Below are 54,081 nucleotides of genomic sequence, written 5' to 3'. Positions count from 1 at the left end.
CCAACATGATGCCCATGTCGGTGCACGACATGAAGAACATGCCTTGACGCCCCCGCCGCCAGTCCCCAGCACCCGCAACGGCACACCAGCCGGCCGCCCGCGCGGCGCGGCGGCCCGGGTGGCTCTGGCGGTCTGCGCGGCCCTGGCTTTTGCGGGCTTCTTCGCGCTCGGCACCTGGCAGGTCGAGCGCCGGGCCTGGAAGCTCGATCTCATTGCCCGCGTCGAGCAGCGCGTGCATGCCCCGGCCTCCGAAGTGCCCGGGCGCGAGCGCTGGCCGCAGGTCAACGCGGCCGACGACGAATACCGCCGCGTGCGCATCGCCGGCCGCTTCCTCCACGACAAGGAAACCCTGGTGCAGGCCAGCACCCGGCTCGGCGCCGGCTTCTGGGTGCTGACGCCGCTGCAGGCCACAGGCGGCCGCATCGTGCTGGTCAACCGCGGCTTCGTGCCGCCCGAGGCGCGCGAGCGCGCCACCCGCGCGGCCACCGAACCCCAGGGCGAAAGCACCGTGACCGGCCTCTTGCGCATGAGCGAACCCAAGGGCGGCTTCCTGCGCAAGAACGAGCCGGCCGCCGATCGCTGGTTCTCGCGCGACGTGCAGGCCATTGCCGCGGCACGCGGACTCTCCAACGTGGCACCGTACTTCGTCGATGCCGAGGCCGTGCCCTCCCCGCCCGGCGCAGCGCCCGCCTGGCCGGCCGCGGGCCTCACGGTCATCGCCTTTCCCAACAGCCACCTGGTCTATGCGATCACCTGGTACGGCCTGGCGCTGATGGTCCTTGGCGCGGCCTGGTTCGGCTGGCGCGAGGGGCGCCGGCGCGCCGGCGAAGCCGATGGCGGCACAGGCGAAAATACCGCCCATGCCAACGCCACCGCCCGCCCCGATGCCCGCCGCGACTGAAGCCGTCGCGGTCGCGGGGGAACTGCATCCACCGCGTGCGGGCGTGGCAAGCCTGGACAACGCCACCGGCCACAAGAACATGCAGCAGCTGATCGAGCTGCGCTGGTTCGCGGTGGTCGGCCAGGTCGCCACCATCCTGGTCGTGCACTACGGCTTCGGCATCCGGCTGCCGCTGGAGCACATGCTGCAGGTGCTGACCTGCCTCGCGCTCTTCAACGGCGTGAGCCTGCTGCGTTCGCGCAGCCCGCGCCGCGTGACCAACGGCGAGCTCTTTCTCGCGCTGCTGGTCGACGTGGCCACGCTCACCGCCCAGCTCTACCTGAGCGGCGGCGCCACCAATCCCTTCGTCTTCCTGTACCTGCTGCAGGTCATCCTGGGCGCGGTGCTGCTGAAGGCCTGGTCGACCTGGACCATCGTGGCCGTCACCTGCCTGTGCTTTGCGGGGCTCGCGCTTTTCTCTCGCCCGCTTGCGCTGCCGCTGGACCACGACCGCGGGCTCTGGAGCCCCTACGTTCAGGGCATGCTGGTGTGCTTTGCGCTCAACGCGGCGCTGCTGGTGGTGTTCATCACGCGCATCAGCCGCAACCTGCGTGCGCGCGATGCGCGGCTGGCCGACCTGCGCCAGCGCGCATCGGAAGAAGAGCACATCGTGCGCATGGGCCTCCTGGCTTCGGGCGCCGCGCACGAGCTGGGCACGCCGCTTGCCACGCTGGCCGTGATCCTGGGCGACTGGCGCCGCCTGCCGCACTTCAGCTCCGACCCCGAGCTGCTGACCGAGGTGGCCGAGATGGAACTGCAGATCCAGCGCTGCAAGAGCATCGTGAGCGGCATCCTGCTGTCGGCCGGCGAGGCGCGCGGCGAATCGTCGGAAGAAACCACCGTCCGCACCTTCCTCGACGAGCTGGTGGAGGAATGGCGCAGCACGCGTCCGGTCGAGGAATTCGACTACGAGAACCGCTTTGGCCAGGACCTGCCCATGGTCTCCGATTCGGCGCTCAAGCAGATGATCTGCAACGTGCTCGACAATGCCCTGGAGGCCTCGCCGCACTGGTTGCGCTTCGAAGTGGCGCATGACGCCGATGCGTTGACGCTCACGGTCACCGATGCGGGCCCGGGCTTCCTGCCGGCCATCCTGAAGGAGTTCGGCAAGCCCTACCAGTCGAGCAAGGGCCGCCCGGGCGGCGGGCTCGGGCTGTTCCTGGTGGTCAACGTGGCGCGCACCCTGGGCGGCCGCGTCGCGGTGCACAACCGGCCCGAGGGCGGCGCCATCGTGGCCATCACGCTGCCGCTCGCGGCCATCGTGCTGGAAGAAGAAGAGGACGACGACGAAGAACACGAAGCGGCCGACACCCTCACCAATCGAAACGCAAAGCCATGACGGAAACCGCCGAAACCGAACGCCAGCTGCTGATCGTGGAAGACGACGCGGCCTTCGCGCGCACGCTCGGCAAGTCCTTCGAGCGCCGCGGCTACGCGGTCACGCAGGCCAGCAATGCCGAGGAGGTCGAGGCCCTGCTGCAGGCCCATTCACCCGGCTATGCGGTGGTCGACCTGAAGCTCAACGGCGAGGCCTCGGGCCTGGCCTGCGTGCAGATGCTGCACCGGCACAACCCGAAGATGCTGATCGTGGTGCTCACGGGCTTTGCCAGCATTGCGACGGCGGTGGAGGCCATCAAGCTCGGCGCCTGCCACTACCTGGCCAAGCCGTCGAACACCGACGACATCGAGGCCGCCTTCGGCCGCGCCACCGGCACCACGGAGGTGGAACTGACCAACCGCTCGACCTCGATCAAGACGCTCGAATGGGAGCGCATCCACGAGACGCTGGCCGAGACCGGCTTCAACATTTCCGAAACCGCGCGGCGGCTTGGCATGCACCGGCGCACGCTGGCGCGCAAGCTCGGCAAGCAGCAGGTCAAGTAAAGGCAAAGGCGAAATAGCATGGCTTCCAGCAAACCGGCGTCAGCGGTCCGCGCCCAGACCGCGCTCGAAGAGATCTTCAACGCGTTGAGCCATGGCCTCGGCCTGCTGCTGGCCGTGGCCTCGCTGCCGATCCTGGTCTACAGCGCCGCCCAGAAGGGCCAGGCCGCGGGCATCGTCGGCGCCTCGCTCTTTGCGGGCACGGCGATCGTGCTGTATTTGATCTCCACGCTCTACCACGCGCTGCCGATGGGCCGGGCCAAGGCCTGGTTCAACCGGCTCGACCACGCGGCCATCTACCTCTTCATCGCGGGCAGCTACATGCCGTTTCTCTTCGGCGTGCTGCGCGGGCCCTGGGGCTGGACGCTGTTCGGCTGCATCTGCGCCGCGGCGGCGCTGGGCGTGGGCGCCAAGCTGTTCAACCGGCTGCAGCATCCGTTGTGGTCGACCGGGCTCTACGTGGCGATGGGATGGATGGCGCTGATGGCGGCGGTGCCGCTGTACGAGCGCATGTCGCCAGCGGGCCTGGGATGGCTCGTGGCCGGCGGGCTGTTCTACACCGCGGGTGCGGTGGTCTTCCTGTTCGACAACAAGGTGCGCTTTGCCCATTCGGTGTGGCACCTGTTCGTGCTGGCGGGCAGCACCTGCCACTTCTTTGCGGTGCTCTGGCATTCGCACGGCTGATCTTTTTTTGGGGCGCTGTTGTTCAGGGCGCGCTCCCGCCGACGGGGTACCTTGCTCCGCGAATGTCCCCCGGCCTGCGGCCTCCTCCTTTATTTCGCTGCGCAAGGCACCCCATCGACGGGAGCGTTGGACAGAGCACCGGTTGATCAGCGGTACACCAGCAGCGTGCCCTGGTGCACAGGGCATCGGGTGCTCCCCGCAGCGAAATCAAGGAGGAGGCCGCAGGCCGGGGGACATTCGCGGAGGGGAGTACCCGGTGGCCTGTGCACGCGCCCTGAACAAAACAACAGCGCCCTGAACAACAATGCTCAGTAATGCGGCGGCAACTCGTCGCGCAAGTTGCGCGCCGCCCCGTCCTGCCCCGCGTTCTGGCTCTGCTGCTTGAGCTGGGTGACCTGCAGGATCAAGCTGTCGATCTGCTGCTGTTGCCGGTAGATCGTCATGTTGAGCTGCTCCAGCAGGTCCTCGGCATAGCTCGACTTGATCTCGAGTTCGGTCAGGCGCTCTGCGAGCTCGTTCGGTGAATGGTCCATGCCGCTATTGGACAGGAAGATCCACCGGTTCGCTGAGCTCGCGCGACGGCATCTCGACACGCGCCGCGCCCTCCCTTTGCTGCGGCTTCGCGCCCTCGCCCGCCATCCGGCTCAGCGCAAGCGCCACCTGCAGCGGATAGAGCGTGCGCGCGTCGCCCTCGGCCTTGTTGCTCACGGTGGTGCCGGCGGCTTCGCTCATGCTGGCCGTGCGCACCGCATCGGGCCGGTGCACGGGCACCATGAACGGCGAGTGCGTGGTGTAGATGATCTGGTTGGCGAAGTCCTGCTCGAAGTGCGCGAGCAGGTCGGCCTGCGAGCGCGCATGCAGGTGCAGGCCGGGCTCGTCCAGCAGCAGGATCGCATCGCCGGCACCCTTGGTGTCCGCAAAGAAGGTGACGTAGAACGAGAAGAACCACTGGAAGCCGCGGCTGCGCTCGTCGAGGTTCACTTCCACGTCGTAGGCACGGTTCGGGTCGGACACCAGCGTGTCCATGTACGGCCCGTCCAGGTTGAAGCGCACCTTGAGCTCGCGGTCCTTCCAGAGCCGGCGGATCTCGGCGGTGACGACGGAGCCGGCGCGGTTGGCGAGCTGGTTGCGCGTGGCCTGGTCGTTTTTCTCCAGCAGCTCCTGCAGCTGCTGCGGATCGAGCCCGGCGGCCTTGCAGAGCTTCTCGAAGTTGCGCTGCCCGGGCGCGTCCTGCCCCCAGCCCTTGCGCGCGAGGTGCTCGGCAATGTTCTGGCGGCCGGGCAGCGCCGGGTACTCGTCCACGTAGACGAACCTCGGCAGCTTGTCGAGCACCCACTGCTTCGCCCTTGCAAGCGCCGGCGTGTCGTTGGCAATCGCGCGGGCCATCTCCTCGAGCTCGGCCAGCATCTGCTCCTGCTTGTCGCTGAGTTCGGCATCCGCTGCCGCCATGGCCTGGCGCAGCGACTGCAGCGCTGCCACCGCACCGGTGGACCAGCGGATGTAGTCGGGGCTCAGGATCATCGCGGCGTCGAAGGCGTCGGCCGCCTGCTCCAGCATTGCGCGTGCGTCGTCGGCGAGCTTCTCGGCCGCGGCCTTGACGGCGGGGACGATCTTGCGGACCTTGGCCTTGATGTCGGACACGTCGAGCGACAGGTCGCCGAGTCCTTCGAGGCCGCTCCAGCGCGCCGTGCCGTAGCCCCGGCCCGCGGTGACGTGGCGCACCTTGGCCGCGCGCGGAAGCATCTGCGCCAGCTCGGCCCGCTCGCTGTCTTCGAGGGCCCAGCGCGTCGCGACGACCGGCGTGTCGCCCTGGCACTCTTCGAGGCGGCGGTGCCGCGGAAAGTCCTTGATCGGGCTGAGTTCGGCCAGGCCTTCGGCCGGGTTCAGGCTGTGCAGTGCGCGCAGCAGGTTCGATTTGCCGCTGTCATTTCGGCCGAGGATCGCGGTGATCTGCGAGGTGTCGATGGAGCCGCTGTCGTTGATCGAGCGAAAGTTGGTGATCTGGAATGACGCCAAGCGCATGGAGGGGGTTTCTTCTCATCGAATGAATGATTGCAGGGCCGGGGAATGTATTGCATTCCCCGGCCCTCTTCGCCCCCGCACGCAGAAAAATCTATTCGGCCGCGCGCCGCAGCGTGTCGACCACGGGCCTGCGCAGCACGTCGCGCAAGCCCCACCAGCCCGCCGCCAGCGCCAGCACCGCGCCCGCGAGCGCACCGGCGATCGGCACGATGGGCGAGGCCGTCCAGGTGAAATCGAACACGTAGCGTGCAAGGCCCCAGCCGATGGCCGAGGCCACGATGCTCGCGAGGAAGCCCGCCAGCAGGCCCACGCCCGCCAGCTCGGCGCGCTGCACCTGGCGCAGCAGACTGGCCCGCGCACCCACCGCGCGCATCACCGCGAACTCGCGCGCGCGCTCCTCGCGCGTGGCCGTGACCGCGGCAAACAGCACCACCAGCCCCGCCGCGAGCGTGAAGCCGAACAGGAACTCGACCGCGCGGATCACCTGGTCGAGCACGCGCTGCACCTGGTTGATGGTGGCGCTCATGTCGACGTTGGTCACGTTGGGGAAGCTGCGCACCAGCGCGTTGTCGAAGCCGCGGGTTTCGGGCGCGCGGAAGGCGCCCATGTAGGTCACCGGCACGTCGGGCAGCGCGGCCACGGTGTACATCACGAAGAAGTTCGCATGCATCGAACCCCAGTCGACCTTGCGCAGCGAGGTGATGCGCGCATCGTTCTGCATGCCGCCGATGTCGAAGCGCAGCACGTCGCCAAGCTTGAGGCCGAGCGTCTCGGCCAGGCCTTCCTCCACGCTCACTTCGCCGGGCGCATCGGGCTTCCATGCGCCGGCCACGATGCTGTTGTGCGCCGGCGCCTCCACGCTGTTGCTGAGATTGAACTCGCGGTCCACCAGGCGCTTGGCGCGGTCTTCCGGGTAGTCGTCGGGCGACACCGGCTTGTCGTTGACGGCCACAAGGCGGCCGCGGATCATCGGATACCAATCGAACTTGCGCACGCCGGCATCGCGCAGCGACTTCTGGAACGCGCTGCTCTGGTCGGGCATGACGTTGATGACGAAGCGGTTGGGCGCATCGGGCGGCGTGGCCTTGCGCCAGCTCGCGACCAGGTCGGTGCGCAGCAGCACCAGCAGCACCAGCGCGAGCAGGCCCACGGCCAGCGCGCTGACCTGCACCACCGCGTAGGCCGGCCGCGCCGAGATCTGGCGCGTGGCCAGCACCAGCCAGCGCGGCGCGGTGCTTTCATTGACGCTGCGGCGCAGCACCTTCACCGCAAGCCAGCTCAAGAGGGCGAACACGGCCACCGCGCCCGCGAAGCCGCCGACGGCGATCAGGCCCAGCTTCAGGTCGCTGCTGGCCGCGATCAGCAGCGCCGCGAAGCCGGCCACGCCAATGCCCAGCACCGCGAGCGAGGCCGGCTTGAGCCCGCCGACGTCGCGCCGGATCACGCGCAGCGGCGGCACCCGGGCCAGCTGCAGCACCGGCGGCAGGCCGAAGGCGAACAGCAGCGTGAGCCCCATGCCCAGGCCGAAGGCCACGGGCCACAGGGTGGCCGCGGGCAATGCCGTTTCGACCAGCCCTGCGAGCAGCACCACGAATACGTAGTGCACGCCAAAGCCGATCGCCACGCCCAGGCTGCTGGCCACGATGCCGACGACGGCGAATTCGAACGAATAGGCCAGCGCGATGGTGCGCTGGCTCTGGCCGAGCACGCGCAGCATGGCGCAGTCGTCCAGGTGGCTGGCCGCGAAGCCGCGCGCGGCCAACGCCACCGCCACGGCCGACAGCAGCGCCGCGAGCAGCGCGACCAGGCTCAGGAATTTCTCGGCGCGGTCCAGCGTCTGGCGCATTTCGGGGCGCCCGCCTTCGAAGGAGTCGAGCCGCACGCCGCGCAGCTCACCCTTCTTGATGGCGGCCTCGGCCCAGTCGGAAAAGCGCTTGACGGCCGCGTTCTCGCCGGCCACGGCATAGCGGTAGCCGACACGGCTCGCAGGCTGCACGAGGCCGGTGCGCGGCACGTCGGCCTGGTTGATCATCACGCGCGGCGCAAAGCTCATGAACCCCGCTCCGCGATCCGGCTCCAGCGTGATCACGCGGCCGATGCGCAAGCTGCTGTCGCCAAGAAGAAGCGCGTCCCCCAGCTTGAGCGCGAGCGAATCCAGCAGAGAAGCGTCGACCCAGACCTCGCCCGCCGGTGGAATGTCGCGCGTGATGCTGCCGGGCGCATCGGGGGCGCTGGCGGTCTGCAGGTTGCCGCGCAGCGGATAGCCCGCGGCCACCGCTTTCAAGGCCACCAGCTTGCTCGCGCCGCCCTGGGCGTCGTCGGCCCGCGCCATGGTGGGAAAGCCGTAGGTGCCGGAGCCCTCGAGCCCGAATGCACGGGCCTGTGCGATGAAGGCCGCAGGCGTGGGGTTGTCGCTCACGACCACCGCGTCGCCGCCGAGCAGCTGCCGCGCATCGCGCTGCAGGCCCCCCTTCAGCCGGTCGGCAAAGAAGCCGACCGCCGTGAGCGCGGCCACGGCCAGCAGCACGGCAACGATCAAGAGGCGCAGTTCGCCGGCGCGCAGGTCGCGCCACAGGGTGCGCCAGCCAAGGCGGAAGGAGGCATTCATGGGCGAGACGATAGCCGACGCGCGTGCGCCGGCGCCTTTCAGGGGCTTGTCGCGAGCAGGGAAACAGGCTTTAGGCCGGATTGCGGCGCGCGAGTTCCGGCTGCAGCACCAGCCGGTCGATGCCCGCGTAGCAGACGAAGTGCCGGTTGGTCGCGCGGCCGATGGCGCACAAACCCACGCGCGTTGCGACCTCGTGGCCCATCTGCGTGATGCCGCTGCGCGAGACCACGATCGGCACGCCCATCTGCGCCGACTTGATCACCATCTCGCTCGTGAGCCGGCCGGTGGTGTAGAAAACGCGGTCGCCGGCCAGCGCGCCAGGCGGCTGCATGGCGCACCAGCCCGCAATGGTGTCGATGGCGTTGTGGCGGCCCACGTCTTCCACGAAGGAGTGCATCGTGGCCTCGGTGCCGCCGGGCTCGAGCGTGAACAGCGCGCAGCCGTGCACCGAGCCGGCCGACTTGTAGGTGCTCTCCTGGAGCCGGATCGCGTTGACCAGCGCATAGAGCTGGGCCTGCGTCATGCGCGTGGGCGGCAGCTGGAGCTTGTCGATGTCGGCCATCAGGTCGCCGAACACGCTGCCCTGGCCGCAGCCGGTGGTCACCACCTTCTTGGCGGTGCGCTCCTCGATGCGGTCGATGCCGGCATGCGTCTTGACCGCGGCGGCACCCACCTCCCAGTCGACCGTGACCGACTCGACGTCGCTGGCCGCTTCGATCAGGCGCTGGTTCAGCAGGTAGCCCAGCACCAGCAGTTCGGGCTGGGCGCCGAGCGTCATCAGCGTGACGAGTTCGCGCCGGTCCACGTACACCGTGAGGTCGCGCTCGGCGGGAATGGAGACGGTGCCGCGCGCGCCATGCTCATCGACGACCTCGACTTCGCGCGTCAGCGCGGCGCGGGCCTGGGTGAGACGCGGGAGCGGCAACGGCAGCGGCGTCGTCACTGCGCCTTCGGCGTGGGATTGGCGGCGGCGGCCGGCTGCGTGGTGCTGGGCGGCGATGCGGCCGTGGTGGCCGGCGAATGCGCGCCCGCAGCCTCGATGGGCTTGGCTTCCGCTGGCGGCGTGAAAACGAAGGGGCCGGGGTCTGCGCAGGGCGGCGTGGCAGGCGCCGGCGGCACCGGCTTGCCGGCCGCGGTGGCGCTCGCGCGGTACTTGGCCGCGACGCGGTCCTGCGCCTGGCAGAGCTTGTAGGCATCGACCTTGCCGCTCCAGGCGGTCTTGGCGGCGGCTTCGGCGGCCTTGGCCTTGGCCTCGGGGGTGGCGGGAGGCGGCGGCAGCTTGGCCCAGGCCGCGGGCGCCGCCAGCGCGAGCACCAGCAGCGATGCGCAAGAAAGATTCAACGGCAGCTTCATGAGGGTGTTCCTTCGGCGGGTCTCACGGGCCGCGCGGCCGGTGCAGCGGCCGAGCCGGCCGGCGCCGTGCGCTGCGCAGGGATCTTGCCCGCGGCGATGTCGTCGTACCAGAGTTCGTGGTGCTCCTTGGCCCAGGTCTCGTCGACGTAGCCGGTGCGCATGGCCTTGTAGGCGCCCGTCATGCCGAGCGTGCCGATGTAGATGTGGCCCATGATCATCGCCATCATCAGCAAGGTGGCGACGCCGTGCACCATGTGCGCCACCTGCATCTCGCCGCGCGTGTAGACGAAGCCCGGCAGCAGCTTGTCCAGGAAGAGCCCCGAGCCGATGATGAAGAGGCCGAGGAACAGCACGCCGCCCCAGAAGACCAGCTTCTCGCCCGCATTGAAGCGGTGCGATGGCACTTCCTTGCCGCCGAACAGGCCGCCGAAGCGCGCGAGCCATTGCAGGTCGCTGGCGCGCGGCAGGTTGTCGCGGATGAAGGTGAAGACCATGAACACCGTCGTCACCACAAACAGCGGCCCGACGAAGTTATGGACGTTCTTGAGCGCGTAGGCAATCCAGCCGAAGAGCGCGCTGCCCATCCACGGCATCAGGAAGAACTTGCCGAAGGCCATCACGATGCCGGTGATGGCCAGCGTGACGAAGGCAATGGCGTTGGACCAGTGCGTGGCGCGTTCGAAGGGCGTGAAGCGCTCGATCTTGCGGCCGGTTTCCTGGCCGTGCAGGCGGATCGGGCCGCGCGTGAAATAGAAGATGGCCAGCGCCAGCAGCACGACGAACAGCAGCGCCGCGCCATAGGGAATGATCCAGTCGTTGCGCACCTGGCGCCAGGCTTCGCCGGCATTGGTGAAGCGCGAGCCGGGGTACTGCACGAAAGGCTGGATCAGGTTGCCGGCCTCGGGCGCCTGGCTTTTCGGCAGGCTGCTGTAGCCGGTCACGCCCTGCCCCACCTGGCGCCACATCGGCGCGTTGTTGCCGGGCTGCACCTTCATGCGCTCGCCATTGGTCTGGTTCGCGTAGTTGGGGTCGGCGCTGGCTTCGGGCTTGACCTCGAAGATGTTCTGGCCGCGGATGCCTCCCGCGGCGGCCTCCGGCGCGGCGGTTGCGGCAGGTGCCGCGGGTGCGGACGCCGTTCCAGGGGCGGCCGGCGGCTGCGCCTGCGCGAAGGCCGTACCCAGCACGGCACAGCAAAGAGCGAGAGCGGTCAGCGCTTGCTTCATGGGCTCTCCGTTCAGTTCTCTTTGTTGTATTCGTTCTGCCCGTTCTGCGCGCGGGTCTTGAGCTGCTGCTCCCAGGCGGTCTTGTCGCCGACCTTCCAGCCGGGCGCGGTGAACACCGTGCCGGCGTTCTCCTGGGTGCCCGTGCCGCTCCAGGGCACGGCGTCGTGCTTGACGCCCTGCGCGTTGGTCTGCGGCTTCTCGCCGCAGGCCGCGAGGCAGGTTGCGGCCAGCGCAACGCCGGCGAAGACGAGGCCCGGCCGCTTCACTTGCGCACTCCACCGGCCGGCGGCGTGCCGGCCTGCTGCGAGCCGTAGGCGGTGCCCCAGCCCCAGACTTCGGCGCCCTTGCCACGCTGGACCACGCGGGTGCGGAAGATGTCGGCCACCACGTCGCCGTCGCCGGCCAGAAGCGCCTTGGTCGAGCACATCTCGGCGCAGGCCGGAAGCTTGCCTTCGGCGAGCCGGTTGCGGCCGTATTTCTCGAACTCGGCTTCGGAGCCGTTGGCCTCGGGGCCGCCGGCGCAGAAGGTGCACTTGTCCATCTTGCCGCGCACGCCGAAGGTGCCTTGCGAGGGGAACTGCGGCGCGCCGAACGGGCAGGCGTACGAGCAGTAGCCGCAGCCGATGCACACGTCCTTGTCGTGCAGCACCACGCCTTCTTCGGTGCGGTAGAAGCACTGCACCGGGCACACGGCCATGCAGGGCGCGTCGGAGCAGTGCATGCAGGCCACCGAGATCGATTTCTCGCCCGGCACCCCGTCGTTGAGCGTGACCACGCGGCGGCGGTTCACGCCCCAGGGCACCTCGTTCTCGTTCTTGCAGGCCGTGACGCAGCCGTTGCATTCGATGCAGCGTTCCGCGTCGCAGACAAATTTCATTCGTGCCATGGTGCTTCCTTATGCCTTTTCTACGTTGCAGACCGTGGTCTTGGTCTCTTGCATCATGGTCACGCTGTCATAACCGTAGGTCGTGCCGGTGTTGATGGCCTCGCCGCGCACCACGGGGGCTGCGCCGGCGGGGTAGTAGCCGAGCATGTCGGCACCCTGCCAATGGCCCGAGAAGTGGAACGGCATGAAGACCGTGTCGGGCCCCACGCGCTCGGTCACCAGGGCCTGCACGTTGAGCTTGGCGCCCGTGGGCGTGTGCACCCAGGCGCGCTCGCCGTTGCGGATGCCCTTCTCGGCCGCGACCTTGGGGTTGATCTCGATGAACATCTCCTGCTGCAGCTCGGCGAGCCAGGGGTTCGAGCGGGTTTCCTCGCCGCCGCCCTCGTATTCGACCAGGCGGCCCGAGGTCATCACGTACGGGAACTTCTCGGCCACCTTGTCGGCGATGTTCTTCTGCTGCACGCTCTTGTAGAGCGTGGGCAGCCGCCAGAACGCCATCTTGTCGTCGTGCGTCGGGTACTTGGCCATGAGGTCGGGCCGGTTGCCGTACAGCGGCTCGCGGTGCTGCGGGATCGCGTCGGGAAAGTTCCAGACCACTGCACGCGCCTTGGCATTGCCGAAAGGATGGCAGCCGTGGTTCTTCATGAACACGCGGATCATGCCGCCCGAGCTGTCGGTCTTCCAGTTCTTGCCTTCGGCCTTGGGCTTCTCGGCCTCGGTGAGTTCGTCCCACCAGCCCAGCTTCTTGAGCAGCACGTGGTCGAGCTCGGGGTAGCCGGTGGTGATGTCGGCGCCCAGCGAATGCGAGCCGTCCTCGGCCAGCAGGTTCTTGCCGTCGCGCTCCACGCCGAAGTTCGCGCGGAAGTTGCCGCCGCCTTCCATCACGTGCTTGGAGGTGTCGTACAGGTTGGGCGAGCCCGGGTGCTTGAACTCGGGCGTGCCGTAGCAGGGCCACGGCAGGCCGAAGTAGTCGCCCGTGAGGTCATAGCCGTTGGCCTTGTCCTTCACGCCGGCCTTGGCCTTGAGCGTGCGCACGTCGAAGGCGCCCATGTTGCGCATGTGCGCCTGCAGCCGCTCGGGGCTCTGGCCGGTGTAGCCCACGGCCCAGCAGGTCTTGTTGATCTCGCGCAGGATGTCGTCGGGCACGGGCTCGTCCATGCCCTTGACCTTCTGCATCTTGTAGTTCTTGCTGAGTTCCTTGCCGAAGCCCAGGCGGTCGGCGAACTGCTGCATGATCATGTGGTCGCTGCGGCTTTCCCACAGCGGATCGATGACCTTCTCGCGCCACTGGATCGAACGGTTCGACGCCGTGACGGAGCCGCTGGTCTCGAACTGCGTGCATGCGGGCAGCAGGTAGACGGCGCGGTTCTTGTTGAGGTCGTCGGGGTTGCCGGGCATGGCCGCCATCGCGGCGGTGGCCGAGGGATAGGGGTCGACCACCACCAGCAGGTCGAGCTTATCCATGGCGCGCTTCATCTCGAGGCCGCGCGTCTGCGAGTTGGGCGCATGGCCCCAATAGAACACGCCGCGCAGGTTCGAGTCCTGGTCGATCAGCTCGTTCTTCTCGAGCACGCCGTCGATCCAGCGCGACACGGTGATGCCGGGCTTGGTCATCATCGCTGGCGACGCGAAGCGGCCCTTGATCCATTCGTAGTCCACGCCCCAGGTGGCGGCGAAGTGCTTCCACGAGCCTTCGACGATGCCGTAGTAGCCGGGCAGCGAATCGGGGTTCGGGCCCACGTCGGTGGCGCCCTGCACGTTGTCGTGGCCGCGGAAGATGTTGGTGCCGCCGCCCGACTTGCCCACGTTGCCGAGTGCCAGCTGCAGGATGCACGAGGCCCGCACGATCGCGTTGCCGATGGTGTGCTGCGTCTGGCCCATGCACCACACGACGGTGCCGGGACGGTTCTCGTTGAGCCAGGTCGCCACCTTGAGCACCTGCGCCTCCTTCACGCCGCAGGCCTCCTCGACCTTGTCGGGCGTCCACTTGGCCAGCACTTCCTCGCGCACCTTGTCCATGCCGAAGACGCGGTCGTTGATGTACTGCTTGTCTTCCCAGCCGTTCTTGAAGATGTGGTGCAGGATGCCGAACAGGAAGGCGATGTCGGAGCCCGAGCGGATGCGCACGTACTCGTCGGCCTTGGCCGCAGTACGCGTGAAGCGCGGGTCGACCACGATCATCTTGCAGCCGTTCTCCTTGGCATGGAGCATGTGCAGCATGCTGACCGGATGGGCCTCCGCGGCGTTGGAGCCGATGTACATCGCCACCTTGGCGTTGCGCATGTCGTTGTACGAATTGGTCATGGCGCCGTAGCCCCATGTGTTCGCAACGCCGGCAACGGTGGTCGAGTGGCAGATGCGCGCCTGGTGGTCGCAGTTGTTGCTGCCCCAGAAGCTCACGAACTTGCGCAGCAGGTACGACTGCTCGTTGCTGTGCTTGGACGAGCCGATCCAGTAGACCGAATCGGGCCCGCTGGCCTGGCGCAGTTCCTTGAGCTTGGCGGTGATCTCGTCGAGCGCGGTGTCCCAGTTGATGCGCTCGTACTTGCCGTTGACCAGCTTCATCGGATAGCGCAGCCGGTATTCGCCGTGGCCGTGCTCGCGCAGCGCGGCGCCCTTGGCGCAATGCGCGCCGAGGTTGATGGGCGAATCGAACACCGGCTCCTGGCGCACCCAGACGCCGTTCTCGACCACCGCATCGGAGGCGCAGCCGACCGAGCAGTGGGAGCACACGGTGCGCTTGATCTCGACCTTGCCGGCGCCTACCGCCGTGGGCCGTGCTTCGCCGGCCGCCTCGGCCTTGCGCATCAGCGTGAGCTGGCCCGCGGCCAGGCCCACGCCCACGCCGAGCCCGGAGCGCCGCAGGAAGGCACGCCGGTCCATGGTGGGCAGCGCGCCCGAAAGGCCGCGCCGCAGGCTGTGGATGAACGGGGAGGACGACTCGCGCTCCCCTTGCCGCGAAACACTGTTCGCGGGGGCTGTTTTCTTGGTCAACAACATCTTGGGCGTTCCGCTTCAGGCCGAAGCGGTCTTGTAGTAGCGCTTGACATGTTCGCTCAGCGAATAGCCGCCGCCTTTTTCAGGCGCGGGCTTCGCCGCGGGCGCAACGGCCTCGACGGCCTCGGGGGCCGGCGCGACCTTGGGGAGCACCGACACCGCGGCAACCGCGGCACCGGCGCCGGCGGCACCTAGAAAGAAACCTCGACGCGAGGCCGGCTTGTTGCCGACCGCTTGGCTGTCCTGCATGTGATCTCCAGGAGTGGCTGGGGGCAAAACCAGATATGAACTGATTTGCATACATCTGGATACTAGTCGAGACCCTTATTCCCGACTATCAAGCTCTTCCTTTGGAAAAGGTTAACCGAGCATGTCGAAGCCCTGGACCTCGACCTCGGCGAAGGCCCGGGTGAAGCCGGCCAGCGACGCATAGAAATGCGCCTTCGGATGTTGGGCCACTGCGTCGCAGAGCGTCGGCAGCCACGGCTGCAGATGGGTGGCGAAAAAAGCCTGTTGCTGCGCGAGGTTGGCCACCGCCGCGTCGTCACCGGCAATAAGGTAGCGCATCACCTCGAACAGGCAGGCAACATGGTCTTCGCTTTCGGAGACGGAGTCGCCGCGCGCGAGGCCCAGGCGGGCCAGGTCGGTGCGCAGCAGCGCGAGCGGCTTGTCGTTGAGAAAGCCGCTCAGGTAGTGCGAGCCGAAGAGGTAGATCTCGGGCTTGCCCATGCCGCCGAAGAGCGCGTCGTACTCGGCATGCACCGCGGCCGCGTCGGTGCCGCGCGCTGCGCCGACCAGCTGGCGCCACGGCTCCTCGAGGAAGGCGCCGGCCGCGGGCGCCTCGGTGGGCGCCACGCCGAAGGCGCCGAGCAGCTCGGCATCGGGCGCCGCATACCAGAGGCGCGCGAGCAGGCCGTAGACCTCGGCGCGCGCAATTTCCTCGTCGAGGGCGTAGGTCATCGGAGGAAACTGGCTCATAGCTGCGTGATCTTCATTTCGTTCTGCGCGCTGTACAGGTCGATCACCCGGCAGTCGCTGCACATCTTGAGCCGCTCGAGTGCCTCGCCCTGGAACATGGCGTGGCCCGCAAGCTTGCCGAGCATCGCCTCGATCGCCTTCTGCGTGCCGAAGGGCTTGCTGCAGCGAATGCAGGCCCAGGGCTTGGCCTCGTTGAGCAGCACGGGCTGCTTGCGCTCGGGCGCGGCCAGCAGGCGCGGCACCAGCGCAATCGCGTTCTCGGGGCAGGTGGTTGCGCACAGCCCGCACTGCACGCAGTTCTTCTCGATGAAGCGCAGCTGCGGCGCATTCTGGTTGTCCTGCAGCGCGCTCGCAGGGCAGGCGCTCACGCAGGCCAGGCACAGCGTGCAGCTGTCCTTGTTGACCGTGACCGCGCCAAAGGGAGAACCGGCGGGCAGCGCAATTTCAAGCGCTGCGGCGGCATCGGCAGGCGGCGCCGACAACGCGGGCGCCTGTTCCATCAGGTGGTCGAGCGTCATCTCGAGCGTGCCGCGCTTCTCGGCGCCCACCGCGAAGCGCGCCGCGGTGGCGGGCACGCGCTGGCGCGTGGCGCGCAGGCCGGCCAGGGCGGCATCGAGCGCGGCCGGCGTGCCGGCCTCGAGCAGGTGGAAATGCGTGCCGGTGTAGCCCAGGCCCGTGAGCAGCGCCTGCGCAACGGCCATCTGCTTTCTCAGCGCATCGAGGTACTGCGGCGCCTCCTCGCCGGTGGCGAGCACGGCCACCTGCGAGGCGCCGAAGGCGATGGCGCTGAGCCACAGGTCGATGCCGGTGCTCGCGACATGCATGAGCGCCACCGGCAGCACATGCGCGGGCACGCCGGCGAGGCCGTCGCGCTTGCCGCGCCCCAGCTGAGCCGCGCGGCCGAGCTGTTCGATGAGCGCCTGCCCGCCCTCTTCGCTGTGCAGCAGCACCGTGGCGTCGCGGCCGCCGGCGCCAAGGTAGGTGGCCAGCAGCGTGCGCAGCTTGCGGCCCTGGTCGGGCGTGCGCGGGTAGGTGTAGCCCAGCGCGCCGGTCGGGCACACGGTGGTGCAGGCGCCGCAGCCCACGCACAGCTGCGGATTGACGACGATGCGCTGGCGCTCCTTGTCGCTCGAGATGGCGTGCGCCGAGCAGACCTCGACGCAGGCGTTGCAGCCCACCACCTCGTTGCGGCTGTGGGCGCAGAGCTTCTGCTTGTAGTCGAAGAACTTCGGCTTCTCGAATTCGCCCACCAGCTCGCGCAGGCGCAGCACGGTCGACAGGCCTTCGGCATGCGCGAGCCCGCCCGCCAGGTGGAAGTAGCCTTGTGGCGGCGCATGCCAGTCGATCAGCGCGTTCGCGCCCAGGTCGAGCACCAGGTCGAACTCGGCATCGAGCGCCTCGGGTGCCCGGCCGAAATGGATGGCACCGGCCACGCTGCAGGCTTTTTCGCAGTCGCGGTGCGAAGTGCACCTGGCCAGGTCGATCTGGTAGTCGAGCCCGATCGCCTGCTCGGGGCAGGCGCCAAGGCAGGCATTGCAGCGCGTGCACAGGTCCAGGTCGATGGGGTTGTCGCGCGTCCACTTCAGCGAGAAAGCGCCGAGCCATCCCGTGAGCGATGCGATGCGCCCCGCCATCACGGGCCAGCGGCGTTCCTGCGCGCCGCCGGCCGCGCCCGGGCCGGTGGAAAAGATCGAGACCTGCAGCGAATCGGCGACCAGCGCGGCGGCCTTCTCGGCCGCGTCGAGCGGGCCGACGATCAGGAGCCGGCCCTGGCTTGCGTAGCTCACGGTCGAGACCGGATCGGGCTCGGGCAGATGGGCCACGGCCAGCAGCGCGGCGATCTTGGGGCTTGCGCTCTTGGCGTCGCGGCTCCAGCCGCCGGTTTCGCGGATGTTCACGAAGCGGATCGGCGAAGTCGCGCCCTCGGTCTGTTCGGCCAGTTCGGTGAACAGCCGGCGCTCCTGCGTGCAGGCCACCACCACCTCGTCGCCCGAGCGGATGGCGCGCTGGAAGGCCGGCGCCTCGCGGCGGCACAGCGTGGAATGAAGGGGCAGCGGCTCAGCCAGCGCCGCGCCGAGCGTCTTCGGCTCGAGCGGCATCGTCTGGTTGCAGTCGCAGATCAGCGTTGTGGTCATCGGTCTTCTGGCTTGCGGGCTGCACGTTTGCAACCTGCTGGCTGGGGAGGAATTCCTCCGGAGGCTCGGACTGTGCCATGTCCGGCGGCGCGGCGGCTTGCGGGGTTTCCGCGGGTACTGCAGGTGCCTGTTGCACCTCGGCTTCTTCCTCGTGCTCGAACAGCCTGAGGAACTTGGCGCTGGCCATCTGGCGCAGCACGCTGTCGGGGATGGGCGTCGACCGGGAGTAGTCGTCGATGTAGGTGTCCATGCCGTCCATCACATTGAACTGCGGGTCGGCAAAGAGCTTTTTGAAAGCAGTGTTCTTGACCTCGGGCGCGACGTTCCTGGCCACGAAGGGCCGGAAGTCGGACTCGGGCGTGAGCGCCTGTGCGTCGGCGAGCGTGGGCGGGGGGATTTCCGCTTGCGCTTCGGAGGATGGGCCGGCTTCCGGGCCAGCCGCCGCGGGCAGGGGTGCTGCCGTATCGATGCGCGCGGCGGCCTCCTGCACCTCTTGCGCGGCGGGAGGCGGCAACACCTCTTCGCGCGCCTCCTGCTTGCGCCGCGACCAGCGGCCGAAGAAATTCTCAGACATCGCCCGCTCCGCGTCCGCGCTTCTTCTCGGTCGACACGCTGGCCGCATTGCCGAAGCGGTCGACCAGCGGGCGGAAACTCTCGGGCCGCTTGCGGCGCTTGGGCTCGATCACGTAATGCGCCTGCACGAAGCCGCGCATCCACTCGATCACCTCTTCGGGCGCGGGCACCTGCTCCACCGTTTCCTGCGCGTCGAGCCAGCGGCCGGCCTCGTTGTAGCTGAGGCTCACCACCACCGGCCGCGCGATCGGCTCGTCGGCGACGGTGGGCTCTTCCTCCATGCGCCACAGCACGAACCAGCAGGGCGCGGGCGTGGTGGCATTCAGGTGGTAGCCCTCCACGTCGTCGCGGAACAGCTCGGTCTTGAAGCCGGGGTGCAGCCAGCGCTGCGCACTCTCGTTCGCCTCGAGCAGGCGCGGCTCGGTGCCGAAGCCGGGCTGGTCGGGGCCGACGCTTTCGAGAATCCAGCGCCAGGACTGCCAACGGCTCTCGACGCGCTCGCGGCGCATCACGACGGCAACATCGATGGAAGGATTCATGCGGCGATCGTAGCGCCGCCGCATGCCGCTTTCGCGCCGAGGGTCATCCGCGGCCGGTTGCGTCCTGCAGCAGCAGGCCGCGCAGCTTGCGGTGCAGCGGCGAAGCCTCGGCGGCCGGCACGCCGCCCGCCTCGCGCAGCGCGAAATCGCGGCTTTGCGCGTTGTGCAGGTCGATCTCGCGCACCACCTGGCCGTCGCTGTAGACGAAGGCCACGTCGGCCAGCGCCAGCACGTCCTCGATGTCGTGCGTGATCATCAGCACCGGAATGCCCCACTGGCGGCGCACCTGCGCGAGTTCCTGGCGCAGTTCGCTGCGCAGCATGGGGTTGAGCGCGGCAAAGGGCTCGTCGAGCAGCAGCACCTGCGGCTGGCAGGCCAGCGCGCGGGCCAGCGCCACGCGCTGCTGCTGGCCGCCCGAGAGCTTCTGCGGCCGGCTGTCGGCCAGCGCCGCCAGGCCGAAGCCTTCGAGCAGCGCCTGCACCCGCTCGGCCTCACGCGGCGGCAGCCGGCGCCGGTGCCAGGCGGTCAGGCCGAAGGCCACGTTCTCGCGTACCGACAGGTGCGGGAACAGCGCGTAGTTCTGGAACAGGTAGCCGATGCGCCGCGCCGGCGCCGGCACGTCGATGCCGCGGGCGGAGTCGTAGAGCGTGCGGCCGTCCAGCCGCACATGGCCCGCGGACGGATGCAGCAGCCCCGCGATGGCCTGCAGCGTGAGCGTCTTGCCCGCGCCCGAGGGGCCGTAGAGCGCGGCAAAAGGCACGTCGGTCGCGAAGCGCGCCGCCAGGTCGAAGCGCCGGGCGCCATCGGTGACGGTGAGCTTCAGGTCGACGTCGATCATGGCTTGCCGAAGCTGTGGCGCGCGAGCACCTCGCGCGCCGGGTCGCTGGAAAGAAAGGCCACGAAATCGCCGGCCAGCGCCTTCTGGCGGCTGTCGGCCACCACCGCGACCGGGTAGCTCACCGGCGTGGCGGTGGTTGGCGCGAAGGCGACCCGGACCTTCTCGCTCATCACGGCCGCATCGGTGCGGTAGACGAAACCGGCCTCGACCTCGCCGCGGGCCACGTAGTCGAGCACCTGGCGCACGCTGTCGGCCTGCACGAACTTCGGCTCCAGCACGCTCCAGAGCCCCGCGCCTTCCAGCACCTGCCGCGTGTAGCGGCCGACCGGCACGGTGGCGGTCTTGCCCACGGCAATTTTCCGGACGCCCGCGCCGGCCAGGTCCTGCAGCGACTGGACGCCGGCCCCGTCCCTGGCCGGCTCGATCAGCACCAGGGCATTGCTTGCGAAGTTGCGGCGCGTGGCCGCATCGATGAGCTTCTGTTCGGCGGCGCGGCCCATGGTCTCCTGGTCGGCGCTAGCGAACACGTCGACCGGCGCGCCCTGCCCGATCTGCTGCAGCAGCACGCCTGAGGCCGCGAAATTGAAGCGCACCGCGGCGCCCGGCTTCGCCGCCTCGAATTTCGGCCCGAGTTCCTTGAACGCGTCCGTCAGGCTGGCGGCCGCGGACACGGTGATCTGCTGGGCCGCTGCAGCGAGCGGCAGCGCCATGGCCAGGACAAGAAGCAGGAGGCGGAACGCACGCATGTTGGTTTCCAGATTGGGGATAAGGCGCTCAGCGCAGCGAGAAAAAGCGGTTCGACAGCACCAGCACGGTGACCGACAGCAGCGAAGTCACCACCACCAGCAGCAGCGCGAGCTCGTCATGCCCGGCCTGCACCGCGTCGTAGATGGCCATCGACAGGGTCTGGGTCTGCTGCGGAATGGAGCCCGCCACCATCAGCGAGGCGCCGAATTCGCCCATGGCGCGCGCAAATGCGAGCAGCGTGCCGGCCAGGATGCCGGGCCAGGCCAGCGGCAGCGTCACGCGCAGGAACACCGAGAACGGCGACTGGCGCAGCGTGCTGGCGGCGGCTTCGAGCGAGCGGTCGACGCCCGCAAAGGCGGCGCTGGCCGACTTCAGCACCAGCGGCAGCGCCACCACGGCAGAGGCGACGACGGCGCCATGCCAGCTGAAGATGATGCTGTAGTCGAAATGCTCGCGCAGCCAGCCGCCGAGCGGGCTGTGGCGCCCCGCCGCCACCAGGATGGCGTAGCCGATGACCGTGGGCGGCAGCACCAGCGGCAGCATGAACACCGCCTCGAGCACCGTGCGGCCCGGAAAGCGCTTGCGCGCGAACACCCAGCCCAGCGCCACGCCGGCCACGAGCGCCAGCAGGGTCGCGACCGCGGCCACCTTGAGCGACAGCACCAGCGGAAACCAGTCGGCCGAGGCGATGAGGGAGTTCGTCGTATTCATGAAGATACAACGCAATTGTTGCACGAACAGGCGCTTCCCCCTGAAGAGGCATGCGTGGCGGGTGCGGGAGGATGGCGCCGATATCCCTTCGGATACAGCGCGGGGAACAGAGCTCAGGGTGCGAGCAGGCGCGTCAGCGCGCGCACGTCGGCCGCCGTGGCCAGGCGCGCGGCATTCTCGATGGCGCGGTAGTGCTTGACGATTTCCTCGCCCACGGGCGTGAGCGCGGTGCCGCCGCCGCGCGAGCCGCCGGCCGCGGTGTTCACGGCCGGGGAACTGAGGGCGTTGTTCATCTCATCGATCAGCATCCAGGCGCGCCGGTACGACATGCCCAGCTGGCGCGCCGCGGCAGAGATCGAGCCGGTTTCCGCCACCGCCTCCAGCACGGCGATCTTGCCGGGGCCGAAGGCGATGCTGTCGTCCCTGTAGATGCGCAGGCGGAACTGGACTCTGGTTTTCATGCCGGTGGTGATGCGAAGGAACGGTGCGGGAGGAGCTTGGCGCCAAGGTTAAACCATGGCCCCGCGCCCTCGCCGCCCCGCCCTCAGTCCACCGCCGCGAGCACGCCGGAGCCGGTGCCGTAGCCGGCCGCCGCCATCGGCTGGCCGCCGCGCGCAATGCGCACCGCGCAGTACTTGAACTCCGGGATCTTGCCCATGGGATCGAGCGCGGCATTGGTCATCAGGTTGGCCGCCGCCTCGTAGTAGGCGAAGGGAACGAACACCGCGCCGCTGGGCGTGCCGTCGTCGCGCCGCACGTGGATGGCCACCTCGCCGCGGCGCGACTGCACGGTGATCACGTCGCCGGCCTCGAGGCCGAGCTTCAGCAGGTCGGCCTGGTTCATCGAGGCCGTGGCCATGGGCTCGAGCGCATCGAGCACCGTGGCGCGGCGCGTCATGCTGCCGGTGTGCCAGTGCTCGAGCTGGCGGCCGGTGATGAGCACGAAGGGGTACTCGGCATCGGGCCGCTCGTCCGCCGGAATGATGTCGGCCGGCACCAGCCTCACGCGGCCGTCGGCCGTGGGGAAGTCGTCGATGAACACCGTGGGCTGGCCCGGATCTTCCTCGCTGAGGCAAGGGTAGGTCACGCTCGAATCGCGCTGCAGCCGCTCCCAGCTGATGCCGCTGATCACCGCATGCATGGCCTGGCGCATCTCCTCGTAGACCGCGGCCACGCCCGATTCCTCGCCCTCGTAGTTCCACCCGAGGCCCATGCCGCTGGCGATCTGCTGGATGATCCAGAGATCGGGCCGCGCGTCGCCCGGCGGGTTGAGCGCGCGCTTGCCCAGCTGCACCATGCGGTCGGTGTTGCTCACCGTGCCGGTCTTCTCGGGCCAGGCACTTGCGGGCAGCACCACGTCGGCGAGCCACGCGGTCTCGGTCATGAAGATGTCCTGCACCACCAGGTGCTCCAGGCTCGCGAGCGCATGGCGCGCATGGTTCAGGTCGGGGTCGCTCATGGCCGGGTTCTCGCCCATGATGTACATGCCGCGCACCTTGTGCGGATCGCTGTCGGGCGCGAGCGCCTTGTGCATGATCTCGACCACGGTGTAGCCCGGCGTCGCATCGAGCGGCGTGCCCCAGAAATCCTCGAACCACGCATGCACCGCTGGGTTGTCGACGCGCTGGTAGTTGGGGAACATCATCGGGATCAGGCCCGCGTCGCTCGCGCCCTGCACGTTGTTCTGGCCGCGCAGCGGATGCAGGCCCGAGCCCGGCTTGCCGATCTGCCCGGTGACGGTGGCCAGCGCAATGAGGCAGCGCGCGTTGTCGGTGCCGTGCACGTGCTGGCTCACGCCCATGCCCCAGAGGATCATCGCGCCCTTGGCCGTGGCAAAGGCGCGCGCCACTTCGCGCAGCGTTTCGGCCGGCACGCCGCAGATCGGCGCCATCGCCTCGGGGCTGTAGCCCTTGACGTTCTCGCGCAGCGCCTCGTAGTTGCTGGCGCGCGTGCGCACGAACTCCTGGTCGACCAGGCCTTCGTCGATCACGGCATGGATCAGCGCGTTGAGCATGGCCACGTCGGTGTCGGCCTTGAACTGCAGCGTGCGCCAGGCATGGCGGCTGATGTCGGTGCGGCGCGGGTCGGCCAGCACGATCTTGGCGCCGCGCTGGGCGGCGTTCTTCATCCAGGTGGCGGCCACCGGGTGGTTGGCCGTGGGGTTGGAGCCGATGACGAAGATCAGCCCTGCATGCTCCACGTCGTTGACCTGGTTGCTCACCGCGCCCGAGCCCACGCCTTCGAGCAGCGCGGCCACGCTGGAGGCGTGGCACAGCCGCGTGCAGTGGTCGATGTTGTTGCTGCCGAAACCCGTGCGCACGAGCTTCTGGAACAGGTAGGCCTCTTCGTTGCTGCCCTTGGCCGAGCCGAAGCCCGCGAGCGACTTGGGCCCGTGGCTGTCGCGCAGGCCCGAGAGCTTGCCGGTGGTGAGCGCGAGCGCCTCTTCCCAGGTGGCTTCGCGGAAATACTCGCTCCAGTCGTCCGGCCGCGGTGCATCGCCGAAATCCTTCGGCATGCCGGCCTTGCGGATCAGCGGCTTGGTCAGGCGCTGGGGGTGGTGCGCGTAGTCGAAGCCGAAGCGGCCCTTCACGCACAGGCGGTTGTGGTTGGCCGGGCCGTCGCGGCCGTCGACGCTGACGATCTTCTCATCCTTGACGTTGTAGGTCACGAGGCAGCCCACGCCGCAGAACGGGCACACCGAATCGACCTTGCGGTCGACAGCTTGCGAGCCGATGTGGCTCTTGGGCATCAGCGCGCCGGTCGGGCAGGCCTGCACGCATTCGCCGCAGGCCACGCAGGTGCTGTCGCCCATCGGGTCGTCCAGGTCGAACACGATCTTGCTGTCGCCGCCGCGCAGCGCGTAGCCGATGACGTCGTTGACCTGCTCTTCGCGGCAGGCGCGCACGCAGCGGTTGCACTGGATGCAGGCATCGAGGTTGACGGCCATCGCGGGGTGCGAGATGTCGGCCTTGGGCTGCTCGCGCCGCAGCGCCTTGAGTTCGGGCCGCACCGCGATGTCGAGCTTCTTCGCCCAGGCGCTGAGCTCGCCGTGCTGCTGGGTGGCGTCATCGCCGATCCATTTGTAGCCCTGGTCGGGCATGTCGGACAGCAGCATCTCGACCACCATCTTCTGGCTCTTGAGCGCGCGCTCGCTGGTGGCCTTCACTTCCATGCCGGCCGTCACGTTGCGGCAGCAGCTGGGCGCGAGCGTGCGCTCGCCCTTCACCTCGACCACGCAGGCGCGGCAGTTGCCGTCGGCGCGGTAGCCGTCCTTGAAGCACAGGTGGGGAATCTCGACGCCGTGGCGCTCGGCCGCCTTGTAGATGGTCTCGCCATCGAAGGCCTGGATGGCCTGGCCGTCGAGGGTGAATTCGATGGTTTGCGGCATCAGCTCCGCGAGCTTGGACGGGGCGTTCATGCCACCTCCTCCGGGAAGTATTGCTGGATGCAGCGGATCGGGTTGGGGGCCGCCTGTCCGAGTCCGCAGATGGAGGCGTCGCCCATGACCTGCGCGAGGTCTTCGAGCGTGGCGTTGTCCCACACCGGCGCATGCATCAGCGCCGCGGCCTTGGCGGTGCCGACGCGGCAGGGCGTGCACTGGCCGCAGCTTTCGTGCTCGAAGAAGCGCATCACGTTGAGCGCGGCGTCGCGGGCGCGGTCGTGCTGGCTCAGCACCATCACCGCGGCCGAGCCGATGAAGCAGCCGTAAGGTTGCAGCGTGTCGAAGTCGAGCGGAATGTCGTTCATGCGCGCCGGCAGGATGCCGCCCGACGCGCCGCCGGGCAGGTAGGCGTAGAGCGAGTGGCCGTCGAGCATGCCGCCGCAGTATTCGTCGATGAGCTCCTGCACCGTGATGCCCGCGGGCGCGAGCTTGACGCCCGGGTGCTTCACGCGGCCGCTCACGCTGAAGCTGCGCAGGCCCTTGCGGCCATGGCGGCCGAAGCCGCTGAACCAGGCCGCGCCTTTCTCGACGATGTCGCGCACCCAGTAGAGGGTTTCGAAGTTGTGTTCCAGCGTCGGGCGGCCGAACAGGCCCACCTGCGCGATGTAGGGCGGGCGCATGCGCGGTTCGCCGCGCTTGCCCTCGATGCTTTCGATCATGGCCGACTCTTCGCCGCAGATGTAGGCGCCCGCGCCGCGCCGCAGCTCGATGCGCGGCAGCGCGCAGGGCGGATCGGCCTGCAGCCGCGCCAGCTCGGTTTCGAGCAGCGCGCGGCAGTCGTGGTATTCGTCGCGCAGGTAGATGTAGCACTGCTCGATGCCGACGATCTGCGCCGCCACCACCAGGCCTTCGAGGAAGCGGTGCGGATCGCGCTCGAGGTAGGTGCGGTCCTTGAAGGTGCCGGGCTCGCCTTCGTCGATGTTGACCGCCATGAGCCGGGGCGCCGGCTGGTCGCGCACGATGCGCCACTTGCGCCCGGCCGGAAAGCCCGCACCGCCCAGGCCGCGCAGGCCCGAGTCTTCCATGGTCTTGATGATGGCTTCGGCGTCTTCCTCGCCGTTGACGAGCGCGGACGCGAGCGCGTAGCCGCCGTGCGCGCGGTAGGTGGCGTAGTCGGTGAAGGCCGGCATGCGCTCGATGGCGCCGGGCAGCGGCGAGATGCTTTTTTCGGCGAACGCGGCCGCGTCGAAGTACGCGACCGTGGCTTCCTCAGGATCGGACTTCAGGGCCTGCAGCACCTTCGCCGTGGTCGCGAGCGGCACGGCCTGCCGGTCGACGGCCACCGCGGGCGCCTGCTCGCAGCGGCCGATGCAGGGCGCCGCAATCACGCGCACGTCGCCGCCCTCGACGCCGAGCAGTTCGGGCAGCCGCGCCAGCAGATCCCTGGCACCGGCCAGTTCGCAGGCCAGGCCGTCGCACACGCGCACCGTGAGGCCCGGCGCGGCCTCGTCGCCGCGCACCACCTCGAAGTGGTGATAGAAGGTCGCGACCTCGTAGACCTCGGCCATCGGGATGTTCATTTCGCGCGCCAGCGCCACCAGGTGGCGGTCGTGCAGGCAGCGGAAGGCGTCGTTGAGCTTGTGCAGGTGCTCGATGAGCAGGTCGCGCCGGTGGCCCTCGGCCGGACGCGCGCCGATCAGCGTGCGCACTTCGACGAGCGCCGCTTCGTCGGGCTGGCGGCCCTTGAGCTTGCTCTTGCGGCGGATGCGCTCGCGCATTTCGTCGGCGGTGGCGAGCGGCACGATGGTGTGCGTGCTGGCTGCTGCCTTTGTTGTTGTCTCGCGGGTCGTGGCTGGGTGGTTGTTCACTGCCTGGGCCTTTTTTCGATGTCTCGGGAATGCCCCCCAGCAAGGCTTGAGAGCTGACCGAGTGTGTGGGGCGGCCCTGGGCGCGTCAAATTCGATCGGCACATCGATCGATTCAATAACTAAATGGCCCCCGTCAGGCGACGGTGCCGCGCCGAGGCTATTCGCCGAGCGCGCCGCTGTGCAGCCGCACCTGCTCGCGCCATGCCGGCGTCTGCAGGAACACCAGGGCGGCATCGAGCGCGCGCGAGGGGCGCACGCCGGTCTGGGTCATGAAGCCCAGCGGCGTCTTGACCTCGGGGGCGACCAGCGGCAAGGCCTCCAGCTCGCGGTAGCTGCGCACGGCCGCGACCATCGACCCCGGCAGCACGCTGCTCACGGTGCCCGCGAGCACGGCCAATGCAAGGGTAAGTACCGAGTTGGTTTCGATGGCCGGCTCCAGCGCAATGCCGGCGTCGCGCAGCGCCTGGTCGATGATGGAGCGGTTGTGCATGTCGGGCGTGAGCAGGCACAGCGGCCGCTGGCCGGCCTCGGCCCACGAGATCGGCTGGCCGATGCGCAGCCGGTCGGCCGAGGGCTTGGCCGCGCGCCGCAGCAGGAAGTAGTGCTCCACGCTCTGCGGCCATGCCGTGAGCTTGATGCCCGGCAAATGCATGCGCTCGGTGTAGCCGAGCGCGAGGTCGACCGAGAGGCTTTCAAGCCCCGTTTCCAGCTCTTGCGAACTCATCGAGAGCACCGCCGGCACGATGCCCGGATGCATCTCGTGCAGCATCGCGGCAAAGCGCGACAGCATCGGAATGGCGGTGGGCACGGCCGCCATGCGCAGCCGCCCGCGCGGATGGCCCTCTTCGCTGCGCAGCTCCTGCTGCAGCACCTCGTTGTCGCGCAGCATGCGCTGGGCCGTGGCCAGCACCCGCTCGCCTTCGTGCGTGAGGCCCACGTAGACGCGCGCCCGCTTGACGATGACCACGCCAAATTCGCTTTCGAGCGAGCGCAGCGCATTCGACAGCGCCGGCTGCGTGATGTGGCAGGCCTGCGCCGCGCGTCCGAAATGCTTGTGCTCGCTGAGCGCGACCAGGTAGCGCATCGACGCGAGAAGATTCACGGGGCGCGCCGCCGGTCAGGTGTTCTTGCTGATGGAGATGGTCGGGAACTTCGCCGAGAAGTCCTTGGCCTTCTCGGCAATGCCCACGGCCACCTGGCGTGCGACGGCCTTGTAGATGCCGGCCACTTCGCCGTCGGGGTCGGCCACCACGGTCGGCTTGCCGCTGTCGGCCTGCAGGCGGATGTTGATGTCCAGCGGCAGCGCGCCCAGGTAGTCCATCTGGTATTGCGCCGCCATCTTCTTGCCGCCTTCGGAGCCGAAGATGTGCTCGACGTGGCCGCAGTTGGAGCAGATGTGCACCGCCATGTTTTCCACGATGCCCAGGATCGGCACGCCGACCTTCTCGAACATCTTGATGCCCTTCTTGGCATCGAGCAGCGCGATGTCCTGCGGCGTGGTGACGATCACCGCGCCGGTCATCGGCACGCGCTGCGAAAGCGTCAGCTGGATGTCGCCGGTGCCGGGCGGCATGTCGACGATCAGGTAGTCGAGGTCCTTCCAGTTGGTCTGGCGCAGCAGCTGCTCCAGCGCCTGGGTGGCCATCGGACCGCGCCAGATCATGGCTTCGTCCTGGTCGACCAGGAAGCCGATCGACATGACCTGCACGCCGTGGTTCTCGAGCGGCTCCATGGTCTTGCCGTCCTCGCTCTCGGGCCGGCCCTCGATGCCCAGCATCATCGGCTGGCTCGGGCCGTAGATGTCGGCGTCCAGCAGCCCGACCGCCGCGCCTTCGGCGGCCAGCGCCAGCGCCAGGTTGGCGGCGGTGGTGCTCTTGCCCACGCCGCCCTTACCGGACGCCACCGCGATGATGTTCTTCACGTTGGGCATCAGCTGCACGCCGCGCTGCACCGCATGGCTGATGACCTTGGTCGTGATGTTGACCGAGACGTTGCTCACGCCCGGCACCGTCTTTGCGGCCGCCACCAGCGCCTTGCGCATGGCCGCGTGCTGGCTCTTGGCCGGGTAGCCGAGCTCGAGGTCGAACGACACGTCGCCATCCGCGATCTGCAGGTTCTTGAGCGACCGGGTCGCCACGAAATTCTTGCCGGTGTTGGGGTCTGCGACGGCCTTGAGCGCGTCCATGAGCCCCTCTGGGGTGAGTGCCATTGATCTAACTCCTGAATGGCGGGTAGTCTAGTGGGTCTCATGGCTCGCCCCCGGGTGCGCATGCATCGCCTTTCCCCCACCGGGGACAACAATATCCCTATCAAATGCCAGAGACACCCCCCGCCACCGGTCTCCTGCTCACCGGCGGCGGCGCCCGGGCCGCCTACCAGGTCGGCGTGCTCGAGGCCATTGCCGGCATCCGGCGCGCGGCGGGCCTGGCCGGCCGGCGCAATCCCTTCGAAGTGATCACCGGCACCTCGGCCGGCGCCATCAATGCGGCTGCACTGGCCTGCGGCGCCGACGACTTCGACGGGGCCGTCGAGCGCATCGCGCAGGTCTGGCGCGACTTCCACGCGGGCCAGGTCTACCGCGCCGATTCGCTCTCGGTGCTCGGCAGCGGCACGCGCTGGCGCATGCTGCTCGGGCTCGGGCGCTTTGCCGCCAACTGGATGCGCATCAAGCCGCGCTCGCTGCTGGACAACGCGCCGCTGGCCGAGCTGCTGGCGCGCATGGTGCCGCTCGAGCGCCTGCCCCGGCTCATGCAGCAGGGCCACCTGCAGGCGCTGGCCGTGACCGCGTCGAGCTACAGCTCGGGCGAGCACGTCACCTTCTTCGAGGCCGCGGTGCCGATGGAGCCCTGGGTGCGTTCGCAGCGGCTGTCGGTGCGCGACCGCCTCAGCCACGCGCACCTGCTGGCCTCGTCGGCCATTCCCTTCGTGTTTCCGGCCACCGCGCTGCCGATGCAGGGGCACACCGAATATTTCGGCGACGGCTCGATGCGCCAGTCGGCGCCCATCGCCGCGGCCATCCACCTGGGTGCCCAGCGCATCCTGGTGATCGGCGCGGGCCGCATGCACGAGCCGCGCGACGCCGACGCGCCCAACACCTACAGCGGCTATCCCACCATGGCGCAGATCGCGGGCCATGCGCTGTCGAGCATCTTTCTCGATGCGCTGGCGGTGGACATCGAGCGGCTGCGGCGCATCAACCACACGCTCGGCCTCATTCCCGAGGAAGCGCGCGCATCGAGCACGCTGCGCCCGCTCGACCTGCTGGTGATCGCGCCGTCGGAGCGCCTGGACGTGATCGCGGCGCGCCATGTCGATGCACTGCCCGGCGCGGTGCGCCACCTGCTGGGCGGCTCCAAGGTTGCGGCCGACGTGAAGGGCGGCGCGCTCGCGAGCTACCTGCTGTTCGAGGCGGGCTACACGCGCGAGCTGATGGCGCTCGGGCGTGCCGACACGCTGCGCCAGCAGGCCGAGGTGCTGAGCTTCTTCGGGTGGGATGCGGCGGCCTGAAGCAGGTCAGCGCGCACCGCCGCTGTCGCCAGGAACACTCCTCAACGCGCTACCCCGCGTCGGAAATCCCAAGCTCCGAGCACACCCGCCCCACCAGCGCCTTCAGCGATGCGAGCTCAGCCTCGAGCCGCGCCACGTTGGCCTTGAGCGCGGCCACCTCGCCGAGCGATGCATCGTGCGATGCATACGCCCCGTCGGCCGATGCACCACCCGGCCCCGCAAGCTCTTCCGCCGGCGCGCCGCTCAAAAGATGCGCCCAGCGGCTTTCGCGCGCACCCGGCAAGCGCGCGAGCTTCACCACCAGTGCGCCGGCCGGCCGCTCGGCGAGCTCGTCGAGAAAACCCTCGACCGACGAAATGTCCGCGAAGTTGTGCATGCGGTCGCAGGCGATGCGCAGTTCACCCGCCGTTTGCGGACCGCGCAGCATCAGCACCGTGAGCAGGATCACCGACTGCGACGGAATGCGCAGCACGCGGTCGATGTTGTGCTCGTAGCGGAATGCCCGGCCGCCGCTGGTTTCGGCCACCAGGCTGTAGCCCTTGAGGCTGTCGATGGCGGCCTGCACCTGGGCCTCGCTCAGGTCGAGCACCGGGTTGCGGCTGGTCTTCTGGTTGCAGCCGGACACCAGCGAATTGAGCGTCAGCGGATAGCTGTCGGGCACGGTGCGCTGCTTCTCGGCCAGCACGCCGAGCACGCGGGTTTCGACGAGCGAAAGAATGGGAAGGGCCTGGGTCATTGCTCAAGGAATCCTGAATGAAAACGAGGGCGGCAAGGGCCGCTTGTTCACGGCACCGCCACGCCGAGTATCGGTCCCAGCTCCCTGGTGAAGTCGCTGCGCCGCAAGGCACGCGAATGCAGTGCCGACACGGTGCCGTCGAGATAGAGCGCGTCGCGGCAATGCAGCACGTCGCGAAAGTAGAGCGCGAACTCGTAGAAGTTCACCGGCTGCTCGCTGATCACGAAGATCGCCGTGTGGCCCGACACGCCCACGCCGTTGCGGATCTTGCGCGAATCGGAATCCGGGATGAAGGCGGGATGCACCACGCCGCGGCGCAGCAGCAGCGGGCCCGACTGGGTCGCCAGCCGCACGCCCTCTTTCGGCAGCGCCGCATATTCGGACGACTCGACCACGCGCGGCCCCGCATCGGACACCAGGAACACGCCGTTCGGCTTGAGGAAGAAGTTGCCCGCACCGGCCGCCAGGTTGAGCGGCGCCTCCTCGCGTCCCTCCTGCACCAGCAGGCCGACCGGGGAAAAGTCCGCGTGGTACATGCCGGCATTCATGGCGAACACGAGCTGCCGGTTGCGCGCGGCGAGCCAGGCTTCGAGGCGGTCGAAGCGCTTGAACGGGGCGCCGCTGTCATCGTGCAGGAACAGCTCGAGCCGCTCCTTGCGCACGTCGATCTTCACGACGGTGTAGCGCGGCTCGGCGGCGGCCGCGGATGCCAGGCTGGCCGCACCGGCCAGGCACAACGCCAGCAGGAGCAGCAGCTTTCTCATGAAGCCACGGAAAGCCGCCTCTGGCTTCAGCCGTTCTGGATGCGGGCGACCAGCGCCTTGGTGAACGCCGCCGTGCCGGCGCTGCCGCCCAGGTCGCCGGTGCGCACCTTGTCGATGTTGAGCGTGTCGTCGATGGCCTTGCGCAGGCGCGTGGCCAGATCGGGCAGCCTGACGTGCTCGAGCATCAGCGCGGCGGCCAGCAGCAGTGCCGTGGGGTTGGCGATGCCCTTGCCGGCGATGTCGGGCGCCGAGCCGTGCACGGCCTCGAAGATCGCCGCATCGGCGCCGATGTTGGCACCGGGCGCCATGCCCAGGCCGCCCACCAGGCCCGCCACCAGGTCGGACAGGATGTCGCCGAACAGGTTGGTCGTCACCAGCATGTCGAACTGCCACGGATTGAGCACCAGCTTCATCGCGCAGGCGTCGACGATGATGGTGTCGAGCTCGAACTTGCCCTTGTACTTCTCTTCGTAGAGCCTGAGGCCCGTCTCCAGGAACAGGCCGGTCAGCACCTTCATGATGTTGGCCTTGTGCACCAGCGTGACCTTCTTGCGGCCGGCGGCAATGGCGGTCTCGAAGGCGTATTCGAGCAGGCGCAGGCAGCCCTGGCGCGTGTTGATGCCGGTGGCCATGCCCACGGCGTGCGGATCGCCGTCGATGCGCACATAGTGCTCGTGGCCGATGTACAGGCCCTCGAGGTTCTCGCGCACGACCATCAGGTCGATCTTGTCGAAGCGGCCGCCCGGAATGATGGTGCGCGCGGGGCGCAGGTTGGCGTAGAGCTGGAATTCCTCCCGCAGCCGCACGTTCGACGAGCGGTAGCCGCCGCCCGAGGGCGTCTCGAGCGGGCCCTTGAGGGCCAGGCGGGTGCGGCGGATGCTGTCCAGCGTGGCCTGCGGCAGCGGATCGCCCGAGGCCTGGACACCGCCGAGGCCGGCGATCTGGCGGTCCCATTCGAAGGGCGCCTTCAGCGCATCGAGCGCGGCCAGGGTGGCGTCGACGATCTCGGGGCCGATGCCATCGCCGGGAATCAGGGTTGCGGGAATGGGGGTGGTCATCGGAAACTCGCTTTCTGTATATCCATCTTGTATATCTCTTTGCCCTATCAGCAGAGAGGGCGTTCGCAAAACGCGCGGCATGGAGCATACGTCGCGCCGGAGACACCCCGGCGCCTTTCGGGTCACTGGGGGTCCGGCAACTCCTGGTCGAGCAGCGAAGCGCGGGCGATCACGAGGCCGGGACGCAGCAGCGCGCCGGGCGCGATCACCGCGTTGGCACCGATGCGCACGCCGTCGCCCGCCAGCGCGCCGAACTTCTCGCTGCCCGTGGCCTGCAATGCGCCGCCCTCGCCGCCTCGCACGAAGATCTGCTTGGCGGGACGCTCGTTGCGGTGGTTGCAGACGATGCTGCCGGCCTCCAGGTTCACGCCTGCGCCCAGCACCGAATCGCCGACGAAATTGAAGTGCGCAAGGGCCGTGCCCGCGAAGACGAAGGACGACTTGAGCTCCGAGCCCGGGCCGAGGGTGCAGCGCTCGCCCACCCAGTTGCCGCCGCGCAGATAGGCGCCGGCCGCCACGAAGCAGCCGGCGCCAATGATCAACGGCCCCTTCAGCACTGCACCGGCTTCCACGGTGGCGCTGCGGTGGATCGCCACTTCGCCTTCGACGGCAAATTCGCCCGCCGGCAGCGCCACGAGCAGTTCGCGGACGATTTCCGCCGCCCGCGCGGTGATTTCCCAGGGCACCAGCCCACCCCAGCGCGCGAGCGGCGAGGCGGCAAAGCCGGCGATGTAGGCGGTGAGATCGATGGCATTCGGCATGCTGCGATGCTGCCACCTAAAATGCCCGGTTCCCGCAAGTTCGTCGCCCACTCCCCGAAAGCGCCCTCCCCGATGTCCGCCCCGCGCAAGCTCTTCGTCACCACCGCCCTGCCGTATGCCAACGGCAAGTTCCATATCGGCCACATGATGGAATACATCCAGGCCGACATCTGGGTGCGGAACCAGCGAATGAATGGCGCCGACGTCAACTTCGTCTGCGCCGACGACGCGCACGGCGCAGCCATCACCATCGCGGCCGACAAGGCCGGCGTGACGCCGCAGGCCTTCGTGGCCGAGATCGCCGCGGGCCGCAAGCCCTACCTGGACGGCTACTACATCTCGTTCGACAACTGGCACTCGACCGACGCGCCCGAGAACCACCAGCTCGCGCAGGACATCTACCGCGACCTGCGCGCCAACGGCCTGATCGAAACCAAGAGCGTCGAGCAGTTCTACGACCCCGAAAAGGGCATGTTCCTGGCCGACCGCTTCATCAAGGGCGAGTGCCCCAACTGCCACGCCAAGGACCAGTACGGCGACAACTGCGAGGTGTGCGGCGCCGTGTACGCGCCCACCGAGCTGATCAACCCCTACTCGGCGCTGTCGGGCGCCAAGCCCGAGTTGCGCAGCTCCGACCACTTCTTCTTCAAGCTCTCGGACCCGCGCTGCGAGGCCTACCTGAAGGAATGGACCGCGGCACCCGGCCATGTGCAGTCCGAGGTGCAGAACAAGATCCGCGAGTGGCTCTACAAGGACGACGAAGGCAAGGGCGGCCTCGGCGACTGGGACATCAGCCGCGACGCGCCCTACTTCGGCATCGAGATTCCCGATGCGCCGGGCAAGTACTTCTACGTGTGGCTCGATGCGCCCGTGGGCTATCTGGCCTCGCTGAAGAACCTGCTCGACAAGCGCTGCATCGAGCTGGGCGGCGACGGCATCTCGTACACCGAGTACATGGCCGACCCCGACCTGGAGCAGGTGCACTTCATCGGCAAGGACATCATCACCTTCCACACCCTGTTCTGGCCCGCGATGCTGCACTTCAGCGGCCGCAAGGCGCCCGATGCGGTGTACGTGCACGGCCACCTGACGGTCAGCGGCGAGAAGATGAGCAAGAGCCGCGGCACCGGCATCGACCCGCTGCGGTACCTGTCGATCGGTCTGGACCCCGAATGGCTGCGCTACTACATCGCGGCCAAGCTCAACGGCCGCAACGAGGACATCGACTTCAACCCCGAAGACTTTGTCGCGCGCGTCAACAGCGACCTCGTGGGCAAGTACATCAACATCGCGAGCCGCGCGGCGGGCTTCATCGGCAAGCGCTTCGGCGGCAAGCTGGGCGAGGTGTCGGCCGACGGCGACGCACTGCTGTTCGCGCTGCGCGATGCAGCGCCGCAGCTGCATTCGCTCTACGACGGCCGTGACTACGCCCGCGCGCTGCGCGAGGTGATGGCGCTGGCCGACAAGGTGAACGAGTACGTCGACCAGAACAAGCCCTGGGAACTGGCCAAGAAGGAAGGCCAGGAAGCGCGGCTGCACGACGTGTGCACCGTGTGCATCGAGGCCTTCCGCCTGCTCACGCTGTACCTGAAGCCGGTGCTGCCGGCGCTCGCCGCCAATGTCGAGGCCTTCCTCAGGATCGAGCCGCTCGCCTGGGCCGACGCCGCGCAGAGCCTGCCGGCCGGCCACGCCATCGGCGAATACAAGCACCTGATGCAGCGCGCCGACGCCAAGATGGTCGACAAGCTGTTCGACGCGCCAGAGCCCGCACCGGCCGCCGCCGCGGCAGAAGAATCGCTGCCGGGCGGCGAAGCCATCGCGCCCGCCATCACCATCGACGACTTCGCGAAGATCGACCTGCGCATCGCAAAGATCGTCGCCTGCGAGAAGGTCGAGGGCTCGACCAAGCTGCTGCGCCTGACGCTCGACGCGGGCGAGGGCACCGACCCGCAGGGGAGTCCTGTTCTGCGCAACGTGTTCAGCGGCATCGCCTCCGCTTACCAGCCCGAGCAGCTCGTGGGCAAGCTCACGGTGCTGGTCGCCAACCTCGCGCCGCGCAAGATGAAGTTCGGCATCAGCGAAGGCATGGTGCTGGCCGCAAGCCATGGCGACGAAAAAGCCCACCCCGGCATCCACGTGCTCGAGCCCTGGCCGGGCGCGACGCCGGGCATGCGCGTTCGCTGAGAAACAGGCTGCGGCTGGGTAACTACTAGCCGAGTACTAGCCGAGCTTGTTGACCAGCACCAGGTCGGCAAACACCTTGCCGCCCACCGAGATGTGGTCGCGCATCGCCTCCGCGGCGTTGTCGGCATGGCCCTTGAGGATCCACTCCACCACCCGCTCGTGCTCGCGCTGCGAGGCGGCCAGGCGACCGGGCTTCTCGAACATCCGCCCGCGGTAGGCCGCGATGCGCAGGCGCACGGTCTGCGCCTGCTCGACGATGAAGGGGTTGCCGCTCGCGCGGTAGATCACGTCGTGCAGCGCGGCATTGGCAAGCTGGTAGCCCTCCGCGTCGTCCGCCTGCGCCCGGGCGGCCGTGCCTTCGAGCGCGCGTTGCAGTTCGACGCGCAGCGCCGGCCCGATGCGCAGCGCCGCCAGCCGCGCCAGCACCCCTTCGAGTTCGCCGAGCGCTTCCATCATGGCGACGAGTTCGTTCGCGCGCAGCTGGCGCACGTAGATGCCGGTGCGCGGAACGATGTCGACCAGCCCGCGCGCGCTCAGCAGCAGCAGGGCCTCGCGCACCGGCGTGCGCGAGATGTTGAAGCTCGCGGCCAGCGCCTTTTCGTCGATCGGCATGCCGGGCGACAGCGTGCCGTCCAGGATGTCTTTTTCAAGCCGGCCGCGGATCTGGTCCTGCAGGCTGCTGGCGTCGAGGGTTTTCGCGGGTTGCATGGGTGCGTGGATATTAGCTAACCTTGTAGATATATCAATTGATCTATTTGGTACATCAATGCTTCCCACCCTCCAGATCGACGGCCACGTCGCCTATCTCACGCTGCGCCGTCCGCAGGCCGCCAACAAGCTGACGCCGGAAGACCTGCCGGCCATCGTCGGCCACCTGGAGACGGTGAACGGCTCGCCCGGCGTGCTGGTGCTGGTGGTCCGCTCGGAGGGCAAGTATTTTTGCAGTGGCTACGATATATCAGAGGTCGCCACCAGCAGCCAGACCGAGGGCCGCAGTTTCGGCGAGATGGTCGATGCGCTGGAAAACTGCCGCGCCGTCACGATTGCGGCGGTGCATGGCGGCGTGTTCGGCGGCGCCACCGACCTGGTGCTGGCCTGCGACTTCCGCGTAGGCGTGCGCGCTGCCGAAATGTTCATGCCCGCGGCCCGGCTCGGCCTGCACTACTACCAGAGCGGCATGGAGCGCTATGTCTCCCGCCTCGGGCTGGACACGGCCAAGCGGCTCTTCCTCACGGCCGAGAAGCTCGACGGCAGCGCGATGCGCGACTGCGGATTCCTCACCCATCTGGTGGACGACGCGGCGGCGCTCGACGCCGAAGTGCTGCGCCTTCGCACCACGCTCGCCGGCATGGCGCCGCTCGCGCTGCTGGGCATGAAGAAGCACCTGAACCAGATCGCGCGCGGCACGGCCGATGCCGCGTCGATCCAGCACGAGGTGCAGCGCACCGTCGCATCCGAAGACCTGGCCGAAGGCGGCCGCGCCTGGCGCGAGAAGCGCCCGCCGGTCTTCAAGGGCCGCTGAGCGCGGCCTTCCCCGGCGCCCCGACAAGACACAGGAGACAAGGCATGAAGAAAGAAATCCGGGCCGTTTCGCTCGCGGCCGTGGCATGGCTCGCCTCGGCCGGCGCGATCGCGGACAGCTACCCCTCGCGCCCGATCACGCTGGTGGTGGGCTTCCCCGCGGGCGGCGGCGCCGACACGGTGGCGCGCATCGTGAGCGACAAGCTGGCCAAGATCCTCGGGCAGCCGATCGTCATCGACAACAAGCCCGGCGCGGGCACCACCATCGCGTCGGACCAGGTCGCGCGCGCGGCGCCCGACGGCTACACGCTGCTGCTGGGCAGCGGCAACCTCTACGGCAGCGACAAGCTGCTCTACAAGGCCGTGAAGTACGACGGCGCCAGGAGCTTCGTGCCGATCTCGCGCTGGAGCTCCGCGCCGATGCTGCTCGCGGTCAACAAGGACGTGAGCGCGCAGAACGTGCAGGCGCTCATCGCCCAGGCGCGGCAGAGCCCGGGCAAGCTGGCCTATTCGTCGTCGGGCACCGGGGTGGTGACGCACCTGGCGGGCCTGTCGTTCGAGAAGGCCGCGGGCGTGACCATGCTGCACGTGCCGTACAAGGGCGGCGCGCCGTCGATCCAGGCCGTGGCCGCCGGCGACGTGCAGCTCACCTTCGGCACACCGCCCTCGGTGCTGCCGATGGCGCAGGGCCAGAAGCTGCGCGTGCTGGCTGTCACCTCGGGCCAGCGCTCGCCGCTCTTTCCCGACGTGCCGAGCGTCGCCGAGGCCGGCGTGAAGGGCTATGACTTCACCTTCTGGTTTGGCCTGTTCGCACCGGCCGGCCTGCCGCCCGAGTTGGCGCAGAAGCTGTTCGACGCCAGCGTGGCGGCGCTCAACGATCCCGAGGTGAAGGCGCGGCTCGAAAAATCGGGCAACGAGGCGGCGCCCTCGAAGTCGCTGGCCGAATTCCGCAGCTGGGCGCAGGCCGAAGGCACGAAATCGAAGGAACTCACCGAGCGCTCCGGCGCGACCGTCGAATGACGCCGGCCGCATTGCAAGGCTCGCCAGGGGGCCCGCTGCAGGGCCTCACCGTCATCGACCTGACGCGCGTGCTCGCGGGGCCCTACTGCACGCTGCTGCTCGCCGACCTGGGCGCGCGCGTGATCAAGGTGGAGCAGCCGGGCCTGGGCGACGACGCGCGGCAGATCGGGCCCTTCGTCGACGGCGACTCGGCCTACTTCATGTCGGTCAACCGCAACAAGGAGTCGATCGCGCTGGACCTGAAGGCACCGGCCGACCGCGCCGTCTTCGAACAGCTGCTGGCCACGGCCGACGTGCTGGTCGAGAACTTCCGGCCCGGCACGATGGAGAAGCTCGGCTACGGCTGGCCGCAGCTCCATGCGCGCTTTCCGCGGCTGGTGTTCACCTCGGTCTCGGGCTTCGGCCAGACCGGCCCCTACAGCCGGCGGCCCGCCTACGACATGGTGGTGCAGGCGATGGGCGGCATCATGAGCCTGACCGGCCACCCGGGCGCGCCGCCCACGCGCGTGGGCGTGTCGATCGGCGACCTGGGCGCCGGCCTGTACGCGGCCGTCGGCACGCAGGCCGCGCTGCTGCAGCGCGGACGCACCGGCCTGGGCGACCGCGTGGACGTGGCGATGCTCGACTGCCAGGTCGCGCTGCTGGAGAACGCGATCTCGCGCATGGAGGCCGACGGGCGCGCGCCCGGGCCGATCGGTTCGCGGCATCCGTCGATCACGCCGTTCGACGTGTTCCGCGCGGCCGACGGCTGGTTCGTGATCGCCGCGGGCAACGATGCGCTGTTCCAGCGCCTGTGCGCGGCACTCGAGCTGCCGGCGCTGCCCGAGGATGCGCGCTTTGCCGCCAACCCCGAGCGCTGCCGGCACCACGAGGCGCTGAAGCAGCTGCTCGAAGAGCGCCTGGCCACTGCGCCCTGCGCGCACTGGCAGGCGCTGCTGATGCAGCACAACATTCCCACCGGCGAGTACAACGACGTGGCCGCGGTGGTGAACGATCCGCAGGTGCAGGCGCGCGAGATGCTGGTGCAGGTCCGCACGCAGGGCGGCCGGCCGCTCACGGTGGCGGGCAACCCGGTGCACGTGGGCGGGCACCGCACGCAGGTGGCAAGGCAGCCGCCGCGGCTGGACCAGGACCGCGAGGCCATCCTGGCGGGGCTGGCGCGGCAATGAGCGCGCGGTGCAAAATCCGCGCATGCAAAGCCCCCGCCCCCGCTTCCGCCCCTTCGTTCTCGCGGCGCTCGGCCTCGCCGGCGCCCTGCTGCTGGGCGGCTGCGCCGTGGTCACCGTGGCCAGCACCGCCGTGAGCGTGGGCGCCGGCGCGGTCGGGCTCGCGGCCGATGCCGCCATCGGCACCGCGCGCATCACCGGCAAGGCCGTGGGCGCGGCCGCCGACGCGGTGATTCCCGACAGCGACTGAGCCGGCGGCGCCCCGGCGCTGCCCGCAAGCCTTCCTGCGCACGCGGCGCGCGGGTCACAATGGCGCCACATGCAGTCACCGCTGAACATCACCCGCTTCCGCCCGCGCCTGCTGGACGCGATGGCGAGCTACAGCCGGGAGCGCTTCTTCAAGGACCTGGGGGCCGGCGCCACGGTGGGCATCGTGGCGCTGCCGCTGGCCATGGCCTTTGCCATCGCCTCCGGGCTCAAGCCCGAGGCCGGCATCTGGACGGCGATCATCGCGGGCTTCCTGATCTCGCTGCTGGGCGGCTCGGCGGTGCAGATCGGCGGGCCGGCCGGCGCGTTCATCGTGATCGTCTACGGCATCGTCGAACGCTATGGCGTGGCCAACCTGCTGATTTCCACCGCCTGTGCCGGCGTGCTGCTGTTCACTGCGGGGCTGTTCGGGCTCGGGCGGCTGGTGCGCTTCGTGCCGCTGTCGATCGTGGTCGGATTCACCAACGGCATCGCGGTGCTCATCCTGCTGTCGCAGCTCAAGGACCTGCTCGGGCTCACGGTCGCCAAGATGCCGGCGGACGTGTTCTCGCAGCTGCATGCCATGGCGCTGCAGATCGGCACCTTCAATCCCTATGCCTTCGCGCTCGGGCTGGCCTGCCTGGCCGGCCTTGCGATCTGGCCGCTGCTGCTGCAGGGCGAATCGAAGGTGGGCCATGCGGTGCAGCGCCTGGCGGGGCGCATGGCGCGCACGCGCGCGGTGCAGGTGGGCTCGCGCATGCCGGGGCCGATCGTCGCGCTGGTCACGCTCACGCTGGTGTCGTGGGGCTTCAGCCTGCCGGTGGAAACCATCGGCACGCGCTTCGGCGGCATTCCCGAAGGCCTGCCGGCTTTTGCGCTGCCCGACTTTTCATGGGAAACGGTCAAGCAGCTGGTCACGCCAACGCTGACCATCGCGATCCTGGGCGCCATCGAGTCGCTGCTGTGCGCGCGCGTGTCCGACCAGCTCAGCGGCCAGCCGCGCCACGATCCGAACCAGGAGCTGATGGCCCAGGGCATCGCCAACGTGGTGGCGCCCTTCTTCGGCGGCATGCCGGCCACCGGCACCATCGCGCGCACCGTGACCAACATCCGCTCGGGCGCCAGCTCGCCGATCGCGGGCATCGTGCATGCGGTCACGCTGATGGTGGTGGTGCTGCTGGCCGCGCCGCTCGCGCGCCACGTGCCGCTCGCGGTGCTGGCGGGCATCCTGGTCTTCGTGGGCCTGAACATGGGCGAATGGCGCGAGTTCACGCCGGGGCAGCTGCGCCACTTCAGCCGCCATTACCGGCTGCTGATGCTCGGCACCTTCTTTCTCACGGTGGTGTTCGACCTGACGGTGGCGGTGCAGGCGGGCCTTGTGCTGGCCTGCGCGCTCTTCATCCGGCGCATGAGCGAGCTGTTCAGCGTCGAGCTGGTCACGATGCAGCCGCCGGTGCTCACCTACCGGCTCTACGGCGCGCTGTTCTTCGGGGCGGCGGCCAAGCTGGACGAGGCCGTCAACGCGGCCGAAAGCGCACCGCGCGGCATGACGGTGGTGCTCGACGCCACGCACCTCATCTACCTGGACGCCACGGGCGTCGACGCGCTGCGGCAATTGCACCGCGCGGTGCTGGCGCGCGGCGGGCTGCTGCGGGTGGAATCGCTGCAGCCGCAGCCGCTCGAGGTGATCGTGCGCTCGGGGTTTGCCGACGAGCTGACGAGCGGCCAGCCGCACGGCACCGAAGGCTAGTTGGCCTCGGTGCTCCGGTCGGGCGACGAGCCGCTGCGCACCACGCGCTGGTCGTCGTTGAGGGTTGCGGTGAACACCATGGGCGAATTCGGCGGCTGGACCCAGCGCCACTCCCACTCGGTTTCGCGCTTGAGTGCATAGGGCGTGATCTTCGCGGGCTTGCCGAGCATCTTGCGCAGGTCTTCCATCATCATGCCCGGCTGCACCCTGGCGAAGTTCTCGGGCGTCAGCACCTGGCGCAGCGCGCTCATCCTGCCGTCGGCGCCGATGGTGATCATGTAGTTCTTCTGGCCCTGCGGCTGGCGGTTGTACTCGAACACGCGGCCGTTCGGCGCATCCCAGATGTTCTCGGGCTGGCCGAACCTGGCGCGCACGTCGGCTTCGGTGGAGACGCCTTCTTCCAGTTCGCTGATGCGCTGGTTGTCGCAGCCCGCAAGCCCGATCACACCCGCCAGCAGTGCCGCCGCCATGCCGATCCGCCACTGTTTTCGCTGCTTCATTCCATCCCCGGTAAAATTCGCGCCACAAAGGTCCAGTCTATGTCCATCTTCCGCCGCCCCCACTACACCTCCGAGATCACCAACTTCATCGAGGAGATGAAAGCCAAGAAGCCGACGCTGGAAGCCGAACAGCGCGCCGGCCGCGCCCTGCTCTGGGACAAGCACCTCGACCGCAGCCTGCTCGAGGAGTACAGCGAAGCCCGCGTGCCGCAGCAGCCGTACGTCTACCAGACCCAAGCCAAGTAATGGTGCCCAGCCGGCATCCATCGTTTGCCGCCGTCGTGCGCAGCTATTGAAATGATAGCAAGCACCCGATGAAGGACAACGAGGACAGCGACACGCTCGTGGCCAGCATGCCCGAAGTGGTCGACCAGGTCGCGCTCGCGAGGCTCTATGGCGAGCCACTGTTCGCGATGCCGAAGGACCTGTACATCCCGCCGGAGGCATTGCAGGTCTTCCTCGAGGCCTTCGAGGGCCCGCTCGATCTGCTGCTCTACCTGATCAGGAAGCAGAACTTCAACATCCTCGACATCCCGATGGCGGGGCTCACGCGGCAGTACCTGAGCTACGTCGACGAGATCCGCCAGACCAACCTGGAGCTCGCGGCCGAGTATTTGCTGATGGCCGCGATGCTGATCGAGATCAAGTCGCGCATGCTGCTGCCGCCCAAGAAGGTGGCCGACGGCGAAGAGGCCGAAGACCCGCGCGCCGAGCTCGTGCGCCGCCTGCTCGAGTACGAGCAGACCAAGCTGCAGGCCGCCGCCATCAGCGCGCTGCCGACCTACGGACGCGACTTCTGGAAGGGGCAGGTCTACATCGAGCAGTCGCTCAAGCCGCGCTTTCCGGATGTGAACGTGATCGAGCTGCGCGACGCCTGGGCCGACATCATGAAGCGCGCCAAGCTCGTGCAGCACCACAAGATCTCGCGCGAGGAGCTCAACGTGCGCGAGCACATGAGCATCGTGCTGCGCCACCTGCAGGGGCAGCGCTTCGTCGAATTCGAGAAGCTGTTCGACGTGTCGCGCGGCGCGCCGGTGCTGATCGTCACCTTCATCGCGATGCTCGAGCTCGCGAAGGAAACGCTGATCGACATCACGCAGGCCGAGGCCTTCGCGCCGATCTACGTGCGGCTGGCCTACTCGCCCGCCTGAGCCTCTTTCCTACTTCCGAGAAATCCGCCGTGCACGACTTCGACGTCCTCATCGTCGGCAGCGGCCTTGCAGGCCTCTCCGCCGCGCTGCATCTGGCGCCCACGCACCGCGTGGCCGTGCTGACCAAGCGCGCGCTCAACGACGGCTCCAGCGCCTGGGCGCAGGGCGGCATCGCTGCGGTGCTGGCCGCGGGCGACAGCTTCGACGCCCATGTGGAAGACACGCTGGTGGCCGGCGCCGGCCTCTGCGACCCCGAGGCCACGCGCCTGGTCGTCGAGGGCGCGCCTGAGGCCATCGCCTGGCTGCGCGAGCTCGGCGTGCCGTTCTCGGAGGAAGGCGGCGGCCTGCACCTGACGCGCGAAGGCGGCCACAGCCAGCGCCGCATCGTGCACGTGACCGACGCCACCGGCGCGGCCGTGCAGCGCACGCTGATCGAGCAGGTGCGCCGCACGCCCAACATCTCGCTCTTCGAGCACCACACGCTGGTCGACCTCGTCACCGGCACCGGGCTCGGCCTGAAGGATCCCGCCTGCGCGGGCCTCTATGCGCTCGACGACCAAACCGATGAAGTGCTGGCCTTCCGCGCGCCGCACACCATCCTGGCCACGGGCGGCGCGGGCAAGGTGTACCTCTACACCACCAACCCCGACACCGCCACCGGCGACGGCATTGCCGCGGCCTGGCGCGCGGGCTGCCGGGTATCGAACATGGAATTCATCCAGTTCCACCCGACCTGCCTCTACCACCCGCACGCCAAGTCATTCCTGATCAGCGAGGCGGTGCGCGGCGAAGGCGGGCTGCTCAAGCTGCCCGACGGAACGCGCTTCATGCCAAAGCACGACGAGCGCGCCGAACTCGCGCCGCGCGACGTGGTGGCGCGCGCCATCGACTTCGAGATGAAGAAGCACGGGCTGGACTGCGTGCACCTGGACATCTCGCACCAGCCGCCGGCATTTCTTAAAGAACATTTCCCCAACATCCTCGCGCGCTGCGCCGAGCTGGGCATCGACATCACGCGCGAGCCCATCCCCGTGGTGCCGGCCGCGCACTACACCTGCGGCGGCGTGCTGAGCGACCTGGCCGGGCGCACCGACCTGCCCGGCCTCTACGCCATCGGCGAGACTGCCTGCACCGGGCTGCACGGCGCCAACCGCCTTGCGAGCAATTCGCTGGTCGAGTGCATGGTGTTCGCACGCGCCGCGGCCGCCGCCATTGCCGCGGCACCGGCGCGCGAGCGCATCGAACTGCCGGCCTGGGACGAAAGCCGCGTGACCGATGCCGACGAGGCCGTGGTCATCTCGCACAACTGGGACGAGCTGCGCCGCTTCATGTGGGACTACGTCGGCATCGTGCGCACCAACAAGCGCCTGGAGCGCGCGAGCCACCGCATCGCGCTGCTGCAGGCCGAGATCCAGGAGTTCTACGCGAACTTCCACGTCACGCGCGACCTGCTCGAACTGCGCAACCTGGTGCAGGTGGCCGAGCTGATCGTGCGCTGCGCCCAGGCCCGCCACGAAAGCCGCGGGCTGCATTTCAGCCGCGACTATCCCTCGCTCGCCGAGCCGACCGCACCGACCGTGCTGGTGCCCTCGGCGGACTGAAAACCACCCGCTTTTCACGTTTTCTTCACTCAAGGATGCCCGGCCACCGACGCCCGCAGGGAGAAACCCAACCATGTCGAACACCACCACCCCACCGCCGGAAACCACGCCAGCCTCGCCCTACGGCACGCTGCCGCCGGCCTCGCTGCCCGCCTCGCGCAAGCCCCTGAGCCTGCCGCGCCTGGCCGACATGCATGCGCGCGGCGAGAAGATCTCGATGCTCACGGCCTACGACGCCACCTTTGCGGCCATGGCCGACGCGGCCGGCATCGATTGCCTGCTGGTCGGCGACTCGCTCGGCATGGTCTGCCAAGGCCTGAACAGCACCGTGGGCGTGAGCCTGGACGCCATGCGCTACCACACCGACAGCGTCTCGCGCGGCCTGCGCCGTGTGCAGGGCACGGCCTGGCTGATTGCCGACCTGCCCTTCGGCAGCTACCAGGAATCGCGCGAGCAGGCCTTGCGCAGCGCCACGGTGCTGATGCAGGCCGGCGCCCACATGGTCAAGCTCGAAGGCGGCGGCTGGACCACCGAGACGGTGCGCTTCCTGGTGGAGCGCGGCATTCCGGTGTGCGCGCACCTGGGCCTGACGCCGCAGACCGTGCATGCGCTGGGCGGCTACCGCGTGCAGGGCAAGGGCGACGCCGGCGCGCTGCTCAAGCAGCAGGCGCATGCGCTGCAGGACGCGGGCGCGACCATGCTGGTGCTCGAGATGGTGCCGGCCGCGCTGGCCGCCGAGCTCACCGCCGAACTCAAGCACTGCGCCACCATCGGCATCGGCGCCGGCAAGGGCACCGCCGGCCAGGTGCTCGTGTTGCACGACATGCTGGGCATCAACCTTGGAAAGATGCCGAAGTTCGTGCGCAACTTCATGGCCGATGCGCCGGGCGTGCTGCCCGCCCTCGAGGCCTACGTGCAGGCCGTCAAGGACGGCAGCTTCCCCGACGACCAACTCCACGCCTGGTAAGGAAGGAACCGAGACATGTACATCGCACGCACCATCGACGAGCTGCGCAGCCACCTGGCCGCCTTCGAGCGCCCCGCCTTCGTCCCCACCATGGGCAACCTGCACGAGGGCCACCTCGCGCTCGTGAAGCAGGCCAAGCCGCTGGGCGACGTCACCGTGGCCAGCATCTTCGTGAACCGCCTGCAGTTCCTGCCGCACGAGGATTTCGACACCTACCCGCGCACCTGGGACAGCGACTGCGAGAAGCTGCGCGCGGCCGGCTGCGGCGTGCTCTTTGCGCCCGACGAAAAGGCGCTCTACCCCGAGCCGCAGACCTGCAAGGTGCACCCGGACCCGGCACTCGCCGACATCCTCGAAGGCCATTTCCGCCCGGGCTTCTTCGTCGGCGTGTGCACGGTGGTGATGAAACTCTTCCAGTGCGTGCAGCCGCGCGTGGCGGTGTTCGGCAAGAAGGACTACCAGCAGCTCATGATGATCCGCCACATGGTGCGGCAGTTCGCGCTGCCGATCGAGATCGTGGGCAGCGAGACCTTCCGCGCGGAGGACGGGCTCGCGCTGTCCTCGCGCAACGGCTACCTGAGCGAGGCCGAGCGCGTGGAGGCCGTGCAGCTCTCGAAGGCGCTGAAGGCCATGGCCCAGGCGGTGCAAGCCGGCGAGCGCGATTTGGCCGCGATCGAAGCGCGGGCAATGCAGGCGCTGGCGCAGCGCGGCTGGCAACCGGACTATCTTGTGCTGCGGCGCCGCTCCGACCTGCAGGCGCCCAGTTCCGCCAATCTGGCTGGCGAGCCGCTCGTGGCACTGGCCGCGGCGCGGCTGGGCGGCACGCGGCTGATCGACAACCTCGAAATCGACGCGATGCCCTCATGACCTACAGCGTCAAGGAAATCTTCTACACCCTGCAAGGCGAAGGCGGCCAGGCCGGCATGCCGGCCGTGTTCTGCCGCTTCGCGGGCTGCAACCTCTGGACCGGCCGCGAGGAAGACCGCGCCACGGCCGTCTGCCGTTTCTGCGACACCGATTTCGTCGGCACCGACGGCACGCTGGGCGGCAAGTTCAAGAATGCCGAGCTGCTGGCCGACACCATCGCCGCGCAATGGCCGGCCGAAGACGCCGAGCACCGGCTGGTGGTGCTGACCGGCGGCGAGCCGCTGCTGCAGGTGGACGCCGCGCTGGTCGATGCGCTGCATGCGCGGCGCTTTCGCATCGCGGTGGAAAGCAACGGCACGGTCGCTGCGCCCGAGGGCATCGACTGGCTCTGCATCAGCCCCAAGGCCGGCGCGCCGTGGGTGCAGCAGCGCGGGCAGGAGCTCAAGCTGGTGTGGCCTCAGACCGAATTCGATCTCGACACGATGGCGCGCACCGGCGAGTTCACGCACCGCTTCCTGCAGCCGATGGACGGGCCCGACCGCATAGCCAACACCGAGCTGTGCATTGCCGAATGCATGCGCCATCCGGCGTGGCGCCTCAGCGTGCAGACCCACAAGATCACCGGCATCCGCTGAGCGCGGACATTTTTCAGATGCGATTCACCATCAGCCAACGCTTTTTCTTCGACGCCGCGCACACGCTCAAGCGCGAGATCGAAGCCGAAGGCAGCCGCCGTATCCACGGCCACACCTACCACGCCGAAGTCTGGCTCGCGGGCCAGCGCGATCCCGTCACAGGCATGGTCGTCGACCTGGGAGTGCTGCGCCGCCGGCTCGGCGACGTGCGCGAGCAGCTCGACCACCACCTGCTCGACGACGTGGCGGGGCTGCATCCGCCGACGCTCGAGAACCTGTGCCTGTTCATTGCAGATGCGCTGCCGGAATTCAGGCCCTCGCTCGCGCGCGTGCGCGTGTGGCGCGAGGCGCTGGGGGACAGTTGTACGCTGGAGTTCTGAGTCTCGCTCCCTCTCCCCTCGGGGAGAGGGTTGGGGTGAGGGTGAGCGGCAGCGAAGGCCGCGCGATGTTGTGAGGCCCAGGCCCTCACCCTAACCCTCTCCCGGAGGGAGAGGGAACAAAACCTCAGGCCGCGCCGATGCCCGCCACCAGGCTCCCCGGCGCCTGCCCCTTCTTCAGCCCCGCCGTGAACGCCAGCATCCGGTCGATCGGCACGCGCGCGCGCAGCCCCAGCGCCGGGTCGACGTGGATTTCGCCCGCGCCCGTTTCCAGCGCATTCGCCAGTTCCACGAGCCCATTCATCGCCATCCACGGGCAATGCGCGCAGCTCTTGCAGGTGGCGCCGTTGCCGGCCGTGGGGGCCTCGATGAAGGTCTTGCCGGGGTTCAGCGTGCGCAGCTTGTGCAGCATGCCGGTGTCGGTGGCAACGATGAATTCGCTCGCGTCCATGCGCTGCGCCGCGTTCAGGATGGCCGAGGTGGAGCCCACCGCGTCGGCCAGCGCGATCACGTCGGCCGGCGATTCGGGATGCACCAGCACCTTCGCGGCTGGGTGCGCCTTCTTGAGCAGCTCGAGCTCGAGCGACTTGAACTCGTCGTGCACGATGCAGGCGCCGTTCCAGCTCACCATGTCGGCACCGGTCTGGCGCTGGATGTAGTCGCCCAGGTGGCGGTCGGGGCCCCAGAGGATCTTGCGGCCCTGCGCATGGAGTGCGCTCACCACGTCGAGCGCGCAGCTCGAAGTGACGAGCCAGTCGGCGCGCGCCTTCACGGCCGCGCTGGTGTTGGCGTAGACCACCACGGTGCGGTCGGGGTGCCCGTCGCAGAAGGCGCTGAACTCGTCGACCGGGCAGCCCAGGTCGAGCGAGCAGTTGGCGTCCAGGTCGGGCATGAGCACGCGCTTCTCGGGCGAGAGGATCTTGGCGGTCTCGCCCATGAAGCGCACGCCCGACACCACCAGCGTCTGCGCCGCATGGTCGCGGCCGAAGCGCGCCATCTCGAGCGAATCGCTCACGATGCCGCCGGTTTCCTCGGCCAGGTCCTGCAGGTCGGGATGCACGTAGAAGTGCGACACCATCACGGCATTGCGCTCGCGCAGCAGGCGGCGGATGCGCTCCTTGAGTGCGATGCGCTCATCTTGCGAGGGCTCGGGCGGCACGCGGGCCCAGGCGTGGCGCGTGTCGCAGGCCGCGCCGGCGCCTGCCGCGGGTTGTTCGTAGTCGACGTCGATGACGAAAGAAGGGGCAGCCATGGACGCGCTCAGCCTTCCTGGAAACGCATCGAAAAGTCGGTGGCCTTCACGTCCTTGGTGAGCGCACCGACGGAGATGCGGTCCACGCCGGTGTCGGCCAGCGTGCGCAGGCCCTCGAGCGTCACGCCACCCGAAATTTCGAGCACGGCCTTGCGGTCCTCGCCGGCTTCGGCGTTGATGCGGACGGCCTCGCGCAGGGTCGGCAGGTCCATGTTGTCGAGCAGCACCATGCGCGCGCCCGCCTCGAGTGCCTCGCGCAGCTGCGCCAGGGTTTCGACCTCGACCTCGACGAAGGCCGCGCGCTGCGCCGCCGGCGCCACCGCACGCAGCGCCGCGGCCACGCCGCCGGCCGCGGCAATGTGGTTTTCCTTGATGAGCACCGCGTCGTAAAGGCCGATGCGGTGGTTCACGCCGCCGCCCGTGCGCACCGCGTACTTCTGAGCAAGGCGCAGGCCCGGCAGCGTCTTGCGGGTGTCGACGATGCTCGCGCGCGTGCCGCGCACGGCGTCGGCATAAAGCGCCGTCTTGGTGGCGACCGCGCTCAGCAGCTGAAGGAAGTTGAGCGCGGTGCGCTCGGCCGTCAGCAGTGCGCGCGCCGTGCCCTCGATCTCCAGCACGGTCTGGTCGGCCGCGCAGCGCTCGCCCTCGCCGCACAGCCAGCGGATGCGGGCCTGCGGATCGAGCTGCCGCACGGTGGCTTCGACCCAGGGCGCGCCGCAGAGCACGGCCGCCTCGCGCGCCAGCACGCGGGCATGGGCGCGGCGGCCGGGGTCGACCAGCGAGGCGGTCAGGTCGCCGTCCGCCACGTCTTCCTGCAGGGCGCGGGCGGCATCGGCCTGGGCCAGCGCGGCCACGGCCGGCGCCGAAAAATCAAAGCGAGGGCTCATGGCTGTCTTGTCTCTTCAGTCTTGTGTGTAGTTCATGGTCATGGCATGCGGCCCGGACGCCTCTAGGGCCGCACCGACTCGGGCACCGGATCGCGGCCGGTCAGCGAGGCCACCGCCTCCTGCGGGCTCAGCCGGCCGTCGAGCAGCGCGACCACGCCTTCCGCAATGGGCATTTCCACGCCCAGGCCGCGCGCACGCTGCACCACGGTGCGTGCGCAATAGACGCCTTCGGCGACATGGCCCAGCGAAGCGACGGCCTGCGCCAGCGTTTGGCCCTGGGCCAGCAGCAGGCCCACCTTGCGGTTGCGAGAAAGGTCGCCGGTGGCCGTGAGCACCAGGTCGCCCAGGCCGGAAAGGCCCATGAAGGTTTCGGCGCGCGCGCCGAGCGCCAGCCCGAAGCGCGTCATTTCGGCCAGGCCCCGCGTGATGAGCGCCGCGCGCGCATTGAGCCCCAGCGCCAGGCCGTCGCAGAGGCCGGTGGCAATGGCCAGCACGTTCTTGACGGCACCGCCGACCTCCACGCCCACGATGTCGTCATTGGCATAGACGCGCAGGGCCGGGCCGTGGAAGGCCTGGACCAGCGCGTCGCGCACCGCGGCATGGGGGCTTGCGGCCACCAGCGCCGTCGGGCGGCCCTCGGCGACTTCCTGCGCAAAGCTCGGGCCGCTGAGCACGCCGGCCATCAGTTCAGGCGCGACCTGCCCCCAGATTTCGTGGGCCAGCAGGCCGTAGGAGGCGGGAGACGAAGCATCGAGCGCGGGTTCGACGCCCTTGCACAGCCACGCGACCGGCGCGGTCGTGCCGCGCAAGGCGATGAGCTGCTGGCGCAGCGCGGCCATGGGCGTGGCCACCACGACGAGTTCGGCGCCCGCCCGGGCCTGGTGCAGGTCGCCGGCGCGCACCGTGAGTGCGGGCGGCAGTGCCAGGCCGGGCAGGTAGCGGACGTTTTCGCGCGCCTTGGCAATGGCCTCGGCCTGGGCCGCATCGCGCGCCCAGAGCGTGACCTCGTGGCGGCCCGCCGCATTGACAGCCAGCGCCGTGCCCCAGGCACCGGCGCCATGAACGCAGATCTTCATCGGCGTTGCGGCGCTGTGCCGGCTTTACTGCGTGACGATCGGCGAGGGCTGGCCGGCGGCCTGCGCCTGCTGCTGCTCGTACATCGCCTGGAAGTTGATTTCCGCCAGGTGCACGGGCGGGAAGCCGCCGCGCTGGATCACGTCGGCCACGTTGCCGCGCAGGTAGGGATAGACGATCTGCGGGCAGGCGATGCCCAGGATCGGGCCCATCTGGTCTTCGGGCAGGTTGCGGATCTCGAAGATGCCGGCCTGCTTGGCTTCGACCAGGAACACGGTCTTGTCCTGGATCTTGGTCTGCACGGTGGCCGACACGGTGATCTCGAAGATGCCTTCGGCCACCGGCTGGGCGTCCACGCCAAGCTGGATGTCGACCGTGGGCTGCTCCTGCTCGAGCAGGATGGCGGGCGAATTGGGCTGTTCGAGCGACAGGTCCTTGAGGTAGACGCGCTGGATCTGGAAAACGGGATCTTGGGCTTGCTGGTCGGCCATGGCTGAACTTTCGAGGATCAAAACAATGCCCGCCGGGGAGAGCTTCCCGCAGCGGGCTGCAGATGAATGAGCAGGCGATTATCGCCCCGCGGCCGGACCACTTCCGTGACGCCCGGCTGCTTTGTGTGTCAGGCGCCTTGGAGCAGGGGCACCAGGCCGCCGCGGCCGTCCAGCGCCACCAGGTCGTCGCAGCCGCCCACGTGGGTGTCGCCGATGAAGATCTGCGGCACCGTGCGGCGCTGGGTGATCTCCATCATGGTGCTGCGGGCCGCGGGATCGCTGTCGATGCGAATTTCTTCGATCTCCTCGACACCCTTGGACTTGAGGATCTGCTTGGCGCGAACGCAGTACGGGCAGAAGGCGGTGGTGTACATCTTGACGGCTTGCATACGCTTTACCTTGGGGAAGCCTCAGGCTTTTTCAACGGGCAGGTTAGCCTCTTTCCAGGCCTTGAGGCCGCCGGAAACCGCTTGGGCCTGCTCGTAGCCCAGTTTCTTGGCCATGGCCACGGCGCGCTGGGCGCGGGCGCCGGTGGCGCACACCAGCAGCAGCGGCACCCCCTTGTTCTTGACCGCGCCGGTCAGTTTTTCCTCGAGCTGGTTCAGGGGCACGTTCTTGGCGCCGATCATGTGGCCGGTGGCGAACTCCTCGGGTTCGCGTACGTCGACCAGCACCGCGCGTTCGCGGTTGATGAGGTGCACCGCGCCCTGGGCCGTGAGCGTGCCGCCGCCGGCACCGCGCACGAGCGGCCAGGCCAGCATGCCACCCGAGCTGAGTGCGATCAGGATCAGCATCCAGTTCGCGGTGACGAATTCGATCAATTTCACGGGGGTTCCTTGGATGGCAAACCCGGGATTTTAGAATGCTGGTTTTCCCAAGCGCTGCCAAAGGCTTCCCACATGCACAAACTGGTACTGATCCGCCACGGCGAATCGACCTGGAATCTCGAAAACCGCTTCACCGGCTGGACCGATGTCGACCTGACCGAAACCGGCATCGAGCAGGCCAAGCAGGCCGGCCGGCTGCTCAAGGCCGAGGGCTACGACTTCGACGTCGCCTACACCAGCGTGCTCAAGCGCGCCACCCGCACGCTCTGGCACACGCTGGACGAACTCGACCGCACCTGGCTGCCCGTGGTGCATTCGTGGCGCCTGAACGAGCGCCACTACGGCGCCCTGCAGGGCCTCAACAAGGCCGAAACCGCCAAGAAGTACGGCGACGAGCAGGTGCTGGTCTGGCGCCGCAGCTATGGCACCCCGCCGCCGCCGCTGGAAGCCGACGACCCGCGCAGCGAGCGCTCCGACGTGCGCTACGCCAAGCTTTCGCCCGAGCAGGTCCCGCTGACCGAATGCCTGAAGGACACGGTGGCACGCGTGCTGCCGTTCTGGAACGAATCGATGGCGCCGGCCATCCGCACCGGGCGCCGCCTGGTGGTGGCGGCGCACGGCAACTCGATCCGCGCGCTGGTCAAGTACCTCGACGGCATCTCCGACGACGCCATCGTCGGCCTGAACATCCCGAACGGCATTCCGCTGGTCTACGAGCTCGACGACGAGCTCAAGCCGCTGCGGCACTACTACCTCGGCGACGCCGCGGCCGCCGAAAAGGCCGCCGCAGCGGTGGCCTCGCAGGGCAAGGGCTGAAAAAAGAAAGCCCCTCGGCGGCGCTCCCCCGTGGAACCCCGGCAGGCAATTTGCTTCCAAGCTGTGTATATTGGTTTGACAGCCGACAAGGACAATCACTCATGATGGGTCAGAAACTGAAGATTACCGGCTGGGTTGCCGCCGGCGCCGTTGCCGGCGTCTTGACCACCGTCTCGTTGCAGACGGTTGCACGCGGCTCGCTCGCGCCGCTCCCGCTCGAGGAATTGCAGCAGCTCGCCGCGGTGTTCGGCATGGTCAAGAGCGACTATGTCGAGCCGGTCGACGAGAAAAAGCTCATTTCCGACGCCATCTCGGGGATGGTGGCCGGGCTCGACCCGCATTCCCAGTACTTCGACAAGAAGTCCTTCAAGGAATTCAGGGAAGGCACCACCGGCCGCTTCGTCGGCGTGGGCATCGAGATTTCCCAGGAAGACGGGCTCATCAAGGTGGTGTCGCCGATCGAGGGCTCGCCGGCCTTCCGCGCGGGCCTCAAGCCCAACGACCTGATCACCAAGATCGACGACACGGCCGTGCGTGGCCTGTCGCTCAACGAGGCCGTCAAGCGCATGCGCGGCGAGGCCAACACCAAGGTGCTGCTGACCATCTTCCGCAAGGACGAGAGCCGCACCTTCCCGGTCACGATCACGCGCGAGGAAATCCGTACCCAGTCGGTGCGCGGCAAGGTCATGGAGCCGGGCTACGGCTGGATCCGGCTGTCGCAGTTCCAGGAACGCACGGTCGACGACTTCGTGAAGAAGGTCGAGGACATCTACAAGGAAGAGCCCAACCTCAAGGGCCTGGTGCTCGACCTGCGCAACGACCCGGGCGGCCTGCTCGACGCGGCCGTCGCCATCTCGGCCGCCTTCCTGCCCGAGAACGTCACGGTGGTGTCGACCGACGGCCAGCTGGCCGAGAGCAAGTCCGTCTACAAGGCGGCGCCCGAGTTCTACCAGCGCCGCACCGGCAGCGATCCGCTGCGCAACCTGCCCGCGGCGCTCAAGACCGTGCCGCTGGTGGTGCTGGTGAACGAAGGCTCGGCCTCCGCGAGCGAGATCGTGGCCGGCGCGCTGCAGGACCACAAGCGCGCCACCATCATGGGCAGCCAGACCTTCGGCAAGGGCTCGGTGCAGACGGTGCGCCCGCTCGGACCGGACACGGGCCTCAAGATCACCACGGCGCGCTACTACACGCCGAGCGGTACCTCGATCCAGGCCAAGGGCATCGTGCCCAACGTGCTGATCGACGAAAGCGCCGAGGGCAGCCCGTTTGCCGCCCTGCGCATGCGCGAGGCCGACCTCGAAAAGCACCTGGCCAGCGGCCAGGGCCCCGAAACGAAGGACCCGGAACGCGAAAAGGCCCGCGACGAAGCCCGCAAGCGCCTCGAGGAAGAAGCCAAGAAGCCGCCGCAGGACCGCAAGGTGCCCGAGTTCGGCACCGACAAGGACTTCCCGCTGGTGCAGGCGCTCAACCGCCTCAAGGGCCAGCCGGTGCTCGTGAGCAAGACCCAGGTCATCGTCGAGAACAAGGAAGAAAAGAAGGAAAACTGAAGCCGCGCTGC

At 68.7% G+C, this 54,081-nt stretch carries 55 protein-coding genes (1 of these 55 only partly in view); 21 read left to right on the top strand and 34 right to left on the bottom strand.

Annotated features, from left to right (window positions below):
• The 5 genes in view from cyoD to trhA are tightly spaced (at most 18 nt apart) and all read left to right on the top strand, a layout consistent with a single transcriptional unit that may run on beyond the window.
• On the top strand, positions 1-47 hold the end of the coding sequence (cyoD, locus tag VPA02S_RS23030; protein ID WP_015866825.1) for a cytochrome o ubiquinol oxidase subunit IV. 343 nt of this gene lie to the left of the window's left edge; only the last 47 of its 390 coding nucleotides appear in the window; its start codon lies beyond the left edge, outside the window; the stop codon is at positions 45-47.
• Positions 44-901 carry an SURF1 family protein gene (locus VPA02S_RS23025; RefSeq protein WP_018905249.1) on the top strand — a complete coding sequence of 286 codons (858 nt, stop codon included), beginning with the start codon at positions 44-46 and terminating at the stop codon, positions 899-901. The genes cyoD and VPA02S_RS23025 overlap by 4 nt, the downstream gene beginning before the upstream one ends.
• On the top strand, positions 885-2,279 hold the full coding sequence (locus VPA02S_RS23020) for an ATP-binding protein (RefSeq protein WP_062365760.1): 1,395 nt from the start codon (positions 885-887) through the stop codon (positions 2,277-2,279). The genes VPA02S_RS23025 and VPA02S_RS23020 overlap by 17 nt, the downstream gene beginning before the upstream one ends.
• Positions 2,276-2,824 carry a response regulator transcription factor gene (locus VPA02S_RS23015; RefSeq protein WP_018905247.1) on the top strand — a complete coding sequence of 183 codons (549 nt, stop codon included), beginning with the start codon at positions 2,276-2,278 and terminating at the stop codon, positions 2,822-2,824. The genes VPA02S_RS23020 and VPA02S_RS23015 overlap by 4 nt, the downstream gene beginning before the upstream one ends.
• An 18-nt stretch (positions 2,825-2,842) precedes the next feature.
• Positions 2,843-3,505: a PAQR family membrane homeostasis protein TrhA gene (gene trhA, locus VPA02S_RS23010; RefSeq protein ID WP_018905246.1), complete on the top strand. Its 663-nt coding sequence runs from the start codon at positions 2,843-2,845 to the stop codon at positions 3,503-3,505.
• 308 nt (positions 3,506-3,813) lie between these two features.
• Here trhA and VPA02S_RS23005 read toward each other — a convergent pair whose 3' ends face one another.
• From VPA02S_RS23005 to apbC, 22 genes are all read right to left on the bottom strand, one after another.
• On the bottom strand, positions 3,814-4,038 hold the full coding sequence (locus tag VPA02S_RS23005; protein WP_015866830.1) for a SlyX family protein: 225 nt from the start codon (positions 4,036-4,038) through the stop codon (positions 3,814-3,816).
• 4 nt (positions 4,039-4,042) lie between these two features.
• Positions 4,043-5,527, bottom strand: a complete 1,485-nt coding sequence (locus VPA02S_RS23000) for an AAA family ATPase (protein WP_062365757.1) — start codon at positions 5,525-5,527, stop codon at positions 4,043-4,045.
• A 91-nt stretch (positions 5,528-5,618) separates the two neighbouring features.
• Positions 5,619-8,135 carry an ABC transporter permease gene (locus VPA02S_RS22995; protein ID WP_062365755.1) on the bottom strand — a complete coding sequence of 839 codons (2,517 nt, stop codon included), beginning with the start codon at positions 8,133-8,135 and terminating at the stop codon, positions 5,619-5,621.
• 70 nt (positions 8,136-8,205) lie between these two features.
• Positions 8,206-9,078, bottom strand: a complete 873-nt coding sequence (locus VPA02S_RS22990) for a formate dehydrogenase accessory sulfurtransferase FdhD (RefSeq protein ID WP_062365754.1) — start codon at positions 9,076-9,078, stop codon at positions 8,206-8,208.
• On the bottom strand, positions 9,075-9,488 hold the full coding sequence (locus VPA02S_RS22985; protein ID WP_062365752.1) for a hypothetical protein: 414 nt from the start codon (positions 9,486-9,488) through the stop codon (positions 9,075-9,077). The genes VPA02S_RS22990 and VPA02S_RS22985 overlap by 4 nt, the downstream gene beginning before the upstream one ends.
• Positions 9,485-10,711 (bottom strand): formate dehydrogenase subunit gamma, encoded by a 1,227-nt coding sequence (locus VPA02S_RS22980; protein WP_062365750.1) that lies wholly within the window; start codon positions 10,709-10,711, stop codon positions 9,485-9,487. Before VPA02S_RS22980 ends, VPA02S_RS22985 begins: the two co-directional genes overlap by 4 nt.
• 11 nt (positions 10,712-10,722) lie before the next feature.
• Positions 10,723-10,977, bottom strand: coding sequence for a hypothetical protein (locus VPA02S_RS22975; RefSeq protein ID WP_027730200.1), 255 nt, complete (start codon positions 10,975-10,977; stop codon positions 10,723-10,725).
• Positions 10,974-11,597 (bottom strand): formate dehydrogenase FDH3 subunit beta, encoded by a 624-nt coding sequence (gene fdh3B, locus VPA02S_RS22970; protein WP_015866837.1) that lies wholly within the window; start codon positions 11,595-11,597, stop codon positions 10,974-10,976. The genes VPA02S_RS22975 and fdh3B overlap by 4 nt, the downstream gene beginning before the upstream one ends.
• 9 nt (positions 11,598-11,606) lie before the next feature.
• A complete protein-coding gene (locus tag VPA02S_RS22965; protein ID WP_062365748.1) occupies positions 11,607-14,597 on the bottom strand; it encodes a formate dehydrogenase subunit alpha in 2,991 nt (996 codons plus the stop codon).
• Positions 14,598-14,612: 15 nt separating this feature from the next.
• On the bottom strand, positions 14,613-14,843 hold the full coding sequence (locus VPA02S_RS22960) for a hypothetical protein (RefSeq protein WP_018906449.1): 231 nt from the start codon (positions 14,841-14,843) through the stop codon (positions 14,613-14,615).
• Between the two features lie 111 nt (positions 14,844-14,954).
• Positions 14,955-15,572: a TorD/DmsD family molecular chaperone gene (locus tag VPA02S_RS22955; protein WP_062365746.1), complete on the bottom strand. Its 618-nt coding sequence runs from the start codon at positions 15,570-15,572 to the stop codon at positions 14,955-14,957.
• Positions 15,569-17,707, bottom strand: a complete 2,139-nt coding sequence (locus tag VPA02S_RS22950) for a 4Fe-4S dicluster domain-containing protein (protein WP_244883719.1) — start codon at positions 17,705-17,707, stop codon at positions 15,569-15,571. The genes VPA02S_RS22955 and VPA02S_RS22950 overlap by 4 nt, the downstream gene beginning before the upstream one ends.
• Positions 17,631-18,281 carry a DUF3306 domain-containing protein gene (locus VPA02S_RS22945; protein ID WP_062365743.1) on the bottom strand — a complete coding sequence of 217 codons (651 nt, stop codon included), beginning with the start codon at positions 18,279-18,281 and terminating at the stop codon, positions 17,631-17,633. Before VPA02S_RS22945 ends, VPA02S_RS22950 begins: the two co-directional genes overlap by 77 nt.
• The gene (locus VPA02S_RS22940; protein WP_062365734.1) at positions 18,274-18,843 is read right to left on the bottom strand and encodes a DUF3305 domain-containing protein; all 570 of its coding nucleotides are present in this window, start codon (positions 18,841-18,843) and stop codon (positions 18,274-18,276) included. Before VPA02S_RS22940 ends, VPA02S_RS22945 begins: the two co-directional genes overlap by 8 nt.
• Positions 18,844-18,862: 19 nt before the next feature.
• Positions 18,863-19,657 carry an ABC transporter ATP-binding protein gene (locus tag VPA02S_RS22935; protein ID WP_015866843.1) on the bottom strand — a complete coding sequence of 265 codons (795 nt, stop codon included), beginning with the start codon at positions 19,655-19,657 and terminating at the stop codon, positions 18,863-18,865.
• Positions 19,654-20,403: a molybdate ABC transporter substrate-binding protein gene (modA, locus tag VPA02S_RS22930; protein WP_062365732.1), complete on the bottom strand. Its 750-nt coding sequence runs from the start codon at positions 20,401-20,403 to the stop codon at positions 19,654-19,656. Before modA ends, VPA02S_RS22935 begins: the two co-directional genes overlap by 4 nt.
• A gap of 28 nt (positions 20,404-20,431) precedes the next feature.
• A complete protein-coding gene (gene modB, locus VPA02S_RS22925) occupies positions 20,432-21,115 on the bottom strand; it encodes a molybdate ABC transporter permease subunit (protein WP_062365730.1) in 684 nt (227 codons plus the stop codon).
• 113 nt (positions 21,116-21,228) lie between these two features.
• A complete protein-coding gene (locus tag VPA02S_RS22920; RefSeq protein ID WP_015866846.1) occupies positions 21,229-21,576 on the bottom strand; it encodes a winged helix-turn-helix domain-containing protein in 348 nt (115 codons plus the stop codon).
• An 83-nt stretch (positions 21,577-21,659) separates the two neighbouring features.
• Entirely contained in the window at positions 21,660-24,533 is a 2,874-nt protein-coding gene (fdhF, locus tag VPA02S_RS22915) for a formate dehydrogenase subunit alpha (protein ID WP_062365728.1), read from the bottom strand.
• Positions 24,530-26,275, bottom strand: coding sequence for an NAD(P)H-dependent oxidoreductase subunit E (locus VPA02S_RS22910; protein WP_049809675.1), 1,746 nt, complete (start codon positions 26,273-26,275; stop codon positions 24,530-24,532). The genes fdhF and VPA02S_RS22910 overlap by 4 nt, the downstream gene beginning before the upstream one ends.
• A gap of 247 nt (positions 26,276-26,522) precedes the next feature.
• A complete protein-coding gene (locus VPA02S_RS22905) occupies positions 26,523-27,467 on the bottom strand; it encodes a LysR substrate-binding domain-containing protein (RefSeq protein ID WP_018906440.1) in 945 nt (314 codons plus the stop codon).
• Between the two features lie 15 nt (positions 27,468-27,482).
• The gene (gene apbC / locus VPA02S_RS22900; RefSeq protein ID WP_015866850.1) at positions 27,483-28,574 is read right to left on the bottom strand and encodes an iron-sulfur cluster carrier protein ApbC; all 1,092 of its coding nucleotides are present in this window, start codon (positions 28,572-28,574) and stop codon (positions 27,483-27,485) included.
• 104 nt (positions 28,575-28,678) lie between these two features.
• Here apbC and VPA02S_RS22895 point away from each other — a divergent pair, with 104 nt between their 5' ends.
• Positions 28,679-29,872, top strand: coding sequence for a patatin-like phospholipase family protein (locus tag VPA02S_RS22895; RefSeq protein ID WP_027730193.1), 1,194 nt, complete (start codon positions 28,679-28,681; stop codon positions 29,870-29,872).
• A 49-nt stretch (positions 29,873-29,921) separates the two neighbouring features.
• Here the strand turns inward: VPA02S_RS22895 and VPA02S_RS22890 are convergent, their stop codons facing one another.
• The 4 genes from VPA02S_RS22890 to VPA02S_RS22875 all read right to left on the bottom strand — a co-directional run bounded on the left by VPA02S_RS22890 (position 29,922) and on the right by VPA02S_RS22875 (position 33,191).
• The gene (locus VPA02S_RS22890) at positions 29,922-30,608 is read right to left on the bottom strand and encodes a YceH family protein (protein WP_062365726.1); all 687 of its coding nucleotides are present in this window, start codon (positions 30,606-30,608) and stop codon (positions 29,922-29,924) included.
• Positions 30,609-30,655: 47 nt separating this feature from the next.
• The gene (locus tag VPA02S_RS22885; protein ID WP_062365723.1) at positions 30,656-31,372 is read right to left on the bottom strand and encodes a phosphodiester glycosidase family protein; all 717 of its coding nucleotides are present in this window, start codon (positions 31,370-31,372) and stop codon (positions 30,656-30,658) included.
• Between the two features lie 26 nt (positions 31,373-31,398).
• Positions 31,399-32,430, bottom strand: a complete 1,032-nt coding sequence (locus tag VPA02S_RS22880; RefSeq protein ID WP_062365721.1) for an isocitrate/isopropylmalate dehydrogenase family protein — start codon at positions 32,428-32,430, stop codon at positions 31,399-31,401.
• 122 nt (positions 32,431-32,552) lie between these two features.
• Positions 32,553-33,191 carry an LbetaH domain-containing protein gene (locus VPA02S_RS22875; RefSeq protein ID WP_062365719.1) on the bottom strand — a complete coding sequence of 213 codons (639 nt, stop codon included), beginning with the start codon at positions 33,189-33,191 and terminating at the stop codon, positions 32,553-32,555.
• Between the two features lie 72 nt (positions 33,192-33,263).
• Between VPA02S_RS22875 and metG the strand changes: the two genes are divergently transcribed.
• On the top strand, positions 33,264-35,375 hold the full coding sequence (gene metG / locus VPA02S_RS22870; protein ID WP_062365716.1) for a methionine--tRNA ligase: 2,112 nt from the start codon (positions 33,264-33,266) through the stop codon (positions 35,373-35,375).
• A 36-nt stretch (positions 35,376-35,411) separates the two neighbouring features.
• On the opposite strand, the gene VPA02S_RS22865 is transcribed toward metG, so the two are convergent.
• A complete protein-coding gene (locus VPA02S_RS22865) occupies positions 35,412-36,083 on the bottom strand; it encodes a GntR family transcriptional regulator (RefSeq protein ID WP_015866857.1) in 672 nt (223 codons plus the stop codon).
• Positions 36,084-36,141: 58 nt separating this feature from the next.
• On the opposite strand from VPA02S_RS22865, the gene VPA02S_RS22860 reads away from it, so the two are divergent.
• The 5 genes from VPA02S_RS22860 to VPA02S_RS22840 all read left to right on the top strand — a co-directional run bounded on the left by VPA02S_RS22860 (position 36,142) and on the right by VPA02S_RS22840 (position 41,078).
• Complete coding sequence (locus tag VPA02S_RS22860) at positions 36,142-36,897, top strand: enoyl-CoA hydratase/isomerase family protein (protein ID WP_062365715.1); 756 nt, start codon at positions 36,142-36,144, stop codon at positions 36,895-36,897.
• Positions 36,898-36,941: 44 nt separating this feature from the next.
• Entirely contained in the window at positions 36,942-37,916 is a 975-nt protein-coding gene (locus tag VPA02S_RS22855) for a Bug family tripartite tricarboxylate transporter substrate binding protein (protein ID WP_062365713.1), read from the top strand.
• Positions 37,913-39,085: a CaiB/BaiF CoA transferase family protein gene (locus VPA02S_RS22850; protein ID WP_062365711.1), complete on the top strand. Its 1,173-nt coding sequence runs from the start codon at positions 37,913-37,915 to the stop codon at positions 39,083-39,085. The genes VPA02S_RS22855 and VPA02S_RS22850 overlap by 4 nt, the downstream gene beginning before the upstream one ends.
• Positions 39,086-39,107: 22 nt before the next feature.
• Positions 39,108-39,332 carry a hypothetical protein gene (locus VPA02S_RS22845; protein ID WP_015866861.1) on the top strand — a complete coding sequence of 75 codons (225 nt, stop codon included), beginning with the start codon at positions 39,108-39,110 and terminating at the stop codon, positions 39,330-39,332.
• A gap of 69 nt (positions 39,333-39,401) precedes the next feature.
• A complete protein-coding gene (locus tag VPA02S_RS22840) occupies positions 39,402-41,078 on the top strand; it encodes a SulP family inorganic anion transporter (protein WP_062365710.1) in 1,677 nt (558 codons plus the stop codon).
• Here VPA02S_RS22840 and VPA02S_RS22835 read toward each other — a convergent pair.
• Entirely contained in the window at positions 41,075-41,548 is a 474-nt protein-coding gene (locus tag VPA02S_RS22835; RefSeq protein WP_062365708.1) for a hypothetical protein, read from the bottom strand. The genes VPA02S_RS22840 and VPA02S_RS22835 overlap by 4 nt on opposite strands.
• 69 nt (positions 41,549-41,617) lie before the next feature.
• Here VPA02S_RS22835 and VPA02S_RS22830 point away from each other — a divergent pair, with 69 nt between their 5' ends.
• From VPA02S_RS22830 to VPA02S_RS22800, 7 genes are all read left to right on the top strand, one after another.
• Entirely contained in the window at positions 41,618-41,824 is a 207-nt protein-coding gene (locus VPA02S_RS22830) for a DUF3460 family protein (RefSeq protein ID WP_015866864.1), read from the top strand.
• A gap of 68 nt (positions 41,825-41,892) precedes the next feature.
• A complete protein-coding gene (locus tag VPA02S_RS22825; RefSeq protein WP_015866865.1) occupies positions 41,893-42,729 on the top strand; it encodes a segregation and condensation protein A in 837 nt (278 codons plus the stop codon).
• Between the two features lie 29 nt (positions 42,730-42,758).
• Positions 42,759-44,330 (top strand): L-aspartate oxidase, encoded by a 1,572-nt coding sequence (gene nadB / locus VPA02S_RS22820; protein WP_062365706.1) that lies wholly within the window; start codon positions 42,759-42,761, stop codon positions 44,328-44,330.
• Positions 44,331-44,403: 73 nt separating this feature from the next.
• Positions 44,404-45,297 carry a 3-methyl-2-oxobutanoate hydroxymethyltransferase gene (panB, locus tag VPA02S_RS22815; RefSeq protein WP_062365704.1) on the top strand — a complete coding sequence of 298 codons (894 nt, stop codon included), beginning with the start codon at positions 44,404-44,406 and terminating at the stop codon, positions 45,295-45,297.
• A 15-nt stretch (positions 45,298-45,312) separates the two neighbouring features.
• Positions 45,313-46,164 carry a pantoate--beta-alanine ligase gene (gene panC, locus VPA02S_RS22810; RefSeq protein WP_062365702.1) on the top strand — a complete coding sequence of 284 codons (852 nt, stop codon included), beginning with the start codon at positions 45,313-45,315 and terminating at the stop codon, positions 46,162-46,164.
• Positions 46,161-46,799, top strand: a complete 639-nt coding sequence (queE, locus tag VPA02S_RS22805; RefSeq protein ID WP_062365700.1) for a 7-carboxy-7-deazaguanine synthase — start codon at positions 46,161-46,163, stop codon at positions 46,797-46,799. Before panC ends, queE begins: the two co-directional genes overlap by 4 nt.
• 17 nt (positions 46,800-46,816) lie before the next feature.
• The gene (locus VPA02S_RS22800; RefSeq protein WP_015866870.1) at positions 46,817-47,179 is read left to right on the top strand and encodes a 6-carboxytetrahydropterin synthase; all 363 of its coding nucleotides are present in this window, start codon (positions 46,817-46,819) and stop codon (positions 47,177-47,179) included.
• A 124-nt stretch (positions 47,180-47,303) separates the two neighbouring features.
• Here the strand turns inward: VPA02S_RS22800 and nadA are convergent, their stop codons facing one another.
• From nadA to VPA02S_RS22770, 6 genes are all read right to left on the bottom strand, one after another.
• Entirely contained in the window at positions 47,304-48,428 is a 1,125-nt protein-coding gene (nadA, locus tag VPA02S_RS22795) for a quinolinate synthase NadA (RefSeq protein WP_062365698.1), read from the bottom strand.
• 8 nt (positions 48,429-48,436) lie between these two features.
• Complete coding sequence (gene nadC, locus VPA02S_RS22790) at positions 48,437-49,315, bottom strand: carboxylating nicotinate-nucleotide diphosphorylase (protein WP_062365696.1); 879 nt, start codon at positions 49,313-49,315, stop codon at positions 48,437-48,439.
• A 62-nt stretch (positions 49,316-49,377) separates the two neighbouring features.
• Positions 49,378-50,391 (bottom strand): NAD(P)H-dependent glycerol-3-phosphate dehydrogenase, encoded by a 1,014-nt coding sequence (locus tag VPA02S_RS22785; RefSeq protein WP_062365694.1) that lies wholly within the window; start codon positions 50,389-50,391, stop codon positions 49,378-49,380.
• A 24-nt stretch (positions 50,392-50,415) separates the two neighbouring features.
• Entirely contained in the window at positions 50,416-50,880 is a 465-nt protein-coding gene (secB, locus tag VPA02S_RS22780) for a protein-export chaperone SecB (RefSeq protein ID WP_015866874.1), read from the bottom strand.
• A 128-nt stretch (positions 50,881-51,008) separates the two neighbouring features.
• A complete protein-coding gene (gene grxC / locus VPA02S_RS22775; protein WP_015866875.1) occupies positions 51,009-51,269 on the bottom strand; it encodes a glutaredoxin 3 in 261 nt (86 codons plus the stop codon).
• A 21-nt stretch (positions 51,270-51,290) separates the two neighbouring features.
• On the bottom strand, positions 51,291-51,674 hold the full coding sequence (locus tag VPA02S_RS22770) for a rhodanese-like domain-containing protein (protein WP_370880715.1): 384 nt from the start codon (positions 51,672-51,674) through the stop codon (positions 51,291-51,293).
• Between the two features lie 105 nt (positions 51,675-51,779).
• Between VPA02S_RS22770 and gpmA the strand changes: the two genes are divergently transcribed.
• Together gpmA and VPA02S_RS22760 are read left to right on the top strand one after the other, a co-directional pair.
• On the top strand, positions 51,780-52,523 hold the full coding sequence (gpmA, locus tag VPA02S_RS22765) for a 2,3-diphosphoglycerate-dependent phosphoglycerate mutase (RefSeq protein ID WP_015866877.1): 744 nt from the start codon (positions 51,780-51,782) through the stop codon (positions 52,521-52,523).
• Positions 52,524-52,627: 104 nt separating this feature from the next.
• Positions 52,628-54,070 (top strand): S41 family peptidase, encoded by a 1,443-nt coding sequence (locus VPA02S_RS22760; protein WP_026284207.1) that lies wholly within the window; start codon positions 52,628-52,630, stop codon positions 54,068-54,070.
• Positions 54,071-54,081: the final 11 nt, after the last annotated feature.

This window comes from Variovorax paradoxus NBRC 15149 (assembly GCF_001591365.1).
Taxonomy (GTDB): Bacteria; Pseudomonadota; Gammaproteobacteria; order Burkholderiales; family Burkholderiaceae_C; genus Variovorax; species Variovorax paradoxus.
The sequence above is the reverse complement of the archived record's forward strand: the minus strand, read 5'-3'. Positions and strand labels throughout refer to the sequence as shown.

What these genes read in the sequence shown, in the direction of transcription:
- VPA02S_RS23020 (WP_062365760.1), top strand. Translation starts at nt 885, where the DNA reads ATGCCCGCCGCGACTGAAGCCGTCGCGGTCGCGGGGGAACTGCATCCA.
- VPA02S_RS23015 (WP_018905247.1), top strand. Translation starts at nt 2,276, where the DNA reads ATGACGGAAACCGCCGAAACCGAACGCCAGCTGCTGATCGTGGAAGAC.
- trhA (WP_018905246.1), top strand. Translation starts at nt 2,843, where the DNA reads ATGGCTTCCAGCAAACCGGCGTCAGCGGTCCGCGCCCAGACCGCGCTC.
- VPA02S_RS23005 (WP_015866830.1), bottom strand. Translation starts at nt 4,038, where the DNA reads ATGGACCATTCACCGAACGAGCTCGCAGAGCGCCTGACCGAACTCGAG.
- VPA02S_RS23000 (WP_062365757.1), bottom strand. Translation starts at nt 5,527, where the DNA reads ATGCGCTTGGCGTCATTCCAGATCACCAACTTTCGCTCGATCAACGAC.
- VPA02S_RS22995 (WP_062365755.1), bottom strand. Translation starts at nt 8,135, where the DNA reads ATGAATGCCTCCTTCCGCCTTGGCTGGCGCACCCTGTGGCGCGACCTG.
- VPA02S_RS22985 (WP_062365752.1), bottom strand. Translation starts at nt 9,488, where the DNA reads ATGAAGCTGCCGTTGAATCTTTCTTGCGCATCGCTGCTGGTGCTCGCG.
- VPA02S_RS22980 (WP_062365750.1), bottom strand. Translation starts at nt 10,711, where the DNA reads ATGAAGCAAGCGCTGACCGCTCTCGCTCTTTGCTGTGCCGTGCTGGGT.
- fdh3B (WP_015866837.1), bottom strand. Translation starts at nt 11,597, where the DNA reads ATGGCACGAATGAAATTTGTCTGCGACGCGGAACGCTGCATCGAATGC.
- VPA02S_RS22965 (WP_062365748.1), bottom strand. Translation starts at nt 14,597, where the DNA reads ATGTTGTTGACCAAGAAAACAGCCCCCGCGAACAGTGTTTCGCGGCAA.
- VPA02S_RS22960 (WP_018906449.1), bottom strand. Translation starts at nt 14,843, where the DNA reads ATGCAGGACAGCCAAGCGGTCGGCAACAAGCCGGCCTCGCGTCGAGGT.
- VPA02S_RS22955 (WP_062365746.1), bottom strand. Translation starts at nt 15,572, where the DNA reads ATGAGCCAGTTTCCTCCGATGACCTACGCCCTCGACGAGGAAATTGCG.
- VPA02S_RS22950 (WP_244883719.1), bottom strand. Translation starts at nt 17,707, where the DNA reads ATGACCACAACGCTGATCTGCGACTGCAACCAGACGATGCCGCTCGAG.
- VPA02S_RS22945 (WP_062365743.1), bottom strand. Translation starts at nt 18,281, where the DNA reads ATGTCTGAGAATTTCTTCGGCCGCTGGTCGCGGCGCAAGCAGGAGGCG.
- VPA02S_RS22940 (WP_062365734.1), bottom strand. Translation starts at nt 18,843, where the DNA reads ATGCGGCGGCGCTACGATCGCCGCATGAATCCTTCCATCGATGTTGCC.
- VPA02S_RS22935 (WP_015866843.1), bottom strand. Translation starts at nt 19,657, where the DNA reads ATGATCGACGTCGACCTGAAGCTCACCGTCACCGATGGCGCCCGGCGC.
- modA (WP_062365732.1), bottom strand. Translation starts at nt 20,403, where the DNA reads ATGCGTGCGTTCCGCCTCCTGCTTCTTGTCCTGGCCATGGCGCTGCCG.
- modB (WP_062365730.1), bottom strand. Translation starts at nt 21,115, where the DNA reads ATGAATACGACGAACTCCCTCATCGCCTCGGCCGACTGGTTTCCGCTG.
- VPA02S_RS22920 (WP_015866846.1), bottom strand. Translation starts at nt 21,576, where the DNA reads ATGAAAACCAGAGTCCAGTTCCGCCTGCGCATCTACAGGGACGACAGC.
- fdhF (WP_062365728.1), bottom strand. Translation starts at nt 24,533, where the DNA reads ATGAACGCCCCGTCCAAGCTCGCGGAGCTGATGCCGCAAACCATCGAA.
- VPA02S_RS22910 (WP_049809675.1), bottom strand. Translation starts at nt 26,275, where the DNA reads ATGCGCGAGCGCATCCGCCGCAAGAGCAAGCTCAAGGGCCGCCAGCCC.
- apbC (WP_015866850.1), bottom strand. Translation starts at nt 28,574, where the DNA reads ATGGCACTCACCCCAGAGGGGCTCATGGACGCGCTCAAGGCCGTCGCA.
- VPA02S_RS22895 (WP_027730193.1), top strand. Translation starts at nt 28,679, where the DNA reads ATGCCAGAGACACCCCCCGCCACCGGTCTCCTGCTCACCGGCGGCGGC.
- VPA02S_RS22890 (WP_062365726.1), bottom strand. Translation starts at nt 30,608, where the DNA reads ATGACCCAGGCCCTTCCCATTCTTTCGCTCGTCGAAACCCGCGTGCTC.
- VPA02S_RS22885 (WP_062365723.1), bottom strand. Translation starts at nt 31,372, where the DNA reads ATGAGAAAGCTGCTGCTCCTGCTGGCGTTGTGCCTGGCCGGTGCGGCC.
- VPA02S_RS22880 (WP_062365721.1), bottom strand. Translation starts at nt 32,430, where the DNA reads ATGACCACCCCCATTCCCGCAACCCTGATTCCCGGCGATGGCATCGGC.
- VPA02S_RS22875 (WP_062365719.1), bottom strand. Translation starts at nt 33,191, where the DNA reads ATGCCGAATGCCATCGATCTCACCGCCTACATCGCCGGCTTTGCCGCC.
- metG (WP_062365716.1), top strand. Translation starts at nt 33,264, where the DNA reads ATGTCCGCCCCGCGCAAGCTCTTCGTCACCACCGCCCTGCCGTATGCC.
- VPA02S_RS22865 (WP_015866857.1), bottom strand. Translation starts at nt 36,083, where the DNA reads ATGCAACCCGCGAAAACCCTCGACGCCAGCAGCCTGCAGGACCAGATC.
- VPA02S_RS22860 (WP_062365715.1), top strand. Translation starts at nt 36,142, where the DNA reads ATGCTTCCCACCCTCCAGATCGACGGCCACGTCGCCTATCTCACGCTG.
- VPA02S_RS22855 (WP_062365713.1), top strand. Translation starts at nt 36,942, where the DNA reads ATGAAGAAAGAAATCCGGGCCGTTTCGCTCGCGGCCGTGGCATGGCTC.
- VPA02S_RS22850 (WP_062365711.1), top strand. Translation starts at nt 37,913, where the DNA reads ATGACGCCGGCCGCATTGCAAGGCTCGCCAGGGGGCCCGCTGCAGGGC.
- VPA02S_RS22845 (WP_015866861.1), top strand. Translation starts at nt 39,108, where the DNA reads ATGCAAAGCCCCCGCCCCCGCTTCCGCCCCTTCGTTCTCGCGGCGCTC.
- VPA02S_RS22840 (WP_062365710.1), top strand. Translation starts at nt 39,402, where the DNA reads ATGCAGTCACCGCTGAACATCACCCGCTTCCGCCCGCGCCTGCTGGAC.
- VPA02S_RS22835 (WP_062365708.1), bottom strand. Translation starts at nt 41,548, where the DNA reads ATGGCGGCGGCACTGCTGGCGGGTGTGATCGGGCTTGCGGGCTGCGAC.
- VPA02S_RS22830 (WP_015866864.1), top strand. Translation starts at nt 41,618, where the DNA reads ATGTCCATCTTCCGCCGCCCCCACTACACCTCCGAGATCACCAACTTC.
- VPA02S_RS22825 (WP_015866865.1), top strand. Translation starts at nt 41,893, where the DNA reads ATGAAGGACAACGAGGACAGCGACACGCTCGTGGCCAGCATGCCCGAA.
- panB (WP_062365704.1), top strand. Translation starts at nt 44,404, where the DNA reads ATGTCGAACACCACCACCCCACCGCCGGAAACCACGCCAGCCTCGCCC.
- panC (WP_062365702.1), top strand. Translation starts at nt 45,313, where the DNA reads ATGTACATCGCACGCACCATCGACGAGCTGCGCAGCCACCTGGCCGCC.
- queE (WP_062365700.1), top strand. Translation starts at nt 46,161, where the DNA reads ATGACCTACAGCGTCAAGGAAATCTTCTACACCCTGCAAGGCGAAGGC.
- VPA02S_RS22800 (WP_015866870.1), top strand. Translation starts at nt 46,817, where the DNA reads ATGCGATTCACCATCAGCCAACGCTTTTTCTTCGACGCCGCGCACACG.
- nadA (WP_062365698.1), bottom strand. Translation starts at nt 48,428, where the DNA reads ATGGCTGCCCCTTCTTTCGTCATCGACGTCGACTACGAACAACCCGCG.
- nadC (WP_062365696.1), bottom strand. Translation starts at nt 49,315, where the DNA reads ATGAGCCCTCGCTTTGATTTTTCGGCGCCGGCCGTGGCCGCGCTGGCC.
- VPA02S_RS22785 (WP_062365694.1), bottom strand. Translation starts at nt 50,391, where the DNA reads ATGAAGATCTGCGTTCATGGCGCCGGTGCCTGGGGCACGGCGCTGGCT.
- secB (WP_015866874.1), bottom strand. Translation starts at nt 50,880, where the DNA reads ATGGCCGACCAGCAAGCCCAAGATCCCGTTTTCCAGATCCAGCGCGTC.
- grxC (WP_015866875.1), bottom strand. Translation starts at nt 51,269, where the DNA reads ATGCAAGCCGTCAAGATGTACACCACCGCCTTCTGCCCGTACTGCGTT.
- VPA02S_RS22770 (WP_370880715.1), bottom strand. Translation starts at nt 51,674, where the DNA reads ATGCTGATCCTGATCGCACTCAGCTCGGGTGGCATGCTGGCCTGGCCG.
- gpmA (WP_015866877.1), top strand. Translation starts at nt 51,780, where the DNA reads ATGCACAAACTGGTACTGATCCGCCACGGCGAATCGACCTGGAATCTC.
- VPA02S_RS22760 (WP_026284207.1), top strand. Translation starts at nt 52,628, where the DNA reads ATGGGTCAGAAACTGAAGATTACCGGCTGGGTTGCCGCCGGCGCCGTT.